This window comes from Catellatospora aurea (genome assembly GCF_042663325.1).
GTDB classification, from domain to species: domain Bacteria; phylum Actinomycetota; class Actinomycetes; order Mycobacteriales; family Micromonosporaceae; genus Catellatospora; species Catellatospora aurea.
The window spans coordinates 1-57,330 of sequence record NZ_JBHTAC010000017.1; the positions used below are offsets into that span (position 1 = coordinate 1).

Annotated in this window: 47 protein-coding genes and 1 pseudogene (1 of these 48 only partly in view); 24 read left to right on the plus strand and 24 right to left on the minus strand. The window is 72.5% G+C overall.

Annotated features, from left to right (window positions below):
• Positions 1-103 precede the first annotated feature (103 nt).
• The 3 genes from ACFQO7_RS18235 (at position 104) to ACFQO7_RS18245 (ending at position 2,173) form a co-directional block, all read left to right on the plus strand.
• Positions 104-1,345 (plus strand): LCP family protein, encoded by a 1,242-nt coding sequence (locus ACFQO7_RS18235; protein WP_376807468.1) that lies wholly within the window; start codon positions 104-106, stop codon positions 1,343-1,345.
• A 98-nt stretch (positions 1,346-1,443) separates the two neighbouring features.
• Positions 1,444-1,728 (plus strand): F0F1 ATP synthase subunit epsilon, encoded by a 285-nt coding sequence (locus ACFQO7_RS18240; RefSeq protein WP_376807469.1) that lies wholly within the window; start codon positions 1,444-1,446, stop codon positions 1,726-1,728.
• A 22-nt stretch (positions 1,729-1,750) separates the two neighbouring features.
• On the plus strand, positions 1,751-2,173 hold the full coding sequence (locus tag ACFQO7_RS18245; protein WP_203696936.1) for a DUF2550 domain-containing protein: 423 nt from the start codon (positions 1,751-1,753) through the stop codon (positions 2,171-2,173).
• A gap of 12 nt (positions 2,174-2,185) precedes the next feature.
• Here ACFQO7_RS18245 and ACFQO7_RS18250 read toward each other — a convergent pair whose 3' ends face one another.
• From ACFQO7_RS18250 to ACFQO7_RS18265, 4 genes are all read right to left on the minus strand, one after another.
• A complete protein-coding gene (locus ACFQO7_RS18250; RefSeq protein WP_376807470.1) occupies positions 2,186-2,980 on the minus strand; it encodes an ABC transporter permease in 795 nt (264 codons plus the stop codon).
• A gap of 83 nt (positions 2,981-3,063) precedes the next feature.
• The gene (locus tag ACFQO7_RS18255) at positions 3,064-4,035 is read right to left on the minus strand and encodes an ATP-binding cassette domain-containing protein (protein WP_376807471.1); all 972 of its coding nucleotides are present in this window, start codon (positions 4,033-4,035) and stop codon (positions 3,064-3,066) included.
• A gap of 48 nt (positions 4,036-4,083) precedes the next feature.
• Positions 4,084-4,470 carry a VOC family protein gene (locus ACFQO7_RS18260; protein ID WP_376807472.1) on the minus strand — a complete coding sequence of 129 codons (387 nt, stop codon included), beginning with the start codon at positions 4,468-4,470 and terminating at the stop codon, positions 4,084-4,086.
• A complete protein-coding gene (locus ACFQO7_RS18265) occupies positions 4,467-5,045 on the minus strand; it encodes a cob(I)yrinic acid a,c-diamide adenosyltransferase (protein ID WP_360520875.1) in 579 nt (192 codons plus the stop codon). Before ACFQO7_RS18265 ends, ACFQO7_RS18260 begins: the two co-directional genes overlap by 4 nt.
• Before the next feature lie 85 nt (positions 5,046-5,130).
• Here ACFQO7_RS18265 and murA point away from each other — a divergent pair, with 85 nt between their 5' ends.
• On the plus strand, positions 5,131-6,420 hold the full coding sequence (gene murA / locus ACFQO7_RS18270) for a UDP-N-acetylglucosamine 1-carboxyvinyltransferase (protein WP_376807576.1): 1,290 nt from the start codon (positions 5,131-5,133) through the stop codon (positions 6,418-6,420).
• A 141-nt stretch (positions 6,421-6,561) separates the two neighbouring features.
• On the opposite strand, the gene ACFQO7_RS18275 is transcribed toward murA, so the two are convergent.
• Positions 6,562-6,882: a hypothetical protein gene (locus tag ACFQO7_RS18275; RefSeq protein ID WP_360520869.1), complete on the minus strand. Its 321-nt coding sequence runs from the start codon at positions 6,880-6,882 to the stop codon at positions 6,562-6,564.
• Between the two features lie 134 nt (positions 6,883-7,016).
• Here ACFQO7_RS18275 and ACFQO7_RS18280 point away from each other — a divergent pair, with 134 nt between their 5' ends.
• Positions 7,017-7,865, plus strand: coding sequence for a 3-hydroxyacyl-CoA dehydrogenase family protein (locus ACFQO7_RS18280; RefSeq protein WP_376807473.1), 849 nt, complete (start codon positions 7,017-7,019; stop codon positions 7,863-7,865).
• A 52-nt stretch (positions 7,866-7,917) separates the two neighbouring features.
• Here the strand turns inward: ACFQO7_RS18280 and ACFQO7_RS18285 are convergent, their stop codons facing one another.
• The 3 genes from ACFQO7_RS18285 to ACFQO7_RS18295 form a co-directional block, all read right to left on the minus strand.
• On the minus strand, positions 7,918-8,712 hold the full coding sequence (locus ACFQO7_RS18285) for an alpha/beta hydrolase (RefSeq protein ID WP_376807474.1): 795 nt from the start codon (positions 8,710-8,712) through the stop codon (positions 7,918-7,920).
• Positions 8,712-9,581 carry an ABC transporter permease gene (locus ACFQO7_RS18290; protein WP_376807475.1) on the minus strand — a complete coding sequence of 290 codons (870 nt, stop codon included), beginning with the start codon at positions 9,579-9,581 and terminating at the stop codon, positions 8,712-8,714. The genes ACFQO7_RS18285 and ACFQO7_RS18290 overlap by 1 nt, the downstream gene beginning before the upstream one ends.
• A 64-nt stretch (positions 9,582-9,645) precedes the next feature.
• A complete protein-coding gene (locus ACFQO7_RS18295; RefSeq protein ID WP_376807476.1) occupies positions 9,646-10,509 on the minus strand; it encodes an ABC transporter ATP-binding protein in 864 nt (287 codons plus the stop codon).
• Between the two features lie 126 nt (positions 10,510-10,635).
• Between ACFQO7_RS18295 and ACFQO7_RS18300 the strand changes: the two genes are divergently transcribed.
• On the plus strand, positions 10,636-12,627 hold the full coding sequence (locus tag ACFQO7_RS18300; RefSeq protein ID WP_376807477.1) for a protein meaA: 1,992 nt from the start codon (positions 10,636-10,638) through the stop codon (positions 12,625-12,627).
• Between the two features lie 102 nt (positions 12,628-12,729).
• Here the strand turns inward: ACFQO7_RS18300 and ACFQO7_RS18305 are convergent, their stop codons facing one another.
• The 5 genes from ACFQO7_RS18305 to ACFQO7_RS18325 all read right to left on the minus strand — a co-directional run bounded on the left by ACFQO7_RS18305 (position 12,730) and on the right by ACFQO7_RS18325 (position 18,048).
• Entirely contained in the window at positions 12,730-13,380 is a 651-nt protein-coding gene (locus tag ACFQO7_RS18305; protein WP_376807478.1) for a hypothetical protein, read from the minus strand.
• Complete coding sequence (locus ACFQO7_RS18310) at positions 13,377-16,085, minus strand: FtsK/SpoIIIE domain-containing protein (RefSeq protein WP_376807479.1); 2,709 nt, start codon at positions 16,083-16,085, stop codon at positions 13,377-13,379. Before ACFQO7_RS18310 ends, ACFQO7_RS18305 begins: the two co-directional genes overlap by 4 nt.
• Complete coding sequence (locus ACFQO7_RS18315) at positions 16,078-17,085, minus strand: hypothetical protein (RefSeq protein ID WP_376807480.1); 1,008 nt, start codon at positions 17,083-17,085, stop codon at positions 16,078-16,080. The genes ACFQO7_RS18310 and ACFQO7_RS18315 overlap by 8 nt, the downstream gene beginning before the upstream one ends.
• Positions 17,086-17,092: 7 nt before the next feature.
• Positions 17,093-17,353, minus strand: coding sequence for a hypothetical protein (locus ACFQO7_RS18320; protein ID WP_120318357.1), 261 nt, complete (start codon positions 17,351-17,353; stop codon positions 17,093-17,095).
• Between the two features lie 92 nt (positions 17,354-17,445).
• Positions 17,446-18,048, minus strand: a complete 603-nt coding sequence (locus ACFQO7_RS18325) for a DUF4126 domain-containing protein (RefSeq protein ID WP_361043226.1) — start codon at positions 18,046-18,048, stop codon at positions 17,446-17,448.
• A 71-nt stretch (positions 18,049-18,119) separates the two neighbouring features.
• Between ACFQO7_RS18325 and nucS the strand changes: the two genes are divergently transcribed.
• Entirely contained in the window at positions 18,120-18,779 is a 660-nt protein-coding gene (nucS, locus tag ACFQO7_RS18330; RefSeq protein WP_376807481.1) for an endonuclease NucS, read from the plus strand.
• A gap of 63 nt (positions 18,780-18,842) precedes the next feature.
• Here the strand turns inward: nucS and ACFQO7_RS18335 are convergent, their stop codons facing one another.
• The 3 genes from ACFQO7_RS18335 to ACFQO7_RS18345 all read right to left on the minus strand — a co-directional run bounded on the left by ACFQO7_RS18335 (position 18,843) and on the right by ACFQO7_RS18345 (position 22,300).
• A complete protein-coding gene (locus tag ACFQO7_RS18335) occupies positions 18,843-20,342 on the minus strand; it encodes an aldehyde dehydrogenase family protein (protein WP_376807482.1) in 1,500 nt (499 codons plus the stop codon).
• A gap of 41 nt (positions 20,343-20,383) precedes the next feature.
• On the minus strand, positions 20,384-21,070 hold the full coding sequence (locus tag ACFQO7_RS18340; protein ID WP_376807483.1) for an SDR family NAD(P)-dependent oxidoreductase: 687 nt from the start codon (positions 21,068-21,070) through the stop codon (positions 20,384-20,386).
• 153 nt (positions 21,071-21,223) lie between these two features.
• Complete coding sequence (locus ACFQO7_RS18345) at positions 21,224-22,300, minus strand: RNA ligase (ATP) (RefSeq protein ID WP_376807484.1); 1,077 nt, start codon at positions 22,298-22,300, stop codon at positions 21,224-21,226.
• Between the two features lie 119 nt (positions 22,301-22,419).
• Between ACFQO7_RS18345 and ACFQO7_RS18350 the strand changes: the two genes are divergently transcribed.
• The 4 genes from ACFQO7_RS18350 (at position 22,420) to ACFQO7_RS18365 (ending at position 26,604) form a co-directional block, all read left to right on the plus strand.
• Complete coding sequence (locus ACFQO7_RS18350; protein WP_376807485.1) at positions 22,420-23,319, plus strand: alpha/beta fold hydrolase; 900 nt, start codon at positions 22,420-22,422, stop codon at positions 23,317-23,319.
• A gap of 200 nt (positions 23,320-23,519) precedes the next feature.
• Positions 23,520-25,313 (plus strand): 3-hydroxyacyl-CoA dehydrogenase family protein, encoded by a 1,794-nt coding sequence (locus ACFQO7_RS18355; protein WP_376807486.1) that lies wholly within the window; start codon positions 23,520-23,522, stop codon positions 25,311-25,313.
• Positions 25,314-25,431: 118 nt separating this feature from the next.
• Positions 25,432-25,758: a hypothetical protein gene (locus ACFQO7_RS18360; protein WP_376807487.1), complete on the plus strand. Its 327-nt coding sequence runs from the start codon at positions 25,432-25,434 to the stop codon at positions 25,756-25,758.
• Between the two features lie 66 nt (positions 25,759-25,824).
• Positions 25,825-26,604: an alpha/beta hydrolase gene (locus ACFQO7_RS18365; protein WP_376807488.1), complete on the plus strand. Its 780-nt coding sequence runs from the start codon at positions 25,825-25,827 to the stop codon at positions 26,602-26,604.
• A gap of 36 nt (positions 26,605-26,640) precedes the next feature.
• On the opposite strand, the gene ACFQO7_RS18370 is transcribed toward ACFQO7_RS18365, so the two are convergent.
• The 4 genes from ACFQO7_RS18370 to mce form a co-directional block, all read right to left on the minus strand.
• A complete protein-coding gene (locus ACFQO7_RS18370; RefSeq protein WP_376807489.1) occupies positions 26,641-27,960 on the minus strand; it encodes a coiled-coil domain-containing protein in 1,320 nt (439 codons plus the stop codon).
• Between the two features lie 69 nt (positions 27,961-28,029).
• The gene (locus ACFQO7_RS18375) at positions 28,030-29,259 is read right to left on the minus strand and encodes a coiled-coil domain-containing protein (RefSeq protein WP_376807490.1); all 1,230 of its coding nucleotides are present in this window, start codon (positions 29,257-29,259) and stop codon (positions 28,030-28,032) included.
• 215 nt (positions 29,260-29,474) lie between these two features.
• Complete coding sequence (gene ccrA / locus ACFQO7_RS18380; RefSeq protein WP_360520815.1) at positions 29,475-30,830, minus strand: crotonyl-CoA carboxylase/reductase; 1,356 nt, start codon at positions 30,828-30,830, stop codon at positions 29,475-29,477.
• A 234-nt stretch (positions 30,831-31,064) separates the two neighbouring features.
• Positions 31,065-31,544, minus strand: a complete 480-nt coding sequence (gene mce, locus ACFQO7_RS18385; RefSeq protein ID WP_376807491.1) for a methylmalonyl-CoA epimerase — start codon at positions 31,542-31,544, stop codon at positions 31,065-31,067.
• A 65-nt stretch (positions 31,545-31,609) separates the two neighbouring features.
• Here mce and ACFQO7_RS18390 point away from each other — a divergent pair, with 65 nt between their 5' ends.
• From ACFQO7_RS18390 to ACFQO7_RS18410, 5 genes are all read left to right on the plus strand, one after another.
• Positions 31,610-32,791, plus strand: coding sequence for an acetyl-CoA C-acetyltransferase (locus ACFQO7_RS18390; RefSeq protein WP_376807492.1), 1,182 nt, complete (start codon positions 31,610-31,612; stop codon positions 32,789-32,791).
• A gap of 148 nt (positions 32,792-32,939) precedes the next feature.
• On the plus strand, positions 32,940-33,929 hold the full coding sequence (gene meaB / locus ACFQO7_RS18395; RefSeq protein ID WP_376807493.1) for a methylmalonyl Co-A mutase-associated GTPase MeaB: 990 nt from the start codon (positions 32,940-32,942) through the stop codon (positions 33,927-33,929).
• A gap of 243 nt (positions 33,930-34,172) precedes the next feature.
• On the plus strand, positions 34,173-37,268 hold the full coding sequence (locus ACFQO7_RS18400; protein WP_376807494.1) for an FtsX-like permease family protein: 3,096 nt from the start codon (positions 34,173-34,175) through the stop codon (positions 37,266-37,268).
• The gene (locus ACFQO7_RS18405) at positions 37,265-38,212 is read left to right on the plus strand and encodes an ABC transporter ATP-binding protein (protein WP_376807495.1); all 948 of its coding nucleotides are present in this window, start codon (positions 37,265-37,267) and stop codon (positions 38,210-38,212) included. Before ACFQO7_RS18400 ends, ACFQO7_RS18405 begins: the two co-directional genes overlap by 4 nt.
• Positions 38,212-38,871 carry an ABC transporter ATP-binding protein gene (locus tag ACFQO7_RS18410; RefSeq protein WP_376807496.1) on the plus strand — a complete coding sequence of 220 codons (660 nt, stop codon included), beginning with the start codon at positions 38,212-38,214 and terminating at the stop codon, positions 38,869-38,871. The genes ACFQO7_RS18405 and ACFQO7_RS18410 overlap by 1 nt, the downstream gene beginning before the upstream one ends.
• Positions 38,872-38,967: 96 nt before the next feature.
• Here the strand turns inward: ACFQO7_RS18410 and ACFQO7_RS18415 are convergent, their stop codons facing one another.
• Complete coding sequence (locus ACFQO7_RS18415; RefSeq protein ID WP_376807497.1) at positions 38,968-42,192, minus strand: penicillin acylase family protein; 3,225 nt, start codon at positions 42,190-42,192, stop codon at positions 38,968-38,970.
• Positions 42,193-42,409: 217 nt separating this feature from the next.
• Positions 42,410-43,663: a CDP-glycerol glycerophosphotransferase family protein gene (locus ACFQO7_RS18420; protein ID WP_376807577.1), complete on the minus strand. Its 1,254-nt coding sequence runs from the start codon at positions 43,661-43,663 to the stop codon at positions 42,410-42,412.
• A 289-nt stretch (positions 43,664-43,952) separates the two neighbouring features.
• Here ACFQO7_RS18420 and ACFQO7_RS18425 point away from each other — a divergent pair, with 289 nt between their 5' ends.
• The 7 genes and pseudogenes from ACFQO7_RS18425 to ACFQO7_RS18455 all read left to right on the plus strand — a co-directional run bounded on the left by ACFQO7_RS18425 (position 43,953) and on the right by ACFQO7_RS18455 (position 50,530).
• Positions 43,953-45,626: an acyl-CoA mutase large subunit family protein gene (locus ACFQO7_RS18425; RefSeq protein ID WP_376807498.1), complete on the plus strand. Its 1,674-nt coding sequence runs from the start codon at positions 43,953-43,955 to the stop codon at positions 45,624-45,626.
• Between the two features lie 150 nt (positions 45,627-45,776).
• Positions 45,777-46,718, plus strand: coding sequence for a tetratricopeptide repeat protein (locus tag ACFQO7_RS18430; RefSeq protein ID WP_376807499.1), 942 nt, complete (start codon positions 45,777-45,779; stop codon positions 46,716-46,718).
• Between the two features lie 90 nt (positions 46,719-46,808).
• A pseudogene (locus tag ACFQO7_RS18435) lies at positions 46,809-47,768 on the plus strand (arginase family protein); the annotation flags it as partial.
• A gap of 190 nt (positions 47,769-47,958) precedes the next feature.
• Entirely contained in the window at positions 47,959-48,315 is a 357-nt protein-coding gene (locus ACFQO7_RS18440) for a hypothetical protein (RefSeq protein WP_360520785.1), read from the plus strand.
• A complete protein-coding gene (locus tag ACFQO7_RS18445) occupies positions 48,308-48,745 on the plus strand; it encodes a hypothetical protein (protein ID WP_376807500.1) in 438 nt (145 codons plus the stop codon). Before ACFQO7_RS18440 ends, ACFQO7_RS18445 begins: the two co-directional genes overlap by 8 nt.
• A gap of 69 nt (positions 48,746-48,814) precedes the next feature.
• Positions 48,815-49,324 (plus strand): SigE family RNA polymerase sigma factor, encoded by a 510-nt coding sequence (locus ACFQO7_RS18450; RefSeq protein ID WP_376807501.1) that lies wholly within the window; start codon positions 48,815-48,817, stop codon positions 49,322-49,324.
• 3 nt (positions 49,325-49,327) lie between these two features.
• Entirely contained in the window at positions 49,328-50,530 is a 1,203-nt protein-coding gene (locus ACFQO7_RS18455; protein ID WP_376807502.1) for a hypothetical protein, read from the plus strand.
• Between the two features lie 74 nt (positions 50,531-50,604).
• Here ACFQO7_RS18455 and ACFQO7_RS18460 read toward each other — a convergent pair whose 3' ends face one another.
• Positions 50,605-51,585: a hypothetical protein gene (locus ACFQO7_RS18460; RefSeq protein WP_376807503.1), complete on the minus strand. Its 981-nt coding sequence runs from the start codon at positions 51,583-51,585 to the stop codon at positions 50,605-50,607.
• Positions 51,586-51,719: 134 nt separating this feature from the next.
• Positions 51,720-53,648, minus strand: coding sequence for a penicillin-binding transpeptidase domain-containing protein (locus ACFQO7_RS18465; RefSeq protein ID WP_376807504.1), 1,929 nt, complete (start codon positions 53,646-53,648; stop codon positions 51,720-51,722).
• Positions 53,649-53,849: 201 nt separating this feature from the next.
• On the opposite strand from ACFQO7_RS18465, the gene ACFQO7_RS18470 reads away from it, so the two are divergent.
• Positions 53,850-57,330 carry the 5' portion of an NAD-glutamate dehydrogenase gene (locus ACFQO7_RS18470; protein WP_376807505.1) on the plus strand. Its footprint extends 1,541 nt past the window's final position, so only the first 3,481 of its 5,022 coding nucleotides appear in the window; it begins with the start codon at positions 53,850-53,852; its stop codon lies off the right edge, out of view.

Below are 57,330 nucleotides of genomic sequence, written 5' to 3' on the forward strand. Positions count from 1 at the left end.
GAAGCGGCCCCCGTCCCGACCGGGACGGGGGCCGCTTCGCGTCCGGCCTCCGACGCGGGACGGTAGGAGCGAAGGTCGCATCTGCCTCGTTAGCCACATCATGGTGGCGAAACGGTGGCGTGCCGCGGCGCGCTGGGCCCGCTGGAGCGTGCTCGCGGGCACGGCGCTGATGATGCTGGCCGGTGCGTCCCTGGTCACCGTGGACCGCGTGCTCGCGCGCTACGAGAGCGCGATCCACAGCGAGGACCTCTTCGGCGACCAGACGCCGGGCCGGCAGGCGCCGCCACGGCCGGAGGACATCAAGGGGCCGCTCAACATCCTGCTGGCGGGCATCGACCCGCGGCACAACGACCCGTTCTGGATCCCGCGGGCCGACTCGATCCTGGTCATGCACATCCCCGCCGGCCTCGACCGGGGCTATCTCTTCTCGCTGCCCCGGGACCTGCTGGTGGCCATCCCGCCGTTCGCCAAGTCCGGCTACGGCGGCAACCCCGCGGACAAGCTCGCGCACGCGATGTACTTCGGCTCGATGGTGCCCGGCGACCGGCGTGCCAACCACGCCCAGGGCTTCGAGCTGCTGGCCGCGACGGTCAGCCAGTACACCGGGATCGCGCGGTTCGACGCCGGGGCGATCATCGACTTCAGCGGGTTCAAGGACGTGATCGACGCCCTGGGCGGCATCGACATGATGGTCGACGAGCGGGTCGCCTCGATCCACCTGGAGCCCGACGGCGACCCCCGGGACCGGGGCGCGAGCAGCACCGGGTACGTCGGCGAGCAGATGATCTACGAGCCGGGCATGCGCCACTTCAAGGGCTGGCAGGCGCTGGACTACGCCCGGCAGCGCTACGTGACCGGTGGGGACTACGCCCGCCAGCGGCACCAGCAGCAGCTGGTCCGCGCGATGATCGCCAAGGCGTTCAGCGACGACGTGCTGGGCGACCCGCTGCAGATGGACACCGTGCTGCGCGCGGCCGGCTCGTCGCTCACCTTCAGCGGCCGCGGGCACGGCGTGATCGACTGGGCGTTCGCGCTGCAGGATCTGCGCCCGAGCACCGTGCACATGGTGAAGCTGTCCGGTGGCGGGGTGGGCCGCTACGTCGTCGACAAGGGCAAGGACGACGACGAGGGCGACGACGGGGGCGGTGACGACGGCGACGACGGCGACGACGGCGACGACGACGGCGACAAGAAGGACGACAAGAAGAAGAAGTCCAAGCCCAAGATGAAGTACCAGTACCTGGGCGAGCAGCTGGACATGTACTCCCGGCAGTTCCTCGCCTCGGTCGCGGCGGGCTCGGTCGAGAACTTCGTGGCGTTCCATCCCGAAATGCTGGGTAAGTGATGGTGGCCGGTTAGCTCACACTGACCGGTCCTGTTGGGGGCCGCTGATCACCGGCGGTTAGACTCGCTGCACCAATCTTGCACACCTGAGGAGTCATCGTGGCCAAGCTGCTCCAGGTCGAGCTCGTCGCCGTCGAGGAGAAGGTCTGGTCCGGGCAGGCCGAGATGGTCATCGCCCGCACCACCGAGGGCGAGCTGGGCGTGTTGCCCAGCCACGCGCCGCTGCTCGGCCAGCTGGCGAACCCGGGCGGGGTGCGCATCATCCTCCCCGGCGGCGAGGAAGTGGCCTACGAGGTCTTCGGCGGCTTCCTGTCCGTCACGACCGAGGGCGTGACGGTGCTGGCAGAGACCGTCGCCCCGGTCACTCCGGCCGCCCGCCACTGAGCGACCAGCGCCGCCCACGACGATGAGGTCGCTGCTCGAAGTAGTCGCCATCGGCCTCGTCGTCCTGCTCGCCCTGCTGGCGGGCCTGTTCGTGCGCCGCGAGGTCTTCGCCCGCGGCCACGGCACCGTCGAGCTCTACCTCCGGCTGCGCCAGACCGCCGGAGGGCGCGGCTGGGCACCCGGCTTCGCCCAGTTCCGCGGCGACGACCTGCGCTGGTATCGGATGTTCAGCCTGTCCCCGCGCCCCCGCCGCACCCTTTCCCGGCGCGACCTGAAGGTCGTCGCCCGGCGTGCGCCCAGCGCGGAGGAGTCGGTGCTCGTGCCCGCCGACTGGGTCGTCCTGCAGTGCGCCGACTCGCGGGCCCAGGTGGAGATCGCCATGCCCCTGCACACCGTCACCGGCTTCCTCTCCTGGCTCGAAGCCGCCGCCCCCTACTCCACGTAGGCGAAGGCCGGGTCAGGGCGCGGGCGTGCGGCGGTAGCGGCGCAGCGCGAGCGGGATCGCCGCCACCAGCACCGCGAAGATCCAGACCAGGGCCGGCGGGTACGCCGAAGCCGCGGTCGCGCCGGAGCCGGCGGGTTCGTCGCCCCAGAGCACGCGCAGCGCCGTGACGACGGCCGAGACCGGGTTCGCCTCGGCGAGCGGGCGCAGCCACGGCGGCATGGTGTCCGGCGGCGCGAGCACGTTCGACACGAACGTCAGCGCGACGAGGCACACCGGCATGACGGCCCGCGCTGCGCGGGGTGTGCGTGCGGACAGCCCCACGAGCACGGACAGCCACGCGACGGCGTACCCGAAGGTCAGGACAAGCAGCAAGCCCGCGGCGGCCGCAGCGGGGCCGCTGTGGACGCGCCAGCCCGCGATCACCCCCGCCGCCGCGGCGACCACCGCCGTCATCGCGATCCGGAGCAGGTCCGAGACGGTACGCCCGAACAGCACCGCACCCCCCGGCGCCGGCAGCGCCCGGAACCGGTCGACCATGCCGTGGCGCACGTCGCGCGCGACGTCGACCGCGGCCATCCCGGCAGTGAGCGCGACGGCCTGCACGATCAGGCCGGGGATCAGGAAGTCCGGATAACCCGCGACACCCGGCACGCTGATCACGCCGCCCAGCAACACCCCGAACAGCAGCAGGAACAGCACCGGCTGCAGCAGCGGCAGGACGAGCAGCCGGGGCTCGCGCCGCCCGCGTACCAGCCCGCGCCGAGCCGTCACCCACACGTCCTGCGCCACCGCCGCGAACTCGCTCATGTCATCTCCTCGCCGCCCCGGGGTCGTGGTAAGGAAGGGCACCTTCACATCGCCATGTGTTGTAGAAGGTGCCCTTCCTTCGTTCAGGTCCGGGCCTCCTCGTCGGCCAGGGTGGGGGTGGCGGCCTGGCCGGTGAGTTTGCGGAAGACGTCGTCGAGGCTGGCCCGGTGGATGCCGATGTCGACCGGCTCGATGCCGGCCGCGTCGAGCCGGCGCACCAGCTCGACCAGGGCCTGCGCGCCGGACACGACCGGGGCCTGCACCAGGTGCTGGTCCAGGAAGACCACGGCCTGGCCGCCGCAGACCCGGTTCAGGATGTCCTCGGCGACCTGGGTCTCGGCCCGGTCGCCCAGCACGACCTGCAGCCGTTCCCCGCCGATCTGCCGGGTGAGCTGCTCCGGAGTGCCCCGGGCGAGCACGTGCCCGCGGTCGAGCACCACGATCTCGTCGGCCAGTTCGTCGGCCTCCTCCAGCTGCCGGGTCGCCAGCAGCAGGGTCGTGCCGTCGCGGACCCGCTCGCTGATCACGTCCCAGATGCCCAGCCGGCTGCGCTGGTCCAGCCCCGCCGTGGGCTCGTCGAGCAGCACCACGGCGGGGGCGGCCACCAGCGCGCAGGCCAAGTCGAGGCGGCGGCGCATCCCGGCGGGATAGCAGCTCACCCGCCGGTGCGCGGCCTCGCTCAGGTGGAAGCGTTCCAGCAGCTCCTCGGCCCGCGCGCGGGCCCGGCGGCGGCCGAGCCGGTGCAGCCTGCCGAGCTGTTCCAGGTTCTCGAAGCCGGTGAGGAAGGCGTCGACGGCCGGCCGCTGCCCGCACACGCCGATGTCCGGGCGTGCCCAGGCCGGGTGGGTCAGCACGTCGACGCCGTTGACGAGGCATCGGCCGGCGTCCGGGCGCAGCAGCGTCGCCATGATGCGCACCGCGGTCGTCTTGCCGGCCCGGTCGGGTCCGAGCAGGCCCAGCACGGTGCCCTCCGGCACGCTCAAGGACAGCCCGGCCAGCGCGGTCGCCGAGCCGTACCGCTTGACCAGACCTTCCGCGACGATCGCAGCGGCCATGGGCTCACGGTAGTCACGGTGTGGACCCCGCGCGCCGGATCCGCCCTTTTACCGGGCCGCGACCAGTTCGACCTCGTAGCCCTGCTCGTCCTCCAGGTAGGCCGCGTAGCTGTCCGGGCCGCCCGCGTGCGGGTGCCGGTCGGCGAACAGCAGCCGCCAGCCGTGCTCACCCGCCGCCGCGACCAGCCGGTCCACGTCGGCCGGGGAGCCCGCGTGCAGCGCCAGGTGGTTCAGCCCGGGGGCGCGCCGCTCGTGCCGCCCGCCGGTCAGGTCCGGCGAGCACTCGAAGACGACGTACGCCGTGCCGTGCCGCCAGGAGACCCCGGCCGCCCACCGCTGATGCTCGGTCCAGCCCAGCTCGGTCAGCAGCCAGCCCCAGGAGCGCTCGGTCGCGGCCAGGTCCGGCACCCACACCTCGACGTGGTGCAGGCTCACCGGTTGGCCCCGGGCACCCACTTCACGTCCGCCGCGCCGTCGGAATTGGCGACTCTTCCGAGGATGAACAGCAGATCGGAGAGCCGGTTGAGATACTGTGCGGGCAGCGGGCCGGTGCGCTCCGCGTCCACGCTCAGCAGCGCGAACGAGGAACGTTCCGCGCGCCGGGCGGTGGTCCGCGCGACGTGCAGCAGGGCCGCTCCCGGAGAACCCCCCGGCAGGATAAAAGAATCCAGCTTGGCCAGTCGCGCGTTGAACTCGTCGCACCAGCCCTCCAGGCGGGTGACGTAGTCCTGCGTGACGCGCAGCGGCGGGTACTTCGGATCGGGGGTGATCGGGTTGCACAGGTCGGCGCCCACATCGAACAGGTCGTTCTGGATGAGGGTGAGCACGTCGCGCACATCATCGGCTAGGTTGCCCAGAGCGAGCGCCACTCCCAGCGCGGCGTTGCACTCGTCCACATCGGCGTACGCGGCGATGCGCGGATCGGTCTTGTCCACGCGCTCGCCGTTGCCGAGCGCGGTGGTGCCGGCGTCGCCGGTCCTGGTGTAGATGCGGGTGAGGTGAACAGCCATGACAGCGAGCCTAATGGTGGCCGACGGTGGTGAGTCCGTCGGCGCGTTGCTGGCGGACGTCCGAACGGGGGGCCTGGCTTCTACGATGGCCGACGTGGATGTGATCCGGGTCAAGGGCGGCGTACGGCTGGCCGGCGCGGTCGGCGTGGTCGGCGCGAAGAACAGCGCGCTCAAGCTGATGGCGGCGGCGCTGCTCGCCGAGGGCGAGAGCGTGATAACCAACGTGCCGCGCATCACCGACATCGCGCTGATGGGCGAGGTGCTGCGGCGGCTGGGCGCCGGCGTCGTCTTCTCCGACGACCAGGTGCGCATCGACGTGCCAGCGAAACTGCACCCCGAGGCCGACTACGAGCTGGTGCGCCGGCTGCGCGCGTCGATCTGCGTGCTCGGGCCGCTGCTCGCGCGCTGCGGCAGGGTCCGGGTCGCGCACCCGGGCGGCGACGCGATCGGCTCGCGCGGGCTGGACATGCACGTGTCCGGCCTGGCGAAGATGGGCGCCGACATCAGCGGCGAGCACGGCTTCGTCGTCGCCGAAGCCCCGTCCGGCCTGCACGGGGCGAAGATCAGCCTGGACTTCCCCAGCGTCGGCGCGACCGAGAACCTGCTGATGGCGGCCGTGCTGGCACGCGGCACCACGGTGATCGACAACGTGGCGCGCGAGCCGGAGATCGTCGACATCTGCCGGATGCTGACCGCGATGGGCGCACGGATCGAGGGCGCGGGCACCTCCGAGCTGACCGTGCACGGCGTCAGCGCGCTCCGGCCCGTCGAGCACGCCACCATCGGCGACCGCATCGTGGCGGGCACCTGGGCCTTCGGGGCCGCGATGACCCGCGGCGACGTCACGGTGCGCGGCATCGACCCGCGCTGCCTGGAGATCGCCCTCGACAAGATCCAGCAGGCGGGCGGTGCGGTCGACTACGGCCCCGACTGGTTCCGGGTGCGCATCGCCGACCGGCCCAGCGCGGTGGACGTACGCACGCTGCCCTTCCCGGGTTTCGCCACCGACCTGCTGCCGATGGCGATCGGCATGGCCGCGGTGGCCGACGGCGTCTCGCTGATCACGGAGAACATCTTCGACGGGCGGTTCATGTTCGCCGAGGAGCTCAAGCGGCTCGGCGCGGACATCCGCATCGAGGGCCACCACGCCATGGTCCGCGGCCGGGACCGGCTGTCCAGCGCCGAGGTCACCGCCAGCGACATCCGGGCCGGGGCCGGCCTGGTCATCGCCGGCCTCTGCGGCGACGGCGTGACCACCGTGCGCGCCGTCCACCACATCGACCGCGGCTACCCCGACTTCGCCCGCGACCTCCGCGCCCTAGGCGTCGAGGTCGAACGCGCCGAAACCCCCGCCGACCCCGAGTACGGCTTCTGACCCGCCCCCTCCGGCGCAACTCTTAAAAACTTGCGGCCTCAGGACAGTCCTGAGGCCGCAAGTTTTTAAGAGTTGCGGGGCCGGGCCGGGCCGGGCGCGGTGGTGGGACCGGGTGCCGGCGGCGTTGACGGCAACCGGGGTTCAGCGGGTTTCGCCGACCACGCGGCGGGCGCGGCTCACCTCGTCGGCGAAGACCAGCACCCGGATCCGGCCGTCGGGTGCGGTGGCGAGCGTGGCGCGGATGCCGACGCTGTGCAGGTGCTCACGGATGAGCGTCGCGTCGGCGAGGGTACGGACCACCGCGGCGCTGGCGAGCAGGCCGTAGTCGTCGAGGGCGGGGCTCGGCGCGAGCGGCACGGGTGTCTCGGCGTCGCGCTGCAGTCCGCGGTGCAGGACCACGGCGAGGACCGCGATCGTCAGCATCGCGATCATCGGGCCGGCAAGGTAGGCACTAGCAGGCATGATCCCAGTTTGCACCCCGGCGGCGGGGTCGCGAGGCCGTTCCCGGTCCCCTGAGCGATCGTTTAGGCTCGACTGCGGTCGGCGGCTGCACCGGCGGCCGACGACGAGCGGTTCACCCAGTGGGAGGCAGTGCAATGGCAGGCAAGCTCGCGGTCATCGGGGCGGGACTCATGGGCGCCGGTATCGCCCAGGTGGCGGCGCAGGCCGGATGGCAGGTCACGCTGCGCGACCTCGACGACGCGGCCACCGGGCGCGGTCTGGACGGCATCCGCACCTCGCTGGGCCGGTTCGCGGCCAAGGGCACCATCACCGAACAGGACGCCCAGGACGCGCTGGGGCGTATCACCACCACCACGGACCTAGAGGCCGCGGCCGAGGCCGACATCGTGATCGAGGCGGTCTTCGAGAAGCTGGAGATCAAGCAGGAGGTGTTCCGGGCGCTGGACCGCATCTGCAAGCCGGACGCGGTGCTCGGCACCAACACCTCCGCCATCCCGATCACCCAGATCGCGGCGGCCACGCAGCGCCCCGAGATGGTCGTGGGCACCCACTTCTTCTCGCCGGTGCCGATGATGAAGCTGTGCGAGCTGGTCCGCGGCCACCGCACCAGCGACGAGACGCTGGCCACCGCGCGGGCGTTCGCCGAGGGCATCGGCAAGACCTGCATCGTGGTGAACCGCGACATCGCGGGCTTCGTCACCACCCGCCTGATCGCGGCGCTGGTCGTGGAGGCGGTCAAGCTCGTCGAGTCGGGCGTGTGCACCCCCGAGGACCTGGACACGGCCTGCAAGCTGGGCTTCGGCCACGCCATGGGCCCGCTGGCCACCACCGACCTGACCGGCGTGGACATCCTGGCGCACGCCGCCCGCAACATCTACACCGACACCGCCGACCCGAAGTTCTTCCCGCCGGAGCTGCTCCAGCGCATGGTCACCGCCGGTGAACTGGGCCGCAAGTCCGGCAAGGGCTTCTACACGTACTGACCGACGGCACCCCGGCCCCGCCGGCCCGCGACACGGGCCGGCGGCGAGCAGGTCACGCCGCGGACAGGGCGCGGCCGAGGAAGTCGAAGGCGGCCGGGGTGATGGAGTTCCAGTAGGTGCGGGTGTGCGCGCCTGGGGCATACCCCGTGGTGGCGGCCGGGATCGTGGCGGCCAGGGCGCGCACGTCCTCGTAGAAGCCGTCCTGCTCGCCGCACCACAGCGCGACGGGCGTGCCCGTCAGGGCGGAGGCGCCCGCGAAGACCCGGTCTCCGGGCGCCACAGCGGGCGAGAAGGCCGCCACCGCGCGATACGCCCCCGGGTGCGACTGGGCCAGCCGCAGCGCCCCGTAGCCGCCCATCGACCAGCCCCACAGGGCCAGGCGAGTGGTGTCGAAGCCCCGCTCGGCGCACCAGGCCGGGATCTCCTCGTACGCCATCCGCTGCGGGTCGTCGGCCCCCGACGGCTCCCAGCGCAGCCGCCCACCGGTGGCCCCGGCCAGCACGAACGGCGGCACGCCGCGCCGGGCGGCGTCGCTGAGGAAACGCCCGAAGCCGAAGCCCGGGAAGTTCGCGGCCGTCGCCGACGCGCCGTGCAGCACCAGGCACACCGGCAGGCCGCGGCCGTCGCCGTGGCCCGCGGGCACCGCCGTGTAGAAGTCCACGGTCGCACCCCGCGCCGCCGAGGAGCGCTGCTCCAGGCGCTCGTCGCCGAGCGGCACGTCCGGGACCAGCTTGGCGGCGGTCTCCGCGTCGTCGGGGCGGCTGCCGCGCCAGAGCGCGACCCCGCCGAGCGCCGCCGCGCCGAGGGTCACCCCCGCGGCGATCCGCAACGCCCGGCGGCGCTGCATCAGCCCTCCCGCTTGCTCGTCCAGCGGAACCCGACCAGGCACAGGACCAGCCCGCCGACGCACCAGGCGACGAGCACGAGGGCGACCTTGCCCAGCTCGTACGAGCCGGCGACCTCCTGGCTCGCGAAGGACTCGGGCAGGAACACGCTGCGCAGGCCCTGGCACATCCACTTCAGCGGGAACAGCGCGGCGAACTGCTGCATCCACGGCGGCAGGTCGTCGTACTCGAAGAACACGCCCGAGGTGAACTGCAGGATCAGCGCGATCGGGGTGACCACGGCCGGTCCGGCCCGGCCGGTCTTCGCGACGCCGGAGAACGCGATGCCGCACAGCGTGCAGGCGATCAGGCCGAGCACGCTGACCCAGCCGAAGGTGAACCACTTCTGCCCGGTGTCGGGCAGTCGCAGGTCGTAGAAGGCGACCGCGACGGCCAGCAGCATGACGACGCTGATGAAGGCGAGCGCCGCCACGCACAGGATCTTGCCGGCGAAGAACACCCACTTCGGCATGGGGGTGCCGCGGTAGCGCTTGAGCACACCCCGGTCGCGCTCGATCGGGATGGTGATCGCCAGGTTCTGGAAACCGGTGGCCATGATGCCGGAGGCGATCATGCCGGTGACGAAGTACTGCGACAGGGTCACCGCCGGGTTCTCGCCGGGCGGGGTGATGACCACGCTGCCGAAGATCGACCCGAAGATCAGCATCAGCATGACGGGGAAGAGCAGCGTGAAGACCAGGGACTCCCGGGTACGCACGAACTGCTTGAACTCGATCCCGCCCTGCGCCAGAGCCAGGCTCAGCCCGCCGCCACCCTTGGCCTGCCGCGCGGCGGGCCGCGCCGTCTCCTGTGCCGCGGTCTGCGCGCTCATGCCTTCTCCTCGCTGCGCTCGTCGGCGGCATCGGCCGATGACATGGTTCGCTCGCTGCGCTCGTTCACGCCGCTCCCTGCCCGTTCTCGCCGATCATCTTCAGGTAGACGTCCTCCAGCGTGGGCCGGGTGACGGTCAGCTCCGGCACCTCGCCGCCGAACGAGGCGGCCAGCCGCTGCACCACCTCGGTGGGCCGGTCGGTCTCCTCCGAATGCGTGCCGTTGTCGTCGCGCCAGCTCACGGTGGCCGTGGCCAGGTGGCGCCCGCCCAGTTCGGCGGGGGTCGACACGGCGATCATCGTGCCGCGGGCGATCACGCCGACCCGGTCGGCGAGCGCCTCGGCCTCGTCCAGGTAGTGCGTGGTCAGCAGGATCGTGGTGCCGGTGTGCGACAGCGCCCGGATCAGATCCCAGAACTCGCGGCGGGCGGCCGGGTCGAAGCCCGTCGTCGGCTCGTCGAGGAACAGCACCTCGGGCTGGTTGACGATGCCCAGGGCCACATCGAGGCGGCGCTTCTGGCCGCCGGAGAGGGTGTGGGTACGCGAGTTCGCCTTCTCGCTCAGCCCGACCCGCTCGATGACCTCGTCGGGGTCGGCCGGGTTCGGGTAGAAGCGCGCGAAGTGGCGCACCACCTCGTGCACCTTGAGCTCGTCGAACTCGCCGGTGCCCTGCAGCACGATGCCGACCCGGCGACGCCAGTCGCGGTCGGCCTTCGCCGGGTCCGTGCCGAGCACGGAGACCGTGCCGGAGTCCCGGGTGCGGAAGCCCTCCAGGATCTCCACGGTGGTGGTCTTGCCCGCCCCGTTGGGGCCCAGCAGCGCGAAGACCTCGCCGCGCGGCACGGCCAGGTCGACCCCCGCGACCGCGACGTTGTCCGCATAGGACTTGCGCAGCCCGGAGACGCTGATCGCCAGCTCTTCGTGAGTCACACCCGGCACGATACGTCAGCGTGTCATCGACGCCCGCCCCTGCTCGGCCGGGCGCGAGGGACGCCACGTGCCCCAGTGAGATTCTTCACCGGCACAAGTTACTGAACGTTCACTTAGCATCGGCGTATGGAGCCACGTCTCGCCGATCGTGACCGTCCCTGGGTCATGCGCACCTACGCCGGCCACTCGAACGCGGCGGCCACCAACGCGCTGTTCCGGCGCAACCTGGCCAAGGGCCAGACCGGCCTGTCGGTCGCGTTCGACCTGCCCACGCAGACCGGCTACGACCCCGACCACGAGCTCGCCGCGGGCGAGGTGGGCCGGGTCGGCGTGCCGGTGGCGCACCTCGGCGACGCGCGGGCCCTGTTCGACGGCATCGACCTGGCCGCCGCCAACACCAGCATGACGATCAACGCCACCGCGATGTGGCTGCTCGCGCTGTACGTCACCGTCGCGCAGGAGCAGGGCGCCGACCCCGCCGCGCTGGCCGGGACGACCCAGAACGACATCATCAAGGAGTACCTGTCGCGCGGGACGTACATCTTCCCGCCCGGCCCGTCGCTGCGCCTGACCACCGACGTCGTCGCGTGGACGGTGGCCAACGCGCCGGCCTGGAACCCGGTCAACATCTGCTCGTACCACCTGCAGGAGGCCGGCGCGACGCCCGTGCAGGAGGTCGGCTTCGCGCTGGCCACCGCCGTCGCCGTGCTGGACCGGGTGCGCGACGGCGGCCAGGTCGCGCCCGAGCGCATGGGCGACGTCGTGCAGCGCATCTCGTTCTTCGTCAACTCCGGTGTGCGCTTCGTCGAGGAGATGGCGAAGATGCGCGCGTTCGGGCGGCTCTGGGACGAGATCACCCGCGAGCGGTACGGCGTCACCGACCCCAGGCAGCGCCGCCTGCGCTACGGCGTACAGGTCAACTCGTTGGGCCTGACCGAGTCGCAGCCGGAGAACAACGTCGCCCGGATCGTGCTGGAGATGCTCGGCGTCACCATGTCCCGCGACGCCCGCGCCCGCGCCGTGCAGCTGCCCGCCTGGAACGAGGCCCTGGGCCTGCCCCGCCCCTGGGACCAGCAGTGGTCCCTGCGCCTGCAGCAGGTCCTGGCGTACGAGTCCGACCTGCTCGAATACCCCGACCTGTTCGCCGGGTCGCACGTCGTCGAAGGGCTGGTCGACGAGATCGCCGACGGGGCCCGCCGGCAGCTCGCCGAGGTGCTGGACCTCGGCGGCGCGGTGGCCGCCGTGGAGAGCGGGCACCTCAAGAGCGCCCTGGTCGCCTCGCTGGCCCGCCGCCGTGGGCGGGTCGAGTCGGGCGAGGACGTGGTGGTCGGCGTCAACCGCTTCGCCGAGACCGAGCCGTCGCCGCTGACCGCCGCCGGCGCGCAGGCCATCGAGCAGGTCGACCCGGCCGTGGAGAAGGCGGCGATCGACGCGGTGACCCGCTGGCGGGCCGAGCGCGACGCGTCGGCCGCCGCCGAGGCGCTGGACCGGCTGCGTGCCGAGGCCGCCGGATCGCGCAACCTGATGCCGGCGACGCTGGAATGCGTCCGGGCCGGGGTCACCACCGGGGAGTGGGCCGGGGTGCTGCGCGAGGTGTTCGGGGAGTACCGCGCGCCGACCGGGCTGAGCAGCGGCGTGTCCGGCAGCGGGGACGGCTCGCTGGCCGAGGTGCGCGAGCGGGTGCGGGCCACGGCCCGCGAGCTGGAGCGCCCGGCGCTGCGGCTGCTGGTCGGCAAGCCGGGCCTCGACGGGCACTCCAACGGGGCGGAGCAGATCGCCGTACGCGCCCGCGACGCCGGGTTCGAGGTCGTCTACCAGGGCATCCGGCTGACCCCGGCGCAGATCGTGGCGGCGGCGGTGCAGGAGGACGTGGACCTCGTGGGGTTGTCGGTGCTGTCCGGCTCGCACCTCAACGCGGTGCCCGCGGTGCTGGCCGGGCTGCGTGCGGCCGGTCTGCCCGACCTGCCGGTCGTCGTCGGCGGCATCATCCCCTCCGACGACGCCGAGGTGCTCCGCGAGGCCGGCGTCGCCCGCGTCTTCACCCCGAAGGACTTCGCCCTCACCGACATCATGGCCGAGCTGGTCACCGTTGTCCGCGAACGACACCACCTTTCCTGAACTCCGCGGCCGTGCCCGGCTGTCCGTGATCGATCATGAGGTTGTGGCAGCGACACGCCGTCGAACCGTGCCATAAGTTCATGATCAACGCGGGGGGGTTGGTCAGGCGAGGGTGAGGGCGGTGGTGGCGAGCATGCCGGCGAGGATGGTCAGGGCTATGGCGCCGGGGTCGAGGCGTGCGCCGAACCAGCGGTCGGCGAGTTCGCCTGCGGGGAGCAGGCCGGACAGGGGTGCGCCGAGCAGGACCAGCCAGCCGGCGATGAGGCCGACCGGGCCTTGGCTCTGGAGGAAGGCCGCGAGCAGGGTGACCACGGCCGAGCAGGCCGCGCCGAGGGCGAACAGCAGCGGGAGGATCAACGGGGGCAGCTTCTCGCCGCCGCGCTGAGCCCGGTCGATGCGGGCGGCGGCGGTTTCGAGCAGTGCGATCGGGTCCGTCGTGGCGGGCTGTTCGGGTATCGGCAGGGGTGGCGGCACGGGGCCCAGGCGGCGGCCGCGGCGGCCGCGTACCTGCTTGAGCTCGTCCCACAGGGCGCCCGCCGCGAGGTCGGTCTGGGCGACGAGGCGCTGTGCGTGGGCCATCCGGGCCGTCGCGGCGACCACCGCGTCGTCGGCCGCGGCGAGGTCGTGTTCGATGGTGGCGATGCCGTCGGCGTGGGACTGGACGGCCGCGGTCAGCGCCGTCTCGTGCCGCCGGGACGCGGCGACCAGGTCGGCGATCAGCGCGCGGTAGCGGACCGTCGGCGGGGAGGTCACGGGGCCACCTCGTACGGGATGATGATCTGCGCGCGGTGGTGCACCGAGCGGTCGAAGTGCAGGGCGCGGTTGAGCCGGGGGAACCAGGCCGGGCCGCCGGGCTGCGGGTAGAGCGCGGACAGCTCGGGCCCGTGCGCGTCCAGCGCCACCCACGCGCCGATCGCGTCGAAGCGGGCTCCCGGCCCGCCGAGGTCGTCGCGCAGCCGGGCCACCGTGCGCCACCAGCAGAGCAGGTGGGTACGCCGCTCCGGCCCCCGGGCCAGCACGGTGCGCAGCAGCTCGTGGCCGCTGGGCAGGCCGGGGCCGGGCCGGGCGGCCAGCCGCACGGCGACCGCGTCCATGGCGAAGCCGAACACGTAGTGCGGCTGCTCGCCGGTGTCCGCGGCGAGTTCGGCGAGCAGGCCGGTGACGCCGTCGGCGTCGTACCAGCCGCAGCGGTGGCGGGCGTCGAGCACCGCGTGCAGCGACTTGGCGGGCGTGGTCGCGTCGGAGTCCAGGCACAGCACGCTGAACCGGGCCGAGCCGGGCGTGTGCTGGCTGCCCAGGGCGTGCCCGGCGGCGAGCAGCACCGCGCAGGCCTCGTCGGCCCGGGTGCCGAGCACGGCCAGGTTGCGGCCCGGCGCGCGGTTGAGCCGCAGCGTGGCGGGGCGGCCCGCGACGTCGATGGTCTCGCCGAGCAGGGCGACCGCGCCCACCGAAGCGGGCAGTTCCGGCGCGGGCGGCGGGGGCAGCAACGGGAACAACGGGCGGGAGTCGCCGTCGAACAGCCGCGGCGGCTCGGCCTCCTCCGGCCGGGCCGACCACAGCTGCTCCTGCAGCCCGAGCCACGTCGCGCGGTCGCCGGCGTCGGGCAGCCGCACGATGGTGTTCGCCGACGGCACGCCCGAGTCGGCGTTGACCACGGCATGGCAGCGCGGGATCAGCTCGGCGGCCAGGTTCACATCGGACAGGATGCGGCGCGCCTTGGGCAGCGCGACGCGCAGCGTGAACTGCGAGACCAGCCCGGAGCGGCCCCACAGGGCCTCGATGCCGGACACGTCCTGGCTGGCCAGCACCAGGTGGATGCCCTGCGAGCGGCCCCGGCGGGCCAGGTCCTCCAGCAGGTCGACGGCCTCGCTGGTCACCGCGTCGCGCGCGCCCAGCAGCACCTGGAACTCGTCGATCACGGCGACGATGCGCGGCCATACGCCCTGCGGGTCCTCGGCGCGCAATTCGGACAGCTTGGTCGCCTCGTGCTGCTTGGCGGCGGCGGCCCGGCGCTTGAGCTCCTCGGCGAGGTGGCGCAGCAGGGCCAGGCCGAACTCGCGGTCGCTGTTGACGTTGACGCCGACCAGCCGCACCTGCGGCAGCCAGCTGGGGTCACGGGTGCCGGGGGCGAAGCGGGCGAAGGACACGCCCTCCTTGAAGTCCAGCAGGTACAGCGACAGCTCGGCGGGGGAGTAGCGGGTGGCGAGCGCGCCCAACCAGCAGTAGATCAGGTTCGTCTTGCCGGAGCCGGACGGGCCGCCGATCAGGGCGTGCGGCGGGTCGTCGCCGAGCACCAGCTCGACCAGCCGGCCGTCGGTGCCCTCGCCGATGGGCGCGCGCAGCGCCTCGGCCGAGGACTGCTGCCAGATCTCGTCGGGCAGCAGCGCGGCGAACGGCACCGGCGGCGGCCCGGCCGTGGCCTGCTCGGCCAGCGCCCGGCAGACCCCGGTGACCAGGGCGGCCCCGGGTGGGGCGTCGAGGCGTACGGGGATCTCGCCGGTGAGGCTCGTGCGCGCCGTGCCGCCCGCCCGGAGCGCGATCGTCTCGACGTCGGCGTCCGCCGCGAGGTCGAACCCGCGGCTGATCAGGTGCACCCCGGCGGCGACGCCGGTGCGGGTGACCCGGTCGAGCTGGGCGCGTTCGGCCTTGGACAGCTCCGCGCCGTTCGGGTCGGCCAGCAGCACCGCGACCCGCCAGGGCTCGGGACGGCGGCCGGTCTCGGCGGCCAGCTCGGCGACACTGAGGTAGACCCCGCCGAGCACGTTCTCGTTGATCCGGCGGATCTGCTCGGCGAGGTCGTCGAGCAGCGGGGCGAGCCCGCCCGGCCCGAGGTACGAGATGAGGCCCGCCGGGGCCAGCGGGGCCAGCCCGGCCAGTGCGCCGCCGAGCCGGCCCGGGTCGTACACGCTGATCCGCAGCGAACCGGGCGGCACCGACGCCAGCGCGCGCAGCAGCACCGCCCCGATCAGGGCGTCCACCGCTGCCGTGCCGTCGCCGGACACGTCGAGGTGCGCGGTGTCCAGCAGCGGCACCAGGGCCGGGACGGCCGTCGGCGGAGCCGGTTCCTGCACCAGCGCGCCGATGCGCAGCAGCCCGGGGGTGAGCCCGGCCTGCTGCTCCGGCTTCATGCCGGGCCGCCACGCCGTCCACGGGCTGCCCGCGGTGCCGGGCGCGGCCGCCTCGGCGAGCCCGAGCAGCCCTCGGCCGAGTTTCGCGGTCTCGCGTTCCCGGCGGGCCCGGGCCTCGGCCAGGGCGGTGTCCCGGGTCGTCAGCAGCTCGTCGCGCCGGATCGGGGCCGAGCGCCGGACGGCGTCAAGCTGCGCGAGCGCCGCGACCCGGGCCGCCCCCGTGGCGGCCAGCGAGGCGCGGGCGGCGTGCCGGGCCGCGGCCAGTTCCCTGCGTACCGCCGCGACGATCCCTCGGCTGGTCGGCGCAGTCGCGGCGTCCTGTTCAGCCACCGCTGCGGCGGCGCGTGGGCTGCGTGACGCGGCCCAGCTCGTCAACGGCGGAGCGGCGGCGGCCGCTGTCGGTGATGCGCAGCGCGGCCCGGTGGGCCTCGGCCCGTTCGGCGGCCCGCTGCTGGGCGGCCCCGGCCGCGGCCCGTTCGGCCTCGATGATCTGGTTCAGCTCGTCGGGGGACCGGCCGTTGGCCCGCAGCAGCGCGGCGACCAGCAGCGCGGCGGCGGTCGCGGCGTCCACCGGGTGGGTGGGGGCCCGGTCGGCGGTGCGCTGGGGCGTGGTGTGGCAGACCCGCGCCACGATCTCCGCGGCCGCCTCGGCGGGCAGCGCCGGGAGCAGTTCGGCGGGCAGCGGCAGGGCCGCCCGGCGTACCCGGGCCAGGTCTTCCAGCCGCGGCGGGTAGCCGACCAGGTCGGCGGCGAGCTGGCGCAGCAGCGGTGGCGCGATCGCCGCCAGGCCCAGCCCGACGGCGGGTCCGGCGGCGGCCAGGTGCCGGTGCAGCCGCCGGCGGTCGCCGTCGTGGGCCGCCTGCACGCAGCGGCGCAAGAGCTCGGCGCTGGACTGCGCGGCGTCGGCGCGGTCGCCGACGAGCGTGGACGCGGAGAACTCCTCGCCGGTGAGCGCGGCGATCCGCTCGCCCCACCAGTCGGCCAGGCGGCAGTCGGCGGAGCCGCTGGCCTCGCCGCGCGGGGCCTGGGCGGGCACGGCGCTCGGCCAGCCCTCGTGGTGGCGGGCGTGGGTGTCGATGGGCATGCCCAGCGCCAGCGCGTACTCGTCGAGCCGGTCCTGGGCGACACGCAGCGCGGCGGCGGCGTGGTCCAGGCGCTCGACGGCACGGCTCAGGTCGGGCACGCTGATCGGGGTCGCGCTGTGGTGCAGCACCCAGGCCAGCAGCCCGGTCGCGCTGCGCAGCCGCTCGGCGGCCGCGGAAACCTGCGGCAGCGGCAGCTCCTCCCGAGCCACCCGGAGCTGGTCAGCAAGATCTTGAACAAGGCTCATCGTCAGCTCACAGCGTCGCGACGTACGACTCGGCCTGCTCCACCGCGTGCAGCGTCGCGGTGAGGCATTCCTCGAGTTCCGAGGCGGCCTGGGCGAGCGCGGCCTGCGCGGCGGTCACGGCCTCGTGCCCGGACCCCTCGACGGCGGTGGCGAGGCTGAGCTGCGCCTCGCCGAGCCGGTCGTTGGCGGAACGGACCGCGTCCTGGCCTTCCTGCACGTGCAGCATGGCGGCATCGATGGCGGCTTTGACCTCGGCGACGCTGGCCACGAGACCTCCACGGGGGATCGGATGGATTTCCTCCGCGAGAGTATGACGTTTTCGCCCGTTTATCACGCTTTCGCCACGCCTGGTGGCCAGAGCTACTTTTCCGACAGTGCCCCGATCGCGCGACGCTGCCGCCGGCGTCGTCTGGCCGTCACCATCCACCACACCAGGCCGATCAGAAAGATGATCACCAGGAACGGGACGATGATCGCGACGACCGACAGTCCCGCGCTCGCGCCGTCCTCGACGGTCGAGACCACCGGGGCCGCCATGCCGACCGTGGCCACGTTCATCACCGGCCGGGCGGTCGCCTTCGCGCCGTGCACGGTGAACGCGATGAGCAGGCCGATCACGATCGGTATCCACAGCTTCTGCGTCCACAACGCCGACGGGTCGGTGACCGTGACGGTCTCGGAACCCGTGCCCGCCGCGAACGCCATGCCGCCCGCGGTCGGCCGGACCACGGTCTGCACCACGTCGTTGACGCTGTCCACCACCGGCACCTTGTCCGCGACGAACTCGATCGCCAGCAGCACCGCGAGGATCAGCAGCACCCAGCCGTTGCTCAGCCAGGACCAGGTGGAAGGCAGATTGATCAGGTTCGTGTACCGGTCCAGCATGCCGATCACGAGGAGCGGGATGTACGCATTGAGCCCCGCGGCCGTGGCCAGCCCCGTGCCGGTCAGTAGTTCGAGCACGCTCCCAGCATGCCCCGGCGGAGCAACGGACGCGAACGCTACGACGGATACGCGTCCCTTAGGCTGGTTCGGTGCGTCTCGTCATCGCCCGGTGCACCGTCGACTACGTCGGACGGCTGTCATCCCACCTCCCCTCCGCCAAACGCCTGCTCATCGTGAAGGCGGACGGTTCGGTCTCGATCCACGCCGACGACCGGGCGTACAAGCCGCTGAACTGGATGAGCCCGCCCTGCAAGCTGGTCGAGGAGCCCGGCGTATGGCGCGTGGTCAACAAGGCCGGCGAGGAGTTGAGGATCGCCCTCGAAGAGGTCTTCGAGGACACCTCCCACGTCTTCGGCCCCGACCCGGGCCTGCAGAAGGACGGCGTCGAAGCCCACCTCCAGGAACTGCTCGCCGCCGCCCCGCACACCTTCGGCGAGGGCTTCACCCTGGTCCGCCGCGAGTACATGACCGCCATCGGCCCCGTCGACCTGCTCTGCCGCGACGCCGCCAGCGCCCACGTCGCCGTCGAGGTCAAACGCCGCGGCGAGATCGACGGCGTGGAGCAGCTCACCCGCTACCTGGAACTGCTCAACCGCGACCCCCTGCTGGCCCCCGTGGCCGGCATCTTCGCCGCCCAGGAGATCAAGCCCCAGGCCCGGGTCCTCGCCGAAGACCGCGGCATCCGCTGCGTCGTCGTCGACTACGACCGCCTCCGCGGCACCAAGAAAGACGAACTGACCCTCTTCTGACACCCGAGTGCGGAAACGGTGAGGCCCCCGGCGGGTGTGCCGGGGGCCTCTGTCGTGTGCGGGTCAGCGGTCGCGGCCGTGTAGGAGACGGGTCACGGCCAGGGCCAGTTTCACAGCCGAGGGCTTGCGGTCGAAGGTGAGCAGGGGCGGCAGGCTGGGCAGGCGGCGGCGGGCGATGGCCTTGGCGCGGGTGAACTCGCGCAGGCCGTCGGCGCCGTGGATGCGGCCGAAGCCGGACGCGCCTACTCCGCCGAAGGGCAGGGTCGGGAGTACGGCGAAGGAGAAGGCCGAGTTCACGGCGGTCATGCCGGTCTTCAGCCGGCGGGCGATGGCCATGCCGTGGCGCTTGGAGAACACCGCCGAGCCGAGGCCGTACGCGGAGTCGTTGGCCAGCGCGATCGCCTCCTCGACGGAGGCGACCTTGGTGACGGTGATGGTCGGGCCGAAGGTCTCCTCGCGTACGGCGGCCGAGGACTCCGGCACGTCGACCAGGATGGTCGGCTTGACGTACGCGCCCTGCACCGAATCGGGGCCGCCGAGCAGGGCACGGCCGCCGCTGGTCAGGGCGTCGTCGATGTGGCGGGCGATGATGTCGCGCTGGCCGGGCATGGTGATCGGGCCGACCTGCTCGCCCACGGTCAGCTTCTCGGTCCGCGCCACCAGCTTGCCCACGAACGCGTCGTAGACCCGCTCGTGCACGTACGCCCGCTCGATGCCGACGCAGGCCTGCCCGGCGTTGAAGTTCGCGCCCCAGGCCGCGGCCTCGGCCGCCGCGTCGAGATCGGCGTCGTCGTCCACGATCAGCGCGTCCTTGCCGCCGCACTCGATCAGCACGGGCGTCAACGTCTCGGCGCAGGCCGCCATCACCTTGCGGCCGGTCGCCGCCGAGCCGGTGAAGGCCAGCTTGTCCACGCCCGAGCGGCACAGCGCCGCGCCGGTCTCGCCGCCGCCGTGCACGATCTGCAGCACCAGGTGCTCCGGCACGACCTCGTTGAACGCGTCGACGTAGAACTGGCCCACGGCAGGGGTGTACTCGCTGGGCTTGAAGACCACGGCGTTGCCCGCGGCCAGCCCGTACGCGATGGAACCGAACGGGGTGAAGATCGGGAAGTTCCACGGGCCGAGCACGCCGATGACGCCGAACGGCTGGTACTCCAGGTGCGCGGCGTACTCCGACTGCATCAGGGAGCCGCCGACGCGGCGTGGGCCGAGCACCTTGCGGGCGTGCTTGGCGGCCCACGCGGCGTGGTCGACGGAGACGACGATCTCCAGCAGCGCCTCGTCGACCGGCTTGCCGCCCTCGCGGTGCATCAGCTGGGCCAGCTCCTGCATACGGGCGACCAGCAGGCTGCGCCAGCGCAGCAGGCGCCGGCGGCGCTCGCGCCAGCCCAGTCCGGCCCACCAGGCAGCGGCGGCGCGGGCCCGCTCGACGGCGGCGGCCACGTCCGCGGCGGTCGCGACGGGCAGGCGGGCCACCTCGTCGCCGGTGGCGGGGTTCGTCGAGATCAGCTCGCCGGCCTCGACGACACTCGCGCCGGGCGGCAGGGATGAGGTGGTGGTCACGCGCGCAGTCTAGGCCTACTCGTGAGTAATCCGAAACATCCTCACGCCTTAAGGTGGTCCTCGATCAGCCGGGCCGCGATCGCGGCCGGGTCGGGCAGCTCGTCGTTCTCGTACAGGTCGAGGAAGCGCTGCCGCCCCGCGAACCGGGCGGACCGGATCGTCTCCTGCATACCCGTGTCCATCACGCCCGGGTTGACGACCTCCACCTTGATCCGCGGATCGTCCGAGCACTGCTCGGCCAGGTGCGCGAAGAACTCCTCGGCTCCGCGTTTGGTCGCCGAGTACGCCGACCAGCCGTCGATGACCCGGTGCGCCGCACCCGAGGAGACGAACATGATCACGGCGCGGGAGGCGGTGGCGGGCAAAGCCGCGAGCAGGGAGTTCGTCAGCAGCATCGGCGCGGTCAGGTTCACCGCCACCGCGTTGGCCAGTTCGTCGGGTTCCAGGTCCCCGATCGGCCCGATCGGGGCGACCACCGCGGCGTTGTGGATCAGCACCACCTCGTCGGCGTCCTCGAACAGCTCGCTCAGCTCGGACGCGTGCGGCAGGGTGGACGGCTCGGCCAGCTCGCAGTGGCGCAGGATCAGCCGCTTGCCGGCGTTGATGCGCTGCGCGTCGGTGAAGCCGCGGCCCAGCGCGAGCACCACGGTGTCCTCGTCGGTCTCGAACTGGTTGAGCAGGGCTTCGCCCAGCCCGCGGGACACACCTGTGATCACGACATAACGCACGCTGACAGGCTAGTGCCTGGGCTGCGCGAACCACGCGAGCGGCTCGAATATCCGGTTCCGGCGCTGAACCCGGCGGTTCCCGTGGCCGAAGCGACGAGAACCGCCGGGATCAGCGCGCGAACACCGATCGGCAGCCGGACCCGGCCGGGGCGGTCACTCGTACTCGGTGCCGCCCTTGCGGGTGAGATAGGCGGGGGAGACGAGCTTGCCGATGGCGCGGCCGCCGGTCACCGGGCTGTAGCGCTCGGGCAGTGACCGCACGACCAGGCCCTCGCGCAGGTTCGCGCCCGTGCCGGAGACCGTCTCGGTGCCGTCGGCCAGCGCGATCAGCGCCTGCTCGTCGTACGCGCCCCGGTACAGCACCGGGACCAGGGGCACCCCGTGCTCGGCGGCGAGCGGCGCGTACTCGTCCAGCGTCAGCCAGCGCACACCGTCCCCGTCGTCCACGCACACGTCGAACACCGCGTACCCGGGCCGCACCCCGGCGTTCGCGCCGTACGGCAGGTCCTGCACGCCCCGGCCGAACACCTCGCCGAACACGCCGACCCGGGTCGCGCCGACCGCGGCGGCGACCGCCCCGGCGAAGGTGGGCAGGTCGAACGTCCGGATCGCGCGCCAGTAGAGGTTGGTGCCGGTCTCCTTGATGGCCAGGCGCTGCTTGCCGAAGCCCTTCGACGACGCGTACACGGCGCCGGTCGCCGCGACGTACGTCATCAGCGTGGCCGAGCCGTGGATCTTCTCAGTGGCGATCACCGGCTCCCCGGCCGTGAACAGGTCCGGGTACCGGCGGATGTTCTCCACCTCCAGCCAGGGCAGCAGGTCGGCGGCGGGCTCCATGTCCCCGGCCAGGTGCACCGGCACCGGCGGGTTCCACTTGACCACGCCGAGCGCCTCGGCGAAGTCCGTGCCCGCCGCGGCGGCCGCGACGAGGTCCAGGTCGGACAGCGCCTTGGGCAGGCAGACGATGCCCTGGGACAGCTCGCCGCGCAGGCGTACCGCGGTGATGCGGTCCTTGTTGCCGCCCGCGAGGCGTCCGGTGAGGCCGAGTTCGGCGATCAGCGGCTCCGGCAGCACGCTGCCTTCGGGCAGGTACACGGCGTGGTCGCCGGTGCGGAAGGCGCCCTTGGCGACCACCGCGCGCAGCCGTCCCACCTCGGCGAGCTCGAGCGCGTCGGCATTGGGGTGCGGGTGGATCACCAGCCGTTCCGCGGTGACCTTGAGTGTCGACATGCCGAGAATGCTCCCGCCCCCGCATGCCCCGAGCAACCGACTTAGTTGTGTGGGCGGACACCACTGGCAGGACGCGCGCGGTGTGGCAGCATCCGGCGCACGACGAGTGAGGAGCGGCGATGAGCGACCTGGTGGCGTACCGGCTGGAGAGCGTGCCCGTGCGCGGCGGTGAGCTGCGGGTGGGCGTGTGGGGCGAGGGCGGGCCGGTGATCGTCGCGGTGCACGGGATCACGTCGTCGCACCTGGCCTGGACCCTGATCGGGCCGGAGCTGGGGCGTGACCACCGGGTGGTCGCGGTGGACCTGCGCGGCCGGGGCGGCAGCAGGGACCTGCCGGGCCCGTACGGCATGGCCGAGCACGCCGCCGACGTGGCCGAGGTGATCCGCGCGTACGCCGACACCCCTGTGCTCCTGGTCGGCCACTCCATGGGCGGCTTCGTGGTCGCCGAGACCGCGCGCCGATTCCCGGAGCTGGTCGAGCGCCTGGTCCTGGTCGACGGCGGAGCCGCGCTGCCGCTGCCGCCAGGCGTCGACGCATCGGCGGGCGCGGCCGCGCTGGAGGAGGCGATCGCCACCACCGTGGGCGCCGTCTTCGCCCGGCTGAACATGACCTTCCCCGACCGGGACGCGTACCTGGCGCTGTGGCGGCAGCACCCGTCGTTCGACCCGTGGCCCGAGGGGGCCGACGCGTATCTCGCGTACGACGTGGTCGGGCAGGAGCCGGAGTTGCGGGCCGCGTGCCGGATGGAGGCCGCGGTCCGCGACGGCCAGGACCTCTACGCGCTGCCGGGTATGACGCCGGAGCCGCTGCCCCGCCCCGCCGTGTTCCTGCGCGCCCCGCGTGGCATGTTCGACGACCCGGACTCCCCGCTCTACCCGCCGGGCCGGGCAAGCGAGTGGCTGCCCGGAGTGACGGAGCACGACGTTCCGGATGTGAACCACTACACGATCACCCTGGGCCGTGCGGGTGCCGAGACCGTGGCGGCAGCCGTGCGCGCCGCCCCGCGCGACGCCCCCTGACCTACCCGCGCGGCCGCTGGCCTGGGCTGATGTCACCCCGATGTTAAGAAGGGCACCTTGTACATCGCGGAGCGATGGCAAGGTGCCCTTCCTTTCGTCAGTACGTGACGAGTGGCTATGTTCACTTGCGGCAGCCGCTGTGGGGACGCATGGGCCATGGCAGACTCCCGAGTAACCTTAGCGATCGTTCGGGAGATGGGATGGGCACTGTGGCTCGCGAAATCAACACGGTGGGCGTGGTCGGCCTCGGCACCATGGGCGCCGGCATCGTCGAGGTATTCGCGCGCAACGGCCTGAACGTCGTGGCCGTGGAGATCAGCGAGGGCGCGCTGGAGCGGGGCCGGGCCAACCTGACCGGCTCGACCGACCGCGCCGTGGCCAAGGGCAAGCTGTCCGAGCAGGACCGCGACGCGCTGCACTCCCGGGTCGACTTCCAGGTCGGCCTGGCGGCGCTGCACAGCGTCGACTTCGTGATCGAGGCGGTGCCCGAGCACCTGGACCTCAAGCAGGCGATCTTCGCCGAGCTGGACAAGGTCTGCCCGCCGCACGCCATCCTCGCCACCAATACCAGCTCGCTGTCGGTCACCGAGATCTCGGTCGCCACGCACCGGCCCAACCAGGTCATCGGCGTGCACTTCTTCAACCCCGCGCCGGTGATGAAGCTCGTCGAGATCATCCGTACCGTGGTGACCGCGCCGGAGGTCGTCGCCGACGTGGAGGCGCTGATCGCCCGCCTCGGCAAGACCGACGTGACCATCAGCGACCGGGCCGGGTTCATCGCCAACGCGCTGCTGTTCGGCTACCTGAACCACGCCGTCACCATGTTCGAGAACCACTACGCCACCCGCGAGGACATCGACGCGGCCATGAAGCTGGGCTGCGGCCTGCCGATGGGCCCGCTCGCGCTGATGGACCTGATCGGCCTGGACACGGCGTACGAGATCCTCGACACGATGTACCGCCGCGGCGGCCGCGACCGCCGGCACGCCCCGGCCCCGCTGCTCAAGCAGATGGTCACCGCGGGCCTGCTGGGCCGCAAGTCCGGCCGTGGCTTCTACACCTACGAGAAGCAGGGCTCGCCGGTCGTGGTGGCCGACGAGCTGACCCCGGCCGCGGGCGAGCACGAGGCCGCGCCGCGCCCGATCGGCAGTGTCGGCGTGGTCGGTTCGGGCACCATGGCCACCGGCATCATCGAGGTCTTCGCCAAGGCGGGGTACGAGGTGCTGAGCGTGACCCGCGGCGCGGAGAAGTCCGCGAAGGTCTGCGAGTCCGTGAAGACCTCCCTGAACAAGGGCGTGGTGCGCGGCAAGCTCAGCGAGGCCGACCGCGACGCCGCGATCAGCCGGATCACCTGGTCCACCAACCTGGACCACCTGGCCGACGTGGACATGGTCGTCGAGGCCGTCGTGGAGGAGCTGAGCGTCAAGAAGGCGCTGTTCGCCAGCCTCGACGAGATCTGCAAGCCCGGCACCGTGCTGGCCACGACCACGTCGAGCCTGCCGGTCGTCGAGTGCGCCATGGCCACCCATCGCCCCGCGGACGTGGTCGGCCTGCACTTCTTCAACCCCGCCCAGGTCATGCCGCTGATCGAGGTCGTCGCCACGATCCGTACCAGCGCCGCGACCCTGGCCACCGCCGACGCCGTGGTCTCCAGCCTCGGCAAGACCGCCGTCGACTGCGCCGACCGCGCCGGCTTCATCGTCAACGCCCTGCTCTTCCCGTACCTCAACGACGCGGTCAAGATGCTCGAAGCCAGCTACGCCACGGCAGACGACATCGACGCGGCCATGAAGCTCGGCTGCGGCTACCCCATGGGCCCCTTCGAACTCCTCGACGTCGTCGGCCTCGACGTCTCCCTCGCCATCCAGCGCGAGCTCTACCTCGAACTCCGCGAACCCGGCTTCTCCCCGGCCCCCCTCCTGGAGCACCTGGTCACCGCCGGCTACCTCGGCCGCAAAACCGGCCGCGGCTTCCGCGACCACACCCACCGCTGACCCCCACCGCCTCGACGATCTTGCGCGAACTGTGGGGATGACACGCCCTAATCGGGCATATCCCCAACAGTTCGCGCAAGATCGTTGGGTTGGGTGGGCTGCGCCGTATCTTGGGGACATGAGTCCGCGTCGTAACAACAAAAAAGATCGCCCGGAGCGCGATCTTGACGAGGCCATGTCGCGACGCGGGGTGGAGTACGTGCACGACGATCCGGACGGGGAGTTCACCGTCCGGCATCTGAGCGGCGAGCGGTCGGACAAGATTTACAAGTGCCCGGGGTGCCACCAGGACATCCGGCCCGGGGTGCCGCACGTCGTCGCCTGGCCCTCGCAGGGCTGGGGTGACGCGGGCGACCGCAGGCACTGGCACAGCAGTTGCTGGCAGGGTCGGCACCAGCGCAAACCCAACGTCGAACGGTCCCGCAACGCGCCCCGTTACGGCTGAGCGGCCCGGTGTGATCACCGCGACGTCAGGGGGTAGGGCGGGCCGGTGCGCGGGCAGACTGTAGGCGTGACCGCGATCCGTGCCAACTCGATCCTGCCCGCTCGGCGACAGGACATCGAACTGCATACCGCCGACGGGTTGAAGCTGGTCGGGGAGCTGGCTCTGCCCGCCGACCGCGACCCGGTCGCCACCCTGATCTGCCTGCACCCGCTGCCCACCCACGGCGGCATGATGGACAGCCACGTGTACCGCAAGGCCGCCTGGCGGCTGCCCGCGCTGGCCGGGATCGCGGTGCTGCGCTTCAACAGCCGCGGCACGTCCAGCGTGCGCGGCACCAGCGAGGGCGCGTTCGACAACGCGGTGGGGGAGCGCTTCGACGTCGCCGCCGCCATCGAGTACGCCGAGTTCCACGAGCTGCCGAACCTGTGGCTGGTCGGCTGGTCCTTCGGCACCGACCTGGCCCTCAAGTACGGCTGCGACCCGGCGATCGCCGGCGCGATCCTGCTGTCCCCGCCGCTGCGCTTTTCGAAACCCGAGGATCTGGCGGTATGGGCGGAGTCCCGCCGCCCGGTGACCGCGCTCGTGCCCGAGCACGACGACTACCTGCGCCCGGCCGAGGCGAAGGAGCGCTTCGCCGCTATCCCGCACGCCGAGGTCGTGGGTGTGCCCGGCGCGAAGCACCTGTGGGTCGGCGACGCCGAGACCGTGCTGGACGAGATCGTCCGCCGCGTCGCCCCCGCGATCGAGACCCCGCTCCCCAAGGACTGGCCCGGCCCCATGGAGTACGGCGACGCCAGCGCGTACGCCGACCGCACCGTGGCGGCGTTCGCCGACAAACCCCGCTGACTCCGTCCCGAACAGGCAAGCGCGACGGCGAACGGCTCAGCGGCTGGAGGCCCCGGCGTCGCTGCTGCTGCCGTCGAGGCTGATGGTGGGCTCGTTGCCGGCGAGCATGATCGTGGGCTCGTCCCCGGCCGGCGACTCGGCCGCGGGCTTCGCCTGCGCCTGATCCGGCTGCTGCGCCGGTGTGACAGGCGCGGGTGGAGCAGCCGGCACGGGCGGGGCGGGCATCGCGATTGCCTGGGTCGGCTCCTCGGCCGGGCGGGTCGCCTCGGCGCGGCGGCGCTCGGCCTCCTCGGCCTCGCGCTGGGCCTTGGCCAGGCGCTCCAGCTCGACGTGCAGCTGCTGCTTCAGCTCGGCGAGTCGGTGCTCGACCTGCGTTATGTCGGCCCGCATCGCTACGAGGCGGGTCTGGCCGTCCTCGTACTGCTGCTTGGCCGTGTCCGCGGCGGCCTGCTCGGCGGCGGCCCGCCCGCGGGCCAGCGCCACCTCCTGCTCGGCCCGGTCGGTGCGCTGGGTCGCCTGGACCTCTACCTCGGCCAGCTTCTGCGCGGCCGCCGCGGTCGCGGCGGCGAGCTGCCGCTCGGCTTCCGCGTGCGCCGCGGCCACCCGCTGCTCGGCTTCGGCGGTGGCCGCCGCCAAGCGCTGCTCGGCCTCCGCGGCGGCCGCAGCGAGCTGCTGCTCGGCCTGGGCGCGGCTCTCCGCCGCGTGGCGCTCGGTCTCGGCGCGCGCGGCGGCGATCTCCTTGTCGGCCTGGATGCGCCGGGAGGCGGCCTCCTGCGCCGCGGCGGTGCGGATGCCCTGCGCCTCCGTCTGGGCGTGGCTGAGCAGCTCGCGCGCCTCGGCGCGCAGCCGCTGCGTCTCCTCGGTCAGCTCGATGCGGTGCTGCTCCTCGGCCTTGCGCTCCTCGGCGCGGCGGGAGGCCAGGGCCAGGTCGAAGTCACGGGACGCGGTGGCGGCGCGGTCACGGGCGTCGGCGAGCAGCCGCTCGGCCTCGGCGCGCTGGTCGGCGATCTCCTGGGCGGCTCCGTTGCGCAGGTCGTCGGCCTGGTCCTCGGCAAGGGAGAGGATCTGCTCCACTCGCGAGCCCAGGTGACGGAAGGAGACCCGGGACGGCACGGCGCGGCGGGCGGCGTCGGCCAGCTCCAGCTGGAGCTGCTGCACCTGCCCGGCCAGCGCCTGAAGCTGCGAGATGGCCTGGTCCCGCTCGGCGGCCAGGGTTGCCAGCTCGGACTCGACCTGGACGACGTATCGGTTCACCTGCTTCTTGTCGAAGCCCTTGAGGGACGTATCGAAGCTGGGTTCCGATGAGACGCCCTCACCGAGTGCGAACAGGTCTCCGCCGTGCGACATGCGGTCCATCTTCACATAAAAGGTCACGCCGCGCCCGACAGGTTGCGGGCGCGGCGTGATCAGATGTGGATCGGGTCGTTATTCGGCCTTCTCGGCCTTCGGCTTGTCCTCGGCGGCCGCCGGGGCCGGCGCGCCGACGCCCGGGACGATGCCGGCCAGGCCGGACAGCATCTGGCCGAGCTGCGCGGTGACCGCGTTCTTCTGGCGGGTGAGGTCGTCGACCTCGCGGCGCGCGGCCGTGGTGGTCAGCTCGGCCTCGTTGCGGGCCTCGGACACCAGGCGGTGCGCCTCGGCCTTGGCCTCGTTGACGGCCTTCTCCGCGGCGACGCGAGCCTTCTCGGTCGTCTCGACGGCGGTGCGCTCGGACTCGACCCGGCGCGCCTCGGCGCGCTGCTCGATCTCCTTGGCCCGGTCCTCGGCGGCGCGGGCGCGCTCCTCGGCCTCGCCGACCAGCTTCTGCGTGGCGGCGACGGCGGAGGAGTGGCGCTGCGACTCCTCGCGCTCGGACTTCTCGCGCCGCTCGGCCAGCTCCAGCTGCAGGGCCTGCAGGTCCTTGTCACGCTTGTCCCGCGCGTCGGCCAGCATCTTGGAGGCCTCGGCGCGCTTCTCCTCCGCCTCGCGGGCGGCCTTGGCGCGCAGCTGGGTGATCTCCCGCTCGGCGGTGGCGCGCAGCGTCGCGACCTCGCGCTCGACCGTCGCCTTGAGCTCGGCGACCTCGTGCGAGGTGGCGGTGCGCAGCTGCTTGGTCTCGCGGTCGGCGTCGGCGCGCAGCGTGTCGGCCTCGCGGCGGGCCTGCACCCGGACCTCGGCGGCCTCGCGCTCGGCGGCGGTGCGCAGGTTGCCGGCCTCGCGCTCGGCGGTCGCCTTCATGGCGGCGGCCTCGGCACGCGCCTTGTCGGTGATCTCGCGAGCCTCCAGGCGGGCCGCGGACAGGATGCCCTCGGACTCGCGCTTGGACTCGCCGCGGTGGTCGTTGGCCTGCTCCTCGGCGAGCCGCAGGATCTGCTCCACGCGGGTGCCGAGGCCGGACAGGGTGGGGCGGCTGTTCTCTTCCAGCTGCTTGCTCGTGTCGGTGAGCTTCTGCTCGACCGAGTTGAGCCGCTGCTCAGCCTGGCGCAGACGACGCTGGGCGTCGTTCATGCGCTGCTCGGCCTCCGCGCGTGCCTGCTCCGACTGGGCAAGCTGAGCGTTCAGGCGACCGACAAACGCGTTTACCTGCTCGCGGTCGAAACCGCGCAGGACGACTGTGAAGTCTTGTTGGGTATTCGCGCCATCGAAGAACGCGACGGAGGAGGGCTGCTGGGACATTGGGACATACTCGCAGATGACCCCGGGTGTCGCGCAAGGGCGTGGGGTCACTTTCGCCCACCGGATGCGGGCTGAGGACGCCGAAAGTGCTAGTGCCATTCCAGCCGGAAGATCCATACCGGAAGCCAATAGTCAGTATTGCCGGAAATGCCGGAAGGCGGAAGCGCGCCGTTGCGCTTCCGCCTTCCGTGTCTTCAGCAGTGATGAGCCCGAGGTCACACCCCGCGGAAGCGGTTGATCGCGGGCAGGTGGCGGGCCCGCTTCTCCTGGTCGCGTACGCCGAGCCCCTCCGCCGGAGCCAGGCACAGCACGCCGACCTTGCCCTGGTGCGTGTTGCGGTGCACCTCGTAGGCGGCCTGGCCGGTCTGCTCCAGTGGGAACACCTTCGACAGCGTCGGGTGCACCCGGCCCAGGTCGATCAGGCGGTTGGCCTCCCACGCCTCGCGGTAGTTGGCGAAGTGGCTGCCGATGATGCGCTTGAGCGACATCCACAGGTAGCGGTTGTCGTACTGGTGCTCGTAGCCGCTGGTCGAAGCGCAGGTGACGATCGTGCCGCCCTTCTTGGCGACGTACACGCTGGCGCCGAAGGTCTCCCGGCCCGGGTGCTCGAACACGATGTCGGGGTCTTCGCCGCCGGTCAGCTCCCGGATGCGCGCCCCGAACCGCTTCCACTCGGCCGGGTCCTGGGTGTGCTCATCGGACCAGAACCGGTAGCCCTCGGCGGCACGGTCGATGACCAGGTCGGCGCCCATCCGGCGGCAGATCTCCGCCTTCTCCGGAGAGGACACCACGCACACCGGGATCGCGCCGCCGTTGAGCGCCATCTGGGTGGCGTACGAGCCGAGCCCGCCGCTCGCGCCCCAGATCAGCACGACGTCGCCCTGCTTCATGTTCGCGCCGTGGTGGGACACCAGCTGCCGGTACGCGGTGGAGTTGACCAGCCCTGGGCTGGCCGCCTCCTCCCAGGTCAGGTGGGCGGGCTTGGGCATGAGCTGGTTGGCCTTGACGATGGCGAGCTGGGCCAGGCCGCCGAAGTTGGTCTCGAAGCCCCAGATGCGCTGCTGCGGGTCGAGCATGGTGTCGTCGTGGCCGGCCGCGTCCTCCAGCTCGACGTTGAGGCAGTGCGCCACGACCTGGTCGCCGGCCTGCCACTTCGTCACGCCCGCGCCGGTGCGCAGCACCACGCCCGCCGCGTCCGAACCCACCACGTGGTACGGCAGGTCGTGGCGCTTCGTCAGCGCCGACAACCGTCCGTATCGCTTCAGGAACCCGAACGTCGACAGCGGCTCGAAAATGGACGTCCACACCGTGTTGTAGTTGACCGCGCTGGCCATCACGGCGATCAGCGCCTCGCCCGGCCCGAGCTCGGGCACCGGCACTTCCTGCAGGTGGAGGGCCTTGCGCGGGTCCTTGTCGCGAGTGGCCAGTCCGTCGAACATGGTGGTCTCGTCCTCGCGTACCACCATCCCCTGGTAGGAGGCGGGCACCGGCACGTCGGCCAGGCTCCGCAGCCGCGCGGCCGGGTCGGCCGCGTTCTCGGCTTCCATGATCACGTCGAGGATGTCTTGCACGGCGCCACCTCCGTGGTGAGGGAACTGCGGCGTCCCGCGCTCGCGCTGCGGGCGGTGAGTTCCGGGTCTGCGGGCCATCCTTGGCGGGCCCTCCTGTGGGTCGCCATGTGGTCGGGCACACATGGCGGGTCAGGTGAGCCGGACGTTACTGGTCGGTAGCTTCGGCGGGAACGGGTGTGTGAAAAAGTCCACGCTCGGCTTAACGATCATTCAGCCGCCGTGGCCGCGGGGCCGTCAGTGGCCGTGGCCGGGCTCCACCAGTTCGACCAGCACACCGCCGGCGTCCTTCGGGTGCACGAAGTTGATCCGCGAGCCCGCGGTGCCGCGCTTCGGGGTCTCGTAGAGCAGCCGCACCCCGCGCTCGCGCAGGGCGGCGCAGGTCGCGTCGATGTCGGCGACGGTGTACGCCATCTGCTGGATGCCGGGGCCGCTGCGGTCCAGGAACTTGCCGATGGGGGAGTCGGGGCGCAGCGGCGCGAGCAGCTGCACGGCCCCGCCGTCGGGGCTCGGCCCGACCTGGAGCATCGCCTCGCGGACGCCCTGCTCCTCGTTGGTCTCGGTGTGCACGCAGGTCATCCCGAACGTACCTTCGTAGAAGGCGATGGCGGCGTCGAGATCCGGCACCGCTATGCCCACGTGATCGATGCGCTGCAGACCCACGGACTGTGACGGAATGCCCTGTGATGAGGTCGACAGGGCTGCGGGATCGGTCATGCGGTTAGTCTGACCGAACCATCGTTAAGGCGATACGTGAACCAGGCCACTCGGAGGGGTAACCCATGACTTCTGTGATCGTGAGCGGAGCGCGCACCCCGATGGGCCGCCTGCTCGGCAACCTGAAGGACCTGTCGGCCACGCAGCTCGGCTCGGTCGCCATCAAGGCCGCCCTGGAGCGCGCCGGGGTCTCCCCCGACCAGGTGCAGTACGTGATCATGGGCCAGGTGCTGCAGGCCGGCGGCGGCCAGATCACCGCCCGCCAGGCCGCCGTGGGCGCCGGCATTCCGATGAGCGTGCCCGCGCTGACCGTGAACAAGGTCTGCCTGTCCGGCCTCGACGCGATCGCGCTCGCCGACCAGCTCATCCGCGCGGGTGAGTTCGACATCGTGGTGGCCGGCGGCATGGAGTCCATGACCAACGCCCCGCACCTGATGATCGGCCAGCGCACCGGGTACAAGTACGGCGACGTCGTGGTCAAGGACCACATGGCCCACGACGGCCTGTCCGACGCCTGGGACCAGTGCTCGATGGGCGAGTCGACCGAGCGCCACAACGGCCGCTACGAGATCACCCGCGCCGAGCAGGACGCCTTCGCCGCCGCGTCGCACCAGCGCGCCGCCGCCGCGATCAAGGACGGCCGCTTCGCCGAGGAGATCGCCCCCGTCACCATCCCGGCCCGCAAGGGCGACCCGATCGTGATCAGCGAGGACGAGGGCGTACGCCCCGACACCACCGCCGACACCCTCGGCAAGCTGCGCCCGGCCTTCGCCAAGGACGGCACCATCACCGCCGGCTCGTCCTCGCCGATCTCCGACGGCGCGGCCGCGGTCGTGGTCATGCGCAAGGAGAAGGCGCAGGAGCTGGGCCTGACCTGGCTCGCCGAGATCGGCGCGCACGGCAACGTGGCCGGCCCGGACAACTCCCTGCACGCCCAGCCGGCCAACGCCATCAAGCAGGCCCTGGCCAAGGAGGGCCTGACCGCCGCCGACCTCGACCTGGTCGAGATCAACGAGGCGTTCGCCGCGGTCGGCATCCAGTCGACCCGCGAGCTGGGCATCGACCCGGAGATCGTCAACGTCAACGGCGGCGCGATCGCCCTGGGCCACCCGATCGGCATGTCCGGCGCCCGCCTCGCGCTGACCCTGGCCCTGGAGCTCAAGCGCCGCGGTGGCGGCACCGGCGCGGCCGCCCTCTGCGGCGGCGGCGGCCAGGGCGACGCCCTGATCCTCAAGGTCGCCCCCTGACCTAACACCGGGCGGCCCTCCGCGCCGCCCTCCGCCCGTGGCGCAACTCTTCAAGAGTCGCGGCAATCCGGCCAACCGGAAGCCGCGACTCTTTAAGAGTTGAGGCGCACCTGCTGACCCGTCCCGCCGTCTGCGAATGGTTGAGTTGATGACCGAGCCGAGCACACCGTCCCTGTCGCCTGCGCCGCAGCGCTCGGTTGCTGAACTCGTTGCTCGGGCGCGGGAGGGCGAGGCGAGGGCGGTCGCACGGCTGATCACGCTGGTGGAGTCGGGGTCGGCGGCGCTGCCGGAGATCGCGGCGACGCTGGCGCCCACCGCAGGCGGCGCGATCGTGGTCGGGCTGACCGGGTCGCCCGGTGTGGGCAAGTCGACGACGACCAACGAACTCGTGCGGGCGTTCCGGGCGGCCGGCAAGCGGGTCGCGGTGCTGGCGATCGACCCGTCGAGCCCGTACACCGGGGGCGCGATTCTCGGCGACCGGATCCGTATGCAGGACCATGCCACCGATCCCGGCGTCTACATCCGGTCGATGTCCAGCCGGGGGCATCTCGGCGGGCTGTCGGCGGCGACCCCGGCGGCGGTACGCGTGCTGGCCGGCGTCGGCTTCGACGTGGTGCTCGTGGAGACGGTCGGGGTGGGGCAGGCCGAGGTCGAGATCGCCTCGCTGGCCGACACCACCCTGGTGCTGCTCGCGCCCGGCATGGGCGACGCGATCCAGGCCGTCAAGGCGGGCATCCTGGAGATCGCCGACATCTTCGTCATCAACAAGGCCGACCGTGACGGTGTGGAGGCCACCCACCGTGACATCCAGGGCATGATCGCCCTCGGCGGGTCGGACCGCGGCCCGGGGGACTGGCGGCCGCGCGTGGTCAAGGCCGTCGCGGCGCGCGCCGAGGGCATCGACGGCATCGTCGCGGCCATCGAGGAGCACCGGGCCTGGCTGGTCGACACCGACCAGCTCACGGTGCGCCGCCGCCGCCGGGCCGCCGCCGAGATCGAGGCGCTGGCCCTGGGTCAGCTGCGCGCCCGCTTCGCCGAGCTGCCGGGCGAGGGACTCGCCGCGCTCGCCGACAAGGTCGTCGCCGGCTCCCTCAACCCGTACGCCGCGGCCACCCAGCTGCTCGACGAGCTGGTCTGACCGGCACCGCGTCGTCGCGGGCACATGAGGTCCCGCGGACTCTGCTCTGCACCCATTCGCTTGCTCCGCATCCACCGGCGCAACGGCCGATCAGGGTGTCCGCTAACGCTGTGTGAGCAGGTGAATCCGCGCCGAGAGCTGCTCGGATGCGGGTTGGCAACGATAGGCGAAGCGACTTCACGGGCGGACTGACCAATCGCTAAGGTGTCGGGGCACATAGGGCTCTTACGCGTGGAGGCGACGGTGACCGGTTGGTCCGTCATGATGCGGGGCATCCGGCACCGCTCCGGCCGGTCGGCGGTGGTGCTGGCGCTCGCGGCGTTCGCCACCGCCGCGGCGGTGCTCGCCCCGGCGTACGGTCGCGCCGCGCAGCAGTCGGTGCTGACCGACGCGCTGAGCGCGGCCCCGGCCACCGCCGCCGCGGTCACGGTGACCGCCGAGGGCAGCGCCGACACCGCCGAGGCCGCACACCAGCCGGTCGGTGACACCCAGGCCACGGTCAACGGGGCGCTGGCCAAGGCGCCGCACCTGGCCGCGGTGCTGGACCGGCCCGTCGGCTCGGTCAGCGTCGACACGACGCTGAGCAGCAACCGCACCAACCGGTTTGCGGCCCGGCTGGCCTGGCACCAGGGCGCGTGCGCGCACCTGCGGATCACCGGCGACTGCGCCATCGACGCCGAGCAGGTGCTGCTCAGCGAGCGCGCCGCGGCCGAGGCCGGCGTCGAGGTCGGCGACAAGGTGTCGGTACGCCCCGCGCAGGGCGAGGCGGCGGTCCGGTCCTATGAGGTCGTCGGCCTCTACACCCCGCTCGCCCCGGAGGAGTCCTACTGGGGCAACAACGGCTACTTCGCGCAGGCCCAGTCGGGCGGCGAGGGCGCGCCGCGCCTGGACGCCGTGTTCACCGGCGCCGAGGACGACGTGCGGCTGGGCGACGCGGTGCCGGTCACGCTGTCCGTGACGTACCCGCTGCGTCCCGGTCAGGTGCGGCTGGACGACGTCACCGCCTTGCGCGACGAACTGGGCACGCTCGGCCTGGCGCTGAACGGGTTCGAGCTGCAGGTCGAGACGGCGCTCCCGTCGATCGTCGAGGACGCCGCCAAGGACCAGGACGCCCTCGCGCGGACCGTGCCCATCATCGCGGTGCCGCTGGTCCTGCTGGCCTTCGTCGTGCTGCTGCTGCTGGTGGCGGCGCTGACCGAGGAGCGCGGCCCGGAACTGGCGCTGGCCCGGTTGCGCGGCTACGGCACCGGCGGCACGGTCCGGTTCGGACTGGGCGAGACGCTGCTGCTGATCGTGCTCGGCGCACCCCTGGGCCTGGCGGCCGGGCTGGGCGCGGTCGAGCTGGCCGCGCGTTCGGTGCTCGCTGAGGGCGTACACGCCGAGATCCGGTGGCCCGTGCTCGCCGCCGCCGTGGGCGGCCTGCTGATCGCCTGCCTCGCCGCCTGGCTGGCCGCCCGTGCCACGCTCGGCCGCAGCGTGCTCGGTCTGCTGCGGCGCGTGCCGCAGCGCGGCACCTGGCGGGCGGGCGTGCTGGAGGGCGTGGCCGCCGCGCTGGCGATCGCCTCGCTGGCCGCGGCGCTGCGCGACCGGTCGGCTCCGCTGGCGCTGCTGGCCCCGGCCGCGCTGGCCATCGTCGCGGGCGTGCTCGCGGGCCGCCTGCTCAGCCTGTGGTCGCGGGTGCGGCTGGGCCTGGCCCGCCGCCGCGGCCGGCTGCCCGCCATGCTGTCGGCGGCACAGCTGTCGCGCCGGCCGGGCGCGGCCCGCACCGTCGCGGTGCTCACCGCCGCCGTCGCGCTGCTGACCTTCTCGGCCACCGCCTGGGACGTCGCGGCGGACGCCCGCGCCCAGCGGGCCGACGACGCGGTCGGCGCGCCGACCGTCTACGCCGTCTCCGCCGAACACCCGCAGGCGCTGGTCAAGGCGCTGGCCGCGGCCGATCCGACGAACCGTTCGATGGCCGTGGTGCGCGTCGACGAGCTCTACAACAACCAGCGGGTCGAGCTGATCGGGGTGCAGTCCGAGCGGCTGCCCGCCGTGGCCATCTGGCGCGACCACGACGCCGCCACGCTGTCGCTGCTGGCGGGCCGCCTGCGCGCCGACGCGCCGCAGGTCGCCGAGGTCGGCGGCCAGCTGACCGCGCGGGCGGCGGTGAGCTCGCTCGGCGCGACGCCGGCCCGCCTGGGCGCGGTGCTGTCCGCACCGGGCGAGCCGCCGAGCATCGTCTGGCTGGGCAAGCTGCGGGAGGGCACGCGCAACTACATCGCCCCCGCGCCCGCCTGCGCGGCCACGCCCTGCCGCGTGGTCGGCCTGGCGGTCGGCCGGGAGGCCGGCGAGAGCGGCCCCGTGCAGGTGGAGCTGACCGTGCAGTCGCTCAGCTCCGGCGGGCAGCAGTTGCCGCTGCGCTTCGCGGAGTCGTCGGCGTGGCGCTTCCTGGTGGATCGCACGCCCAACGCGACCGTACGGGTCACCCCCGGCCCGCAGCTCGGCCTCAGCGTGAACTCCGCCGACCAGGGCGACGTGCTCGTCTCCTACCTGGACACCCCGGCTGAGCTGCCCGCGGTGCTGGCCGGCCCCGCGCCGAGCAGCGACGATCCGGAGCACTTCGACCTGCCCGCGTTCGCCGAGGCGCCGCAGGGGTTCAGCGTGCTGGAGAAGGCCGCGCTGCTGCCCCGCGCCGGTGAGCGCGGCCTGCTGTTCGACCTCGACCTGGCGACCCGGGCCGCCTCCGTGACGCAGGGCCTGGCCGACGCGAGCGACCTGCGCTACGAGGTGTGGGCCGCGCCGGATGCCCCCGCCGACCTCGCCGCGAAGCTGGCCGGCCAGGGCGTGCAGGTGCTGCGCACCGAGACCGTGCCGGACGAGCTGGCCCGGCTCGGCCGCCGCGCCCCCGCGCTGGGGCTGCGGCTCTACCTGCTGGCCGGTATCGCGGCCGCGCTGCTCGCGCTGGGCGTGCTCATGCTCAGCACCCGGCTGGGCGCCGGCGACCGCCGGGCCGAGTTGGCCGCGCTGCGCGTCACCGGCGTACGCCCGAACGTGCTGCGCCGCGCGCTGCGGCGGGAGCGGCTCGCGCTGATCGGCCTGCCGATGGTCGTCGGGCTGCTGGTCGGCGTCGGGGCCGCGGCGCTGATGCTGCCCGGCATCCCGCTGGTCACCGTCGGCACCGCCGGAGCGCCCAACCTGACCGGGGACGTGCTCGGCGCGCTCGTGCCCGGACTCACCCTGGACGCGCTGCCGCTGGCGATCGCCGGTGCGCTGCTGGTGCTCGTGCTGGCGGTGGTGCGCGGTGGCCGGCTGGTCAAGTGGGCCACCCCTGAACTGATCCGAGGAGGCGGCCGGTGAACGGCACGGTTACCTGTCGCGGCCTGGTCTACATCTACCGGCTGGAAGGCTACGACGTGGTCGCCCTCGGCGGGGTGGACCTGGACATCGCGCCCGGCGAGTCGGTGGCCCTGCTGGGCCCATCCGGCTCCGGCAAGTCCACGCTGCTCTCGCTGCTGGCCGGGCTGATCCGGCCGGCCGCCGGGCGGGCCACCGTCGGCGAGACCGACCTGGCCAAGGCGTCCGAGTCGGACCTGGCCCGAATGCGCGCCACCGAGGTCGGCGTCGTGCTGCAGGGCGCCGAGCGCAACCTGCTGCCGTACCTGACCGCCGAGCAGAACGTGCGCTTCGCCCAGCGGGCCGCCCGCTCCCACGGCGTCGCCGACCTGCCGGCCCCGCGCGACGTGCTGGCCCTGGTCGGCCTGCTCGGCGTACGCGGCCGGCTGCGTCAGCGCCCGCACGAGCTGACCCCCGGCGAGCGGCAGCGCCTGGCGCTGGCCGTGGCGCTGGCGCACAAGCCGGGACTGCTGCTCGCCGACGAGCCGACCAGCCAGCTCGACTCCGTCGCCCGCGACGAGGTCATCGCGGCCCTGGAGTCGGTGCGCCGGGCCGGCACCACGGTCGTCGTGGTCACCCACGACCCCGAGGTCGGCGCGGGTATGGGCCGCCAGGTCACCATCCGCGACGGGCGCGTCGGCGGCGAGGGCCGCCTCGGCGAGGAGTTCGCCGTGGTCGGCCGGGACGGCTCGGTGCACCTGCCGCCCGACGTGCTGGCGCTGCTCCCGCCCGGCACCAGACTGCGGGTGCACGCGCGCCCCGACGGCACGGTGCTGCTGGCCCCGGCCCACGCCGCCCAGCCGGGCAGCGCGGTGGTGGTCGCCGACGAGTACGAGCCCGAGGACGGCGCGGCGGCCTACTCCCGGCGCGGGCAGATCGTCCCCGACTACAGCCGTGAGGTGGCCTGATGACCCGGATGCTGCTCGCCGACCGCATCACCATGGCGTACGGCAAGGACCGCGCGGTGCTGCGCGACGTCAGCGTGGCCGCCCAGCCGGGCCGCATCCTGGCCGTCACGGGCGCGTCGGGCGCGGGCAAGACCACGCTGCTCTGGGCGCTGGCCGGGCTGCTGCGCCCGGTCGAGGGCCAGGTCACCCTCGACGGCACCCCGCTGCGCGACCGCGATCAGGCCGTCACCCAGGGCATCATCCTGATCCCGCAGCACAACGGGCTCGCCCCGACCCTGACCGCGGCCGAGAACGTGCTGGTCGCCCTGGTGTCGGCGGGCGTGCGGGCGGCCGACGCGCGCCGGCTCACCGCCGAGGCGCTGGAGCGGGTCGGGTTGGCGAACCAGGCCGAGCAGCTGGTCGAGGAGCTGTCCGGCGGGCAGCAGCAGCGTACGGCGATCGCCCGCGGCCTGGCCTTGCGCGGCCCGGTGCTGCTGGCCGACGAGGTCACCAGCGAACTCGACGCCGCCAACCGCCAGACGGTGCTGACCCTCCTGCGCGCCGAAGCCGACCGCGGCGCCGCTGTCGTCTTCGCCACCCACGACCCCCAAGCGGCCGCGGCCTGCGACACCGAACTCCACCTCGTCGACGGCCACGCCACCGCCCCCGCCGCCCACTGACCCGGGCCACCTCCCTTTCGCAACTCTTAAAGACTTGCGGCCTCCGAGTCCTTCGGAGGCCGCAAGACTTTAAGAGTTGTCGCAGGTGGGGTGGGGTCAGCGGCTGTAGACCTCGAACTCCCAGAGGGAGTAGCCGTAGGTGGTGGCGCGTTGGATGCCCTGCATACGGACGTAGCGGGCGTTGACGGGGGTGAACGTGTTGTTGTCGACGGAGCCGTTGCCGGTGGTGGTGGACCAGGCGGTGGTCCAGGTGCTGCCGTCGGTGGAGACGTCGATGCGGTACGAGCGTCCGTACGCCGCCTCCCAGCGCAGGATCGTCCGGCCCACGCTGCGTACGCTGCCCAGGTCGACGGTGATCTGCCGGCTGTCGGCGTAGCTGCTGCTCCAGCGGGTGGTCGGGTTGCCGTCGACGGCGTTGCCGACCGGGTAGAACAGCTGGCTGCCGTTCGCCGAGACCGGGCGGCCCTGGGCCAGGTTGGTGATGTCCTGCCCGCGTCGAGCCGGGAACGACACCACCTGCTGGTACGTCGGCCGGTTCTGCCAGGCGGTCAGCGGCGCGGTGATGCCGCCCAGCGCCGACTGCAGGATCGCGTCCGCGCACCACTGGTCCCCGGCCGCGCAGTGCTCGTCACCGGGGTACACCGCGGTCGCGGCCTGCCCGTTCGCGGTGCCGAGCGTGGACAGCAGCACGGTGCGGCAGGCGCTGAGCACCCCGTTGCCGCAGTACGTGCGGCCGAGCCCGCCCGCGACCGGGTCGCCGAGCACGGTCCGCACGTCCTTCTCGACGTACCCCCACCAGCCGTGCTGGAAGGAGGAGCCCTTGTGGGCCTGGGCCGAGTTCAGCGAGCCGGGCAGGCTGGAGCCGGGGCCGTTCTGGCCGCCGGACGGCGACTCGTTGATCGACATGGCGTCGACCAGCGCCTGGTAGAGGCCGTTGCCGAGCGCGCCCTGGAACTGGCCGCTCACCAGCAGCGGCCACCAGGCGTCGAAGATGCGGATCGCGTCGGCGTGGGCGTACACCTTGGATCCGGGGGTGGTCTCCACCCGCCGGGCACCGGCCTGCTGCCAGGCCTTGAGCTTGGCGACGGCGGCGGCCAGCGTGGTATCGGTGACCGCCTGGCTCTCGACGACCCGGAGCAGGTCGTCGAGCACCTTCCAGCCGCGCAGGTCGGTGACCCCGGCGTTCTCGACGAGGCTGGTCAGCGAGGCGCGGGTGAACCTGTGCCCGCTCGCGATGGCGGCCTTGACCGGGGCGTCGAGCAGGTCGCCGCGGTGCACCGAGCCGAAGCTGAAGTCGCCGTCGGCCGCCCCGAAGTCCCTGGCCTGCCGGTTGTTCCAGCTGATGTAGTAGTCCTGGTTCACCGACTGCGGGTGGGTGGCGTTGGCCGCCCAGGTCGCGTTGTTGGTGTCGGGCTGGTAACCCTGCCATTCGTACGCCGCGTCGCCGCGTACTGGAAGGTTGGGGTTGTGCCCCGCGGCGCGCTGCGGGTTGCTGCCGGACATGAAGTAGGCGGTGTCGGTCGAGTTCACGTAGAACCAGTTGAACGAGTAGCCGACGTTGCCCGCGGCGGTCTTGAAGTCGGCGGGGGTGCCCATCGCGGCGGGGTCGTTGAACATCTGGAAGCCGATCGCGGAGTCGGCCTCGTGGCGGTAGGTGGAGCGCAGCCGGGTGAAGGCGTGCGGCACGCCGCCGACGGTGGCCCGCCAGGCCACCAGGCCGAGCTTGGTGCGGTACGTGACCAGCTTGTACGACCCGGCGGCGGTGCCGTCGGCGACGCTCGGCGTCCACGCGTTGGTGTGCGACAGCTCCTCCATCGCGGTGCAGACACCCCGGTAGAGGTACTTGTTGCTGCTCAGGGTCGGGGCGCTGCCGTCGGTGGTGCACAGCGGCAGCGAGTAGGTGTCGGTGATGTCGTGTGCCGCCGAGGTGGCGCTCCACGCGTAGTCCTGTCCGCGGCCGAGCAGCACGTACAGGTTGAGTCCGGCGAACGCCGCGCCGCGCGCGCTGATGCCGGGGCCCTGCAGCTCCTGCACCATGAGCAACTGCGGGGAGAAGTAGCCGGTCTGCGGGCCGAACACGGCGATCGGGTGGCCGGTCGCCGAGTGCGCGGCCGAGATCACGGCGGCGTTGGACATGCCCTTGCTCTTGTTGCCGATGCGCAGGCTGCCCAGGGCCGCGGCGATGTCGGACTGCGCGGTGACGGAGCTGGTCGCCGAGCCGGTGGGGTTGGTGACGACCGGTTCGGACACGGCCGAACCCGCATCCGGCAGCACGACTCCGGCGGCGTTGTCGTCGGCCGCGCCGTACGGGAAGCTCGTGCCGTCGTGCACGGTCAGCACGGCCTCGGGATCGGTGCGGCTGCGGAACGCGTTCCACACCGCGTCGCCCTCGACCGCGCCGTAGCGGGCCCGCGCGGCGACGCGGACCAGCGCGGACTCCATCTCGCCGCCGCCTCCGCCGCCGAACAGGCCACCGACCACGCCCGCGATGGCGATCAGGTCGGTCATCGTGAACTGCACCGGGCCGCCCGCGTTGGTGATCGCGTCGAGGTGGCCGGTGAGCACGTACTCGCCGGGGCAGTTGCGGTCCGCCATGCACTTGGCGATGTACGCGTTGACGCCCGCGATGTAGTTCTGCACGTCGGTGTAGAGCTGCGCGCCCCGGGTGCCGAGGTTCTGCAGGGCGTTGACCTGTGCCTGGAGATCGGCTTCGGTGTACGGCGCGTTGCGCCACACGCTCTGCTCCAGCGAGCGGTTGCCCGCCGCGCCGCCGGCGAACGGGGTGAGCGTGCCGCGGCCGACGTGGCGCAGCAGGTCCATGGTGAACAGCCGGTCCTCGGCTCCGGCGTAGCCGGCCCCGAACATGGTCCCGGCGCGGGTGGTGCCGGTGACGTGCGGCGTGCCGGTGGCCTTGTCGCGCACCACGGTCACGTCGGAGCGGGGGGAGTAGCTGCGTTCGACCTGCCCGGCGGGCACACCGAAGGAGGCGTCGTTGAAGTACGACGGGATCTGCTCGTCGGTGAGCCCGGCGTAGTTGTAGACGAGGTTGGCGTACCGGTCGAGCTGGTCGGCCGAGTGCGCGGGCCGGGTGCCGAACGCCTGGTGGCCGAGGATGTCGACGAGGGTGGCGTTGCCGTTCTGGCCGGGCGGCAGGATGTCGGAGCACTCGGCCAGGCAGTAGTCGTTCGGGGCGAGCACGGCCGCGGCGGCGGGCGCCGCGGCGGGCCCGAACGTCGCGAACGCACCGGCCGTGACCAGTGCGAACGTGGCGGCTAGGGGGCGTTTGACCCGGGCATGGGGGCGGGTGGCGCGTCGGGACATGGGGTGGATCCCTTCGGCAGGACGGGGACGGGGCCGCTGATCCGCATCGGACAGCAGGCCCACGCGCAGCCTGACGCGACAGGGCCGCCGCCGACGCACTTACGTGAAGCAATTTCGTGTACCGGATGGTAACGAAGTATTCACCGCTGTGAAAGAGTTGCGCACGATCGAGCGACCGCCCGGCAGACAGCGGGGCGGCGGGCCGGGCGGGATGGGGTCAGGAGAGGGCGGGCTGGTCGGCCGGGGTGGCCTGGCGGGGCACGCGCGGTGCGGCCGCGGGGCGGTGGTCGACCTGCTCGCCGAGCAGCACCCGGCGCACCACGCGCTCGGCGGCCCGGCCGTCCTCCAGGGCGCAGAAGCGCTCCCGGAACGCCGCGCGCCGCAGCCGCGCGTCCTCGCCGTCGACCGCGCCGGAGGCGAACAGCTCGAACAGCTGCTCCTGGGTCGTGGCGAACACGCCGGGGTGCTCCTCGGCGATGTCGAAGTACGCCCCGCGCGTGCGCTTGTAGTACGACCAGTCCGACGCGTAGACGGCGATCGGCCGGTCCAGCACCGCGAAGTCGAACATGGTCGACGAGTAGTCCGTGATCAGCACGTCGGCGGCCAGGTACAGGTCCTCGACCCGGGGGTGGCTGGTCACGTCCACGACCCGGGCCGCGCCGGCCGCGGCCGAGGGCCGGTCCTCGTAGAAGTAGTGCGAGCGGGTCAGCACCACGGCGTCCGGGCCCAGCGCCTCGGCCAGCGCGGCAACGTCGAGGTAGACCGAGGTCTTGGCGGAGTTGCCGCCCCGGTGCGTCGGCGCGTACAGCACCACCCGCCGGCCGGGGGCGATGCCCAGCTCGGCCCGCACCCGGTCGCGGTGCTCCGGCTTCGCGTTCACCAGGATGTCGTTACGCGGGTAGCCGTACTCCAGCGACTCGTAGCGTCCCGGGAAGGCGGTGTTCCAGGCCTGGGTGGAGAACGGGTTGGCGGCGATGCTGTAGTCCCACTTGGCCACGACCTTGCGCAGCTCGGCGCTGCCCGTGCCGTCGCGCCCGGCGAAGGTGAGCCCGTCCATGCCCATGAGCTTGAGCGGGGTGCCGTGGTGGGTCAGCACGACCACCGAGCCGGGCCGCTTGACGACGTACTCGGGGAAGTTGGCGTTGCTGATGAAGTACTTGGCTCGGGCCATGGCCCGGAAGTACGCCGGGGACTCCTCGACGACGTAGTCCACGCCCGGCGGGATGTAACGCACGCGATCGGCCTTGACCACCCATACGCCGCGGATGTGCGGGGCCAGCTCGCGGGCTTTCTCGTAGATCGCGGCCGGGTTGCAGCTGTAGGCCGCGTTCCAGTACGCGGAGTACACGGCGAGCTGCTCGTCCAGCGGCAGGCGCAGCTGTGCGCGGTAGAGCGCGTACTTGAGGGCGCGGCTCGGCTGGCGGGTCACGCGGCGGGCCTTGGCGCTGACCGACCGCATCCGGCGCAGCATCTGCACAGGCTCCCCCTCGCGTGCGTTCACCTGGGGCGATGGGCCTTTTCGCCGCCCGCTCCGGGACGCGCGGGCCAGAGGCGGCCCGCGGCCATAGTGGGCCAGAAGATAACAGGCAGGGCCGGTCCGAGTAAACAGTCCCTGAACGGGCCGTGACCTGTTCACACGCGGCCCGGGCGGCCGGGGTGATGTGACCGGCGGGTAGCGACTGGCTGAGCGATCGTTCAGGCAATCGGGCTACGCTGTGCTCGAAATCCTGTGATCCAGGTATCAGACCCCGGGAGGAAACGTGGACGCGAACGAGATCGCCGCCGGTCGCGAGCGCTGGCAGCAGCGGTACGACAAGGCGCACAAGCGCCACGCGGACTTCACCACGCTCAGCGGGGTCGAGGTCGAGCCGCTGTACGGTCCCGCCGAGGGCGTCGAGTACCCGGGCTTCGAGCGCATCGGCTGGCCCGGCGAGTTCCCGTTCACCCGCGGCCTGTACCCGACCGGCTACCGGGGCCGCACCTGGACCATCCGCCAGTTCGCCGGCTTCGGCAACGCGGTGCAGACCAACGAGCGCTACAAGCTGATCCTCGGCGCCGGCGGCGGCGGCCTGTCGGTCGCCTTCGACATGCCCACCCTGATGGGCCGCGACTCCGACGACGGCCGCTCGCTGGGCGAGGTCGGCCACTGCGGCGTGGCGATCGACTCGGCCGCCGACATGGACGTGCTGTTCGGCGGGATCGACCTGCAGAAGGTCACCACCTCGATGACCATCTCCGGCCCCGCGGTGCCGGTGTTCTGCATGTACCTGGTCGCCGCCGAGCGCCAGGGCGCCGAACTGAGCAAGCTCGACGGCACCCTGCAGACCGACATCTTCAAGGAGTACATCGCGCAGAAGGAGTGGCTGTTCGACCCCGAGCCGCACCTGCGCCTCATCGGCGACCTGATGGAGTACTGCGCCCACGAGATCCCGAAGTACAAGCCGCTGTCGGTGTCGGGCTACCACATCCGCGAGGCGGGCGCGACGGCCGCGCAGGAGCTGGCGTACACCCTGGCCGACGGCTTCGGCTACGTCGAGCTGGGCCTGTCCCGCGGCCTGGACGTCAACGTCTTCGCCCCCGGCCTGAGCTTCTTCTTCGACGCGCACATCGACTTCTTCGAGGAGATCGCGAAGTTCCGCGCCGCCCGCCGCATCTGGGCCCGCTGGATGCGCGACGTGTACGGCGCGACCAGCGAGAAGGCGCAGTGGCTGCGCTTCCACACGCAGACCGCCGGCGTCTCGCTGACCGCCCAGCAGCCCGTCAACAACGTGGTCCGCACCGCCGTCGAAGCCCTGTCGGCCGTGCTCGGCGGCACCAACTCCCTGCACACCAACGCTCTGGACGAGACCCTCGCCCTGCCCACCGACGAATCCGCCGAGATCGCCCTGCGGACCCAGCAGGTCCTCATGGAGGAGACCGGCATCGTCAACGTGGCCGACCCGCTGGGCGGCTCCTGGTACGTCGAGGCCCTCACCGACAAGATCGAGGCCGAGGCCGAGGCCATCTTCCAGCGCATCAAGGACCGCGGCACCGACGGCACCATCACCAGCGGCATCCTGCGGGGCATCGAGGACGGCTGGTTCACCTCCGAGATCGCCGACTCCGCCTACATCTACCAGCGCGCCCTCGAAGAGGGCCACAAGCGCATCGTCGGCGTCAACTGCCACACCGGCACCATCGCCAAGGACCTCGAGATCATGCGCGTCTCCCACGAGGTAGAGCGCGAGCAGGTCAAACTCCTCCAGGCCCGCCGCACCGACCGCGACCAGGCCGCCGTGGACGCCGCCCTCCAGAAGATGATCGACGTCTCCCGCACGGACGCCAACATGGTCCCCGCCATGCTCGACGCCTGCCGCGCCGAAGCCACCCTCGGCGAAATCTGCGACGCCCTCCGCGCCGAATGGGGCGTCTACCGCGAACCCGCCCGCTTCTGACCTCAAGATCGCGACGATCTTGCGTGGATTGTGGGTACGACACGCTCGTACCCGGCAAAACGGCAACAGTTCACGCAAGATCGTCGCGATCTATGGGTGGGGTGGGACCTTTGCGGGGGGATTGTTACCGGCGTGGGAGACTGGGTAACCATGAGCGATCTCCGACCCGGACAGTCGATCTTCACGCGTGGCGCGGTGGATCTCGGCGCGCTGGCCGCGCGCAGTCAGCAGGCGGCGGCGACCCCGGCGGCTGGCGCGGCGGGCCCGGCCGGCAACGGTGGTAACGGCGGCAACGGCGGCTTCCCCGGGGCGCCCGCGGGGGGCGGTCACGTGGTCGACGTGACCGAGGCCAACGTGCAGGACGAGGTCCTGCAGAAGTCGATGAGCCAGCCCGTCGTGGTGGCGTTCCTCGCACCGGGCTATCCCGAGGTGGACCAGCTCGCCGATGAGCTGGCGCAGTTCAACGCGGCTGACGGCGGCAGCTGGGTGCTGGCGCGCGTGAACGCGCAGGCCGACCCGCGGCTGGCGGCCATGTTCCGGGTGCAGAGCGTGCCGACGGTGTACGCCGTCGTGGGCGGGCAGCCGATCGACGCGTTCGCCGGTCCGGTGCCGCCCGCGCAGCTGCGCCAGTGGCTGGACGCTGTGCTGCGGGCGGGCGGGGTCGAGGTCGCCGTGCCCGATGACCCGCGCCTGGAAGCGGCGGACGACGCCCTGATGATGGGTGACCTCGACGAGGCCGAGAAGGCGTACCGCAAGATCCTGTCGGATTCGCCGAAGGACGCCGCCGCCGAGGCCGGCCTGGCCCAGGTCGTGCTGGCCAAGCGGGTGGCGGGACTTGACCCGCAGGCGGCCGTGGCCGCCGCCGACGCCGCGCCCGACGACCTGGCCGCGCAGCTGAAAGCGGCCGATGTCGAGGTGCTGGGCGGTCAGGCAGAGCAGGCGTATCAGCGGCTGGTCAATCTGGTGCGCCGCGTCTACGGTGACGATCGGGAGACGGTGCGCCAGCACCTCGTGTCGCTGTTCGCCGTCGCCGGCCCGGACGACCCCGCGGTGGCGGCCGCGCGGCGTGCCCTGGCCAGCGCTTTGTTCTAGAACCGCTAGTGGCCCGTCCCGGACGGCCCGCCCGCACGGCGGGCCGCCGGGAACTCCCCACCAGCGTGCATGAGGCCAGGGGGGAGAGGTATGCGCCGCATCGCGGTTCTCGACGCGCCGTCGAACCTGGGCCTGCGCCCGCCGACCGAGACCTCCGTGCCCGGCTGCGCCAAGGCGCCGGGCGCGCTGCGCGACAAGAAGCTGCTGACCCGGCTCGACGCGCGCGACGCCGGCTGCCTCACCCCGCCCCGCTACGACCCTGGTGACTGGCGTCCCGGCGACGGGGTGGCCCACGCGCTGCAGATCCACTCGTACAGCGTGCGGCTGGCGGAGCGGATCGGCGCGATCGTCGACGGCGGGGAGTTCCCGCTGGTGCTGGGTGGGGACTGCTCGATCCTGCTCGGCTCGGCGCTGGCCATGCGGCGGCTCGGCGAGGAGGTCGGCGGCCGGATCGGGCTGGTCTTCGTGGACGGGCACTCCGACTTCCGGCACCCGGGCAACGCGCCGTACGTCGGCGCGGCCGCGGGCGAGGACCTGGCGCTGGTCACCGGCCGGGGCCAGACCGAGCTGGCCGGGATCGAGGGCCGGCGCCCGTACTTCCGCGACACCGACGTCGTCGTGCTCGGCATCCGCGAACACGACGAGTACCGCCTCGACCTGCAGGCGGCCGGGTTCGCCACCCGCCCGGCGACCGCCCTGCGCGCCGAGGGCGCCCGCCGCACCGCGCAGTGGGCCCGCGAGCGCCTGGCCGACTGCGCCGGCTACTGGGTGCACATCGACGTGGACGTGCTCGACCCCGCGGTCATGCCCGCCGTCGACGCCCCCGAGCCCGGCGGCATCGCGCTCACCGAGCTGGAACTCCTGCTCACCGGCCTGGTCAATACCCCCGACTGCCTCGGCATGGAGCTGACCGTCTTCGACCCCGACCACGACCCCGACGGCCGCCACGCCGCCGAACTCGTCTCCACCCTGGTAACCGGCCTGGCCCCCTTACTCCCCCCCAAACGCCCCACCCGCGCCCGCGTCCCCACCCCCCGCACCCCCACCCCCACCTCCCACAAACGCACCGCCGCCTGACCCTCCCGCGTTGATCATGAACTTATGGCACGGCTCGACGGTGTGTCGCTGCCACAACTTCATGATCAACATTAGGGGCGGAGGGTGTGCCCGGCGGTGGTGTGGGCTACCCGGGGTGGAGGTGCGCGCGGCCGGGGCGGCCTCGGCGGATACTGTGGCGCGCATGCCCGCTGTGCTCTCGACCGCGACGACCGTCGTCGCCCTGCTGCTGGCCGCTGTCGCGCTGCTGGCGGCCGCGCTCAACCGCGCCCCGGACCGCGTGCAGCTGATCGGCACCGTCGTGGTCAGCATCGCCGCGGTGCTGCTGGTCGGTGCGGCCGTGGCGAGCTGGATCGGTGGTCACTCGCCGCGGGAGACCACGACCTTCCTGGGGTACGCCCTGACGATGCTGCTCCTGCCCGCGGGCGCCTGGATCGTCGGCAAGATGGAGCCCACCCGCTTCGGCAGCGTGATCATCGGCGTGGCCGCGCTCATCGTGCCCGTCCTCGTGCTGCGCATCGGTCAGGTGTTCGGTGCCTAAACCCGTCAACACCGGCTTGGGTCGCGTCCTCGTCTTCGTGTACGGCCTGTTCGCCGTCGCCGCGACCTGCCGCGCCGGCGTGCAGATCATCATGAAGTTCAGCGAAGCCCCGGTCTCCTACCTGCTCAGCGCCCTGGCCGCGGTGCTCTACATCGTCGCGACGGTCGGCCTGGTGCGCGGCGACGCCGGCGGCCGCCGCCTGGCGTTGACCTGCTTCACCGTCGAGCTGGTCGGCGTGCTCGCCGTCGGCACGCTCAGCGTGCTCCAGCCGCAGGACTTCCCCGACGCCACCGTGTGGTCCGGCTTCGGCGAGGGCTACGGCTACCTGCCGCTCGCGCTCCCGGTGCTCGGCCTGATCTGGCTGCGCCGGCCGACGCCCGCCGCCATCCCCGAGCAGCCCGCCTCCCCGGAGCAGCCCGCCGCCCGCTGAACCGGCCCCGCCGTCCGGGCAACCCGGCACCGCCCGCCCCGTGTTCAAGGGGCGGAGCGAGGGGGCGGGATGGCGAAGGACGTCGAAGGGTTCCGGGAGTACACGGCGGGCCGCCTGGAGCAGTGGCGGCGCACCGCGTACCTGCTGAGCGGTGACTGGTTTCTCGCGGACGACATGGTGTCCTCCGCGCTGACCGGGCTCTACCGCCACTGGGACCGGGTGTCGCGGATGGAGAATCCGGACGCCTACGTGCGCACCTCGATGCTGCGGGCGATGCTCAACGAGCGCCGCCGCCCGTGGCGGCGGGAACGCGCCCTCGACGTGCTGCCCGAGCAGTCCTCGACCGAGACCGGCGCGGACGGCGTGGCCGACCGGCTGGCCGTCGTCGCCCTGCTCGCCGAACTGCCGGCCCGCCGCCGGGCCGTGCTCGTGCTGCGGTACTTCTGCGACCTGTCGGTCGAGCAGACCGCGGCCGAGCTCGGCTGCTCCACCGGCACCGTGAAGAGCCAGACGTCCCGGGCCCTGGAGGCGCTGCGCGCGCGCCTGCAGGGTGCCGGGCTGGTCGCCGAGGAGGCCTGACCCATGAACGACCTGCCCGAACAGATGCGCGCCGCGACCGACGGCGCGCCACCCAGCCGTATCGATCTCGACTCCTTCATCGCCCGAGAGCAGCGACGATCACGGCTGCTGCGCTGGGGCGGCGCGAGCACCGCGGCCACCGTGCTGGTCGCCGCGCTCCTGCTGGCGCCCGCGCTGTACGCCGGTGGCGGCAGCCTCACCTCGGGCCTGCGCGAAGCCGTGTGCCCGACGCCCGGCCCGAACCCGACCAGGGCGGCCTCCGACTCCGCGTCCCTTCCGGCCGCGCCCTCCGCCCAGGAGTGCGCCGACACCGTGGCCCGGCTCTCGGCGGCGCTGCGCGACGTGCTCGCCGCGACCGCGCCCGGCCGCGCCGCGACCCCCCTCACCGAGACCGTCTTCGTGTACCGGCCGGAATACGCGCAGTACGACGCGCGGGTGAGCCTGTCCGGCCCCGGCGGCACGGCGGTGCTGCACGTGGAGGTCTCGGAGCTGACGGAGGATCCGCCGAGCCGAGTCCGGGTGTGCCCGACGACGGCCGACGGCGACCACGGCTGCTCGTACGAGGTCACCACGACCGGAGCCGTAGTCTTCGCGACCGACTTCGCCGACACCGCGCAGGTGCACGCGTACCGGGAGGACGGGACCGGGGTCATGGTCTCGGTGAACGTGCCCGGGGTGACCGGGGAGACCCGGCCCGCGGGCGTGGTCGCGCCGCTGACCCCCAAACAGCTCACCGACATCGCGCAGGATCCCGGGCTGTCGCTGTTCCCGGGGCGCTCGCCGAGCCCGCGCCCGACCCGCGACGCCGCGATCGAGGACACGGGCTCCCTGCTCACGCTGCTGCTGCGCGAGCGGCTGCCCGATGGGCGGATCGCGCTGCCTACGACCGAGGGCACCTCGAAGACCGGCTACCGGACGGAGGTGACGGTCGACGGGCAGGGCTCGGTGTCAGCCGAGATGACCCCGCCGTGCTCCGGCGGTGGCTGCCCGCCGCCGCCGGCCTGTCCCGAGGCCGGAGCCACGGACTGCACGCTGCGGGCCGACCACAGCGTGGTCACGGTCTGGGACACCGCCGGCGGGGCGGTCCGCACGGTGCGGGTGTACGAGACCGACGGACGTTCGGTGACCCTGCGCGTGGAGGGTCCACTGGTGTCCCGGCTCACCGCGGAGCGGCTGAGCGTCATCGCCGACGAACTGCTCGCCTGACGGCCGCCCGTGCCGGTGCCCTCGCCGGATCGTGGGAAGCGATCCGGCGAGGGCGGCGCGCCGGGCCGTCCGGATCAGGCCCCTTCGGCCAGCTTGTCGCGGGTCCGGTCGCGGAACTTGAGGAAGGCCCTGCCGGGCTTGCCCCAGTACGACCATGGGGACCGGGTGGCCAGGTTGTCGCCGATGTGCGCGAAGCAGCGCTCGGCCTCGGGATAGTGGTCGCCCATCGCGAACGCCATCGCGAACGTGTTCCAGATGACCGCCGTCCGCGGACCTTCGGGGAAGCCTGGGTGCCAGATCGACTGCTCGGCGGCGGCCCTCAGCTCGGCACCGACCTCGGGCTGTTCCAGATACTCGTAGTCGCGCTTGCGGGAAAGCCATTCCTCCAGGTGCGCTTCGGCGATCAGGACGGGCAGGCCGGTGCCGGGGTAGGCTGCGGCCCGCTCGCGCGCGAACTCGAACATCAGCTCCGAGCTGCCGTGCCACTTGCGGCACAGCGCCTGCAGCATCGACCAGTGGGCGTTCTGGTGGGTGGGGGCGACCGCGATCACCGCTGCGAAACGCGACCGGATCTCCTCCAGGCCCTTGGACCGGGCGCTGGCGAGCGTGACCTTCGCGGCCAGCGCCTCGACGTTCGTCGGGTCTCGGTCCAGGACGTCGTCCAGGCAGTTCTCGGCGAGCAGCAGTCGTTGCCGGACCACCTTCCAGGCGTCCTCGGCGACGGAGTCCGCGTAGCCGCTGCCGCGGGCCTCCCACGCCCAGTCGATCGCCGCTTTCCCCTTCACGAGCAGCGGGAGGGTCGGCTCGGGATCGCTGCGAACCGCGTCGTCGATCCACTCCATCAGCCCGGACTTGGTCGAGGCGATGCTGACGTAGAACGCGTGTCGCCGCGGGTCCGGATCGTCGATGATGGTCCGCGCGGCAGCCCAGTCGCGATCGCCGAGCAGCCGGCTCAACCGGCGGGCGTCGGCGTCCCCGAGGAACGGGTCGAACGTCATCTCAGGCTTGGGCGCAGCCGGCGCCACCACAGCCTTCTTCTTCCGAAACGGCCACATGCCCCGCGACCCTAACCGTCACCCCGGGACCGCGCTGCCCCCGAAGATCCCGACGATCTTGCACGAACGGTTGGTGTCTCGTCCGGTACGAGTGTGTCGTACCCGCCGTTCGCGCAAGATCGTCGGGGTCGTGGTCAGCGGAGGTTGCGGAGGAAGGACTCGGTGACGGGGACGGCGGTTTCGCTGGGTTTGATGCCGTTCTCGACGAAGACGGCGAAGGCGATGTCGCCCTGCCAGCCGATGAACCAGGCGTGGGTGTGCGCGGGGTTGTTGTCGTACTCGGCGGTGCCGGTCTTGCCGTAGACGGCGCCGCCGGGGGTGTCCTTGAGGGCGGTGGCGGTGCCTGCCGTGACCACCTCGCGCATCATGGCGCGCAGGGGGTCGAGGGTGGTCGGCTTGAGGGCGGGGCCGTCGGCGGCGGGCTTGGCGGCGGCCGGGTCGAGCAGGAGGACCGGCTGCTTCCACTGGCCGCGGGCGATCGCGGCGGCGGCGCCGGCCATGGCGACCGGGCTGACGATGGTCTGGCCCTGCCCGAACGTGGCCGCGGCCAGTTCGGTGGCGCTGCCGCCGGCGGAGACGCGGCCGGTGAAGGCAGGAACGCCCAGGTCCCAGGTCTGGCCGAGGCCGAGCGCCATGCCGGCGTTGACCAGGCCGTCCGGCCCCAGTTGCGGGGCCAGCGAGGCGAACGCGGTGTTGCAGGACTTGGCGAAGTCCGTGTGGAACGCGACGTTGCCCAGCTCCAGGAAGTTCGAGTTCTTGAACTGGCGGCCCTCGACGGTGAAGAACTTCGGGCACGGCACGATCTGGTTGGCCGTCACCTTGCCCGCGTCGAGCAGCCCGTACGCCGAAACGGCCTTGAAGGTCGAGCCCGGCGGCACCTGCGCGGTGAAGGCGAGGTTGTCCGGGCCGCTGTTGGCCACCGCGACGAGCTGCCCGTCGCTGATCCGGATCGCCACCATGGCGCTGCGCTGCTTGACCGTGGCGAGTGCCTTCTCCGCCGCGATCTGGGTCTTCGTGTCGATCGCGAGTTGGAGCTTCTGCCCGTCCTTGTCCTCGACCTGGTAGAGGACGGTGTCCTGGACGGTGCCGTCGGAGGCCTTGCGGCTGGAGACCACGCTCTGGCCCGCGACGCCGCGCAGCCGGTCGTCGTAGGTGCGCTGGATGCCGCCGAGGCCCGCCTGGTCGCCCACCTGGTAGGCGCCGGGCTTGCTGTCCATGATCTCCTTGGTGACGGGCCCGACCGTGCCGAGCAGCGCCCGCGCGAAGGTGCGGGTCGGCGAGAGCAGCCGGTCCTCCTCGCGGAACGCGACCCCCTTGTCCATGAGGGCGCGCAGGCGGTCGCGGATCGGCTCGTAGACCTCACGGCGCAGCGTCACGATCTCGACCAGGGCGTCCGGCTTGGCGTCCTTCACCCGGGCGGGCAGTTTGGCCAGGTCGTCCGCGCTGACGTCGTACGCCCCGGACGCGAAGATCGGGGTCAGGTCCTTGACCAGCGCGTCGATGTCGGTGACCTTCCGCGGCTCGACGCCGATGACGACGACCGGCCGCGGCTTGACGATCTCCTCGCCCTTGCCGTCGAAGACGCCGGCCCGGGTCGGGGCGAGGCGGCGCACCGCCAGCTCGTCGCCCTTGGTCAGCTTCTCGTGCACGATCGACGGCTCCCAGACGACCTGCCAGGTGTCCTTGGCCTTGGTCATCCGCACCGTGGTGGTGTACTCCCAGGTGGTCTTGTCCGGCAGCGGCTGGGCGACCTTGATCTGGGTGGTCGCCAGGCCCTCGCTCACCGCGGGGGTCTGCTTGGTCAGCGTCGGGGGAGTGTCGCGGAAGACGCCCTCCAGGGCCCGCAACTCGGTCTTGACCGTGTCGGCGGCGACGCCCTGACCGGTCGGGCTGACGAAGGTGACCTTGTCGAAGGTCCCCGAGCGCCAGCCGGCCAGGAACGCGTCGAGCATGGGCTCGGGGCCGTCGTCCTTCGAGCAGGCGGCAAGTGCGGGGAACAGCAGCGACATCGCCACCAGGGAGAGGACAATCTTGGGACGGCGTACCTTCGAGCGCAGGGCCATGCGGGCATTCTGCCGTAAGGACCTGGGTCGTGTGGCACCACCGCTGTCCGGCACCGGACTTGTGGACGCGAATGTCGGCGGCCCCCGAACGCGGGCCTGGCCGGGGGTGCTGGCTAGGCTGGGGTTGACGACGGGACGGCCCCTGCAACGGCCCGTCCCACCAACGACCCACAGCGTGGTGGGCGAAGGGGAGTGCTTTTCATGGAGTCTGGCGGCCGAATCGGCGGCGGCAGCGCTTCTGCCGAGGTCGAAGCCGGTGCGAGCGGTGACACCATCCGGAACGAGGGCATGCCGCAGGCGCATCCGGACGACCTGGATGACGGCGATCTCGACGAGCCCCTGCCCAACGGCGAGCGCCTGATCGCGGCCGCGGTCGCGCTGGCCGCCGGGGGCAACCCGGACACCCCGAGCCTGGCCGACGACCGGCTGGCCGAGGCCCAGCTGGTCCAGCGGTACTGGCGCTTCGCCCCCGACGAGGAACTCGTCGACCTGACTCCCGCCCGCCTGCTGGAGGCCGCCCGGGCCCACCGCGAGCTGGCGGCGTCACGGATGCCGGGCGAGCTGAAGCTGCGCCTGTCCCTGTCGGCCGAACCGCGCCACACCGTCGTGGAGATCGTCACCGACGACATGCCGTTCCTGGTCGACTCGGTCACCGCGGCGCTGTCCGCGCGCAAGGACGTGCAACTGCTGGTGCACCCGGTGATGGTGGTGCGCCGTGACGAGCAGGGCCGGCTGACCGAGGTCTGCGCCGAGGTCGAGCCGGACGACGCCATCGCCGGCGACCTGGTCGAGAGCTGGATGCGGATCGAGGTCGGCGCCATCCGCGACGAGGCGGAGCTGGAGCACCTGCAGGCCGACCTGGAGCGGGTGCTGGGGGACGTGCGCCGGGCGGTCGAGGACTGGCCGCGGATGCGGGCCCAGGCGCTGGCGCTGGCCGACGAGATCTCCGGCGCCGAGCTGCCGGTCCCGGACCGCGACATCACCGACTCGGTGGAGCTGCTGCGCTGGCTGGCCGACCACCACTTCACCTTCCTCGGCTACCGCGAGTACGAGCTGGTCCACGTGCCCGGCGCGCCCGGCAGCGAGACCGACCTGATGCGCGCCGTGCCCGGCAGCGGGCTGGGCATCCTGCGGGACGAGTCGTCCTCCACGACCCGCACGCTGGAGTCGATGACGCCGGAGGCGCAGCACAAGGCGCTGGAGAAGCGCCTGCTGGTGATCACCAAGGCGAACTCGCGGTCCACCGTGCACCGCTCGGCCTACCTGGACTACATCGGCTTCAAGATGTTCGACGCCGACGGCAACGTCTGCGGCGAGCGGCGCTTCCTGGGCCTGTTCTCGTCGGCGGCGTACCGCACCAGCGTGCGGGACCTGCCGGTGATCCGCCGCAAGGTGGACAACGTGCTGGACCGCTCCGGCCTGTCCGCCCGCAGCCACTCCGGCAAGGACCTGCTGGAGATCCTGGAGACCTACCCGCGCGACGAGCTGTTCCAGATCAGCACCGACGACCTGTACCAGGCCGTGACCGGGGTGCTGCGCATGGCCGGACGCCGCCAGTTGCGGCTGTTCCTGCGCCGCGACGGCTACGGCCGGTTCATCTCGGCCCTGGTCTACCTGCCGCGCGACCGGTTCACCACCGCGCACCGGCTGGCCATGCAGGACATCCTGCTGCGCGAGCTGAACGGCGTCGGCGTCGACTACACGACCCGGGTCAGCGAGTCGAACCTGGCCCGCATCCACTTCATCGTGCGCACCGACCCGAACGACCCGCCCGGCGACGTCGACGTCGACGCGCTGGCCGAGATGCTCGGCGACGCCACCCGCAACTGGGACGACGACTTCCGGCTGGTGCTGGAGCGCAAGGTCGGCGACGAGCAGGCCAAACTGCTGGCCACCCGGTACGTCGACGCGCTGCCGGAGACCTACAAGGACGGGCACCTGCCCCACGAGGGCGCGCAGGACCTGGCCAAGCTGGAGCTGCTGGACGAGCCCGGCCAGCTGGAGATGCACCTGTTCCGGCGGCGTTACACGGCCGGCTCGGGCAGCATGGTCGAGGCCACCTCCCCCGGCAACGACGTGCGGTTCAAGGTGTACCGGCACGGCGAGCCGATGCTGCTCTCGGCGGTGCTGCCGGTGCTGCACTCGCTGGGTGTGCGGGTCACCGACGAGCGGCCGTACGAGGTGCGCCGCGACGACGCGACCGTGTTCGTGTACGACTTCGGCCTGCAGCTGCCCTCCGGGGCGCGCGACCTGGCCGAGGTGCGCGCGCACGTGGAGAACGCCTTCGCCGCCGCGTGGCGGGGTGAGGCCGAGGTCGACGGCTTCAACGAGCTGGTGCTGCGCGCGGGTCTGACCTGGCGGCAGGCCGTGGTGCTGCGGGCGTACGCCAAGTACCTGCGCCAGGCCGGCACGGTGTTCGCGCAGGAGTCGATGGAGGCGACCTTCACGGCGTACCCGCAGATCGCGGCGATGCTGGTGGCCCTGTTCGAGACCCGGTTCAACCCGAACCTGCAGCTGAGCGACACCGAGCGCGGCAGCCAGGCCAAGGAGCTGATCTCGGCGATCGGCCGCCAGCTGGAGACGGTGGCGAGCCTGGACCAGGACCGCATCCTGCGCAACTTCCTGACGCTGATGCAGGCCACGCTGCGCACCTCCTTCTTCCAGAAGGCGGCCGACGGGCGGCCCAAGTCGTACATCGCGTTCAAGCTGGACCCGCAGGCGATCCCGGACCTGCCCGCGCCGCGGCCCAAGTTCGAGATCTTCGTGTACTCGCCCCGCTTCGAGGGCGTGCACCTGCGCTTCGGCGCGGTGGCCCGAGGCGGCCTGCGCTGGTCGGACCGCCGCGACGACTTCCGCACCGAGGTGCTGGGCCTGGTCAAGGCGCAGATGGTCAAGAACGCGGTGATCGTGCCGGTCGGGGCCAAGGGCGGCTTCGTGCTCAAGCAGGCCCCCGTCGGCGGTGACCGCGACGCCCTGCAGGCCGAGGGCGTGGCCTGCTACAAGCGCTTCATCTCGGCGCTGCTCGACATCACCGACAACCTCGACGCCGGCAAGATCGTGCCGCCGGCCGACGTGGTCCGCCACGACGGCGACGACCCCTACCTGGTCGTGGCCGCGGACAAGGGCACGGCGACGTTCTCCGACATCGCCAACGAGATCTCCGCCTCGTACGGGTTCTGGCTCGGCGACGCGTTCGCCTCGGGCGGCTCGGCCGGCTACGACCACAAGGGCATGGGCATCACCGCCCGGGGCGCGTGGGAGTCGGTCAAGCGGCACTTCCGTGACCTGGGCCAGGACACCCAGACCGAGGACTTCACCGTGGTCGGCGTGGGTGACATGTCCGGCGACGTGTTCGGCAACGGCATGCTGCTGTCCGAGCACATCCGCCTGGTCGCCGCGTTCGACCACCGGCACATCTTCCTCGACCCGAACCCGGACGCGGCCGCGTCGTTCGCCGAGCGGGCCCGTATGTTCGCGCTGCCGCGCAGCTCGTGGGCCGACTACGATCCGGCGCTGATCTCCGAGGGCGGCGGTGTGCACCCCCGCACGGCGAAGTCCATCCCGATCACGCCGCAGGTGCGGGCCGCGCTCGGGCTGGCCGACACGGTCACCGCGATGAGCCCGGCCGAGCTGATGAAGGCGATCCTGCTGGCCCCGGTGGACCTGCTCTGGAACGGCGGCA

Bases quoted from the DNA above. Each gene is read 5' to 3' on its own strand.
- ACFQO7_RS18450 (WP_376807501.1), top strand. From the start codon at position 48,815: ATGGCGAAGGACGTCGAAGGGTTCCGGGAGTACACGGCGGGCCGCCTG.
- ACFQO7_RS18315 (WP_376807480.1), bottom strand. From the start codon at position 17,085: ATGAGCCTTGTTCAAGATCTTGCTGACCAGCTCCGGGTGGCTCGGGAG.
- meaB (WP_376807493.1), top strand. From the start codon at position 32,940: ATGACCGAGCCGAGCACACCGTCCCTGTCGCCTGCGCCGCAGCGCTCG.
- ACFQO7_RS18285 (WP_376807474.1), bottom strand. From the start codon at position 8,712: ATGCAGCGCCGCCGGGCGTTGCGGATCGCCGCGGGGGTGACCCTCGGC.
- ACFQO7_RS18245 (WP_203696936.1), top strand. From the start codon at position 1,751: ATGAGGTCGCTGCTCGAAGTAGTCGCCATCGGCCTCGTCGTCCTGCTC.
- ACFQO7_RS18410 (WP_376807496.1), top strand. From the start codon at position 38,212: ATGACCCGGATGCTGCTCGCCGACCGCATCACCATGGCGTACGGCAAG.
- ACFQO7_RS18350 (WP_376807485.1), top strand. From the start codon at position 22,420: ATGAGCGACCTGGTGGCGTACCGGCTGGAGAGCGTGCCCGTGCGCGGC.
- mce (WP_376807491.1), bottom strand. From the start codon at position 31,544: ATGACCGATCCCGCAGCCCTGTCGACCTCATCACAGGGCATTCCGTCA.
- ACFQO7_RS18390 (WP_376807492.1), top strand. From the start codon at position 31,610: ATGACTTCTGTGATCGTGAGCGGAGCGCGCACCCCGATGGGCCGCCTG.
- murA (WP_376807576.1), top strand. From the start codon at position 5,131: ATGGCCGACGTGGATGTGATCCGGGTCAAGGGCGGCGTACGGCTGGCC.
- ACFQO7_RS18415 (WP_376807497.1), bottom strand. From the start codon at position 42,192: ATGTCCCGACGCGCCACCCGCCCCCATGCCCGGGTCAAACGCCCCCTA.
- ACFQO7_RS18440 (WP_360520785.1), top strand. From the start codon at position 47,959: ATGCCCGCTGTGCTCTCGACCGCGACGACCGTCGTCGCCCTGCTGCTG.
- ACFQO7_RS18455 (WP_376807502.1), top strand. From the start codon at position 49,328: ATGAACGACCTGCCCGAACAGATGCGCGCCGCGACCGACGGCGCGCCA.
- ACFQO7_RS18430 (WP_376807499.1), top strand. From the start codon at position 45,777: ATGAGCGATCTCCGACCCGGACAGTCGATCTTCACGCGTGGCGCGGTG.
- ACFQO7_RS18375 (WP_376807490.1), bottom strand. From the start codon at position 29,259: ATGTCCCAGCAGCCCTCCTCCGTCGCGTTCTTCGATGGCGCGAATACC.
- ACFQO7_RS18360 (WP_376807487.1), top strand. From the start codon at position 25,432: ATGAGTCCGCGTCGTAACAACAAAAAAGATCGCCCGGAGCGCGATCTT.
- ACFQO7_RS18300 (WP_376807477.1), top strand. From the start codon at position 10,636: ATGGAGCCACGTCTCGCCGATCGTGACCGTCCCTGGGTCATGCGCACC.
- ACFQO7_RS18420 (WP_376807577.1), bottom strand. From the start codon at position 43,663: ATGCTGCGCCGGATGCGGTCGGTCAGCGCCAAGGCCCGCCGCGTGACC.
- ACFQO7_RS18255 (WP_376807471.1), bottom strand. From the start codon at position 4,035: ATGGCCGCTGCGATCGTCGCGGAAGGTCTGGTCAAGCGGTACGGCTCG.
- ACFQO7_RS18345 (WP_376807484.1), bottom strand. From the start codon at position 22,300: ATGTCGACACTCAAGGTCACCGCGGAACGGCTGGTGATCCACCCGCAC.
- ACFQO7_RS18460 (WP_376807503.1), bottom strand. From the start codon at position 51,585: ATGTGGCCGTTTCGGAAGAAGAAGGCTGTGGTGGCGCCGGCTGCGCCC.
- ACFQO7_RS18290 (WP_376807475.1), bottom strand. From the start codon at position 9,581: ATGAGCGCGCAGACCGCGGCACAGGAGACGGCGCGGCCCGCCGCGCGG.
- ACFQO7_RS18370 (WP_376807489.1), bottom strand. From the start codon at position 27,960: ATGGACCGCATGTCGCACGGCGGAGACCTGTTCGCACTCGGTGAGGGC.
- ACFQO7_RS18275 (WP_360520869.1), bottom strand. From the start codon at position 6,882: ATGCCTGCTAGTGCCTACCTTGCCGGCCCGATGATCGCGATGCTGACG.
- ACFQO7_RS18250 (WP_376807470.1), bottom strand. From the start codon at position 2,980: ATGAGCGAGTTCGCGGCGGTGGCGCAGGACGTGTGGGTGACGGCTCGG.
- ACFQO7_RS18280 (WP_376807473.1), top strand. From the start codon at position 7,017: ATGGCAGGCAAGCTCGCGGTCATCGGGGCGGGACTCATGGGCGCCGGT.
- ACFQO7_RS18465 (WP_376807504.1), bottom strand. From the start codon at position 53,648: ATGGCCCTGCGCTCGAAGGTACGCCGTCCCAAGATTGTCCTCTCCCTG.
- ACFQO7_RS18355 (WP_376807486.1), top strand. From the start codon at position 23,520: ATGGGCACTGTGGCTCGCGAAATCAACACGGTGGGCGTGGTCGGCCTC.
- ACFQO7_RS18265 (WP_360520875.1), bottom strand. From the start codon at position 5,045: ATGGCTGTTCACCTCACCCGCATCTACACCAGGACCGGCGACGCCGGC.